This is a genomic window from Allorhizobium borbori, from assembly GCF_014196535.1.
Taxonomy (GTDB): domain Bacteria; phylum Pseudomonadota; class Alphaproteobacteria; order Rhizobiales; family Rhizobiaceae; genus Ectorhizobium; species Ectorhizobium borbori.
Window position 1 is genome coordinate 113,167 of sequence record NZ_JACIDU010000002.1, and the last position, 56,679, is coordinate 169,845.

At 61.8% G+C, this 56,679-nt stretch carries 54 protein-coding genes, 1 tRNA gene, 1 other RNA gene and 1 pseudogene (1 of these 57 only partly in view); 20 read left to right on the forward strand and 37 right to left on the reverse strand.

What is annotated here, in order from left to right; all coding sequences use genetic code 11:
- The first annotated feature begins 242 nt into the window (after positions 1-242).
- Entirely contained in the window at positions 243-818 is a 576-nt protein-coding gene (locus tag GGQ66_RS02590; protein WP_183789104.1) for a transglycosylase SLT domain-containing protein, read from the forward strand.
- A gap of 30 nt (positions 819-848) precedes the next feature.
- Here GGQ66_RS02590 and GGQ66_RS02595 read toward each other — a convergent pair whose 3' ends face one another.
- From GGQ66_RS02595 to GGQ66_RS02620, 6 genes are all read right to left on the reverse strand, one after another.
- Positions 849-1,244, reverse strand: coding sequence for a RidA family protein (locus GGQ66_RS02595; RefSeq protein ID WP_370686275.1), 396 nt, complete (start codon positions 1,242-1,244; stop codon positions 849-851).
- A 2-nt stretch (positions 1,245-1,246) separates the two neighbouring features.
- Entirely contained in the window at positions 1,247-2,674 is a 1,428-nt protein-coding gene (locus GGQ66_RS02600; protein WP_183789108.1) for an aldehyde dehydrogenase family protein, read from the reverse strand.
- 237 nt (positions 2,675-2,911) lie between these two features.
- Positions 2,912-3,520 (reverse strand): alpha/beta hydrolase, encoded by a 609-nt coding sequence (locus GGQ66_RS02605; RefSeq protein ID WP_183789110.1) that lies wholly within the window; start codon positions 3,518-3,520, stop codon positions 2,912-2,914.
- 3 nt (positions 3,521-3,523) lie between these two features.
- On the reverse strand, positions 3,524-4,456 hold the full coding sequence (locus tag GGQ66_RS02610; protein ID WP_183789112.1) for a VOC family protein: 933 nt from the start codon (positions 4,454-4,456) through the stop codon (positions 3,524-3,526).
- A 140-nt stretch (positions 4,457-4,596) separates the two neighbouring features.
- Complete coding sequence (ung, locus tag GGQ66_RS02615) at positions 4,597-5,298, reverse strand: uracil-DNA glycosylase (protein ID WP_183789115.1); 702 nt, start codon at positions 5,296-5,298, stop codon at positions 4,597-4,599.
- A gap of 65 nt (positions 5,299-5,363) precedes the next feature.
- Complete coding sequence (locus GGQ66_RS02620; protein WP_183789117.1) at positions 5,364-5,759, reverse strand: VOC family protein; 396 nt, start codon at positions 5,757-5,759, stop codon at positions 5,364-5,366.
- Positions 5,760-5,891: 132 nt separating this feature from the next.
- On the opposite strand from GGQ66_RS02620, the gene GGQ66_RS02625 reads away from it, so the two are divergent.
- The 4 genes from GGQ66_RS02625 to GGQ66_RS02640 all read left to right on the forward strand — a co-directional run bounded on the left by GGQ66_RS02625 (position 5,892) and on the right by GGQ66_RS02640 (position 11,105).
- The gene (locus tag GGQ66_RS02625) at positions 5,892-6,218 is read left to right on the forward strand and encodes an ArsR/SmtB family transcription factor (RefSeq protein ID WP_183789635.1); all 327 of its coding nucleotides are present in this window, start codon (positions 5,892-5,894) and stop codon (positions 6,216-6,218) included.
- Between the two features lie 335 nt (positions 6,219-6,553).
- The gene (locus tag GGQ66_RS02630) at positions 6,554-8,254 is read left to right on the forward strand and encodes a long-chain fatty acid--CoA ligase (RefSeq protein WP_183789119.1); all 1,701 of its coding nucleotides are present in this window, start codon (positions 6,554-6,556) and stop codon (positions 8,252-8,254) included.
- A gap of 191 nt (positions 8,255-8,445) precedes the next feature.
- Entirely contained in the window at positions 8,446-10,059 is a 1,614-nt protein-coding gene (gene pgi, locus GGQ66_RS02635; protein ID WP_183789121.1) for a glucose-6-phosphate isomerase, read from the forward strand.
- A gap of 83 nt (positions 10,060-10,142) precedes the next feature.
- A complete protein-coding gene (locus GGQ66_RS02640) occupies positions 10,143-11,105 on the forward strand; it encodes a DUF808 domain-containing protein (protein WP_183789123.1) in 963 nt (320 codons plus the stop codon).
- Between the two features lies 1 nt (position 11,106).
- Here the strand turns inward: GGQ66_RS02640 and GGQ66_RS02645 are convergent, their stop codons facing one another.
- Positions 11,107-11,736, reverse strand: a complete 630-nt coding sequence (locus GGQ66_RS02645) for a L,D-transpeptidase (RefSeq protein ID WP_183789125.1) — start codon at positions 11,734-11,736, stop codon at positions 11,107-11,109.
- Between the two features lie 255 nt (positions 11,737-11,991).
- Between GGQ66_RS02645 and GGQ66_RS02650 the strand changes: the two genes are divergently transcribed.
- A complete protein-coding gene (locus tag GGQ66_RS02650; RefSeq protein ID WP_370686281.1) occupies positions 11,992-12,525 on the forward strand; it encodes a flavin reductase family protein in 534 nt (177 codons plus the stop codon).
- Between the two features lie 360 nt (positions 12,526-12,885).
- Here the strand turns inward: GGQ66_RS02650 and GGQ66_RS02655 are convergent.
- The 3 genes from GGQ66_RS02655 to GGQ66_RS02665 all read right to left on the reverse strand — a co-directional run bounded on the left by GGQ66_RS02655 (position 12,886) and on the right by GGQ66_RS02665 (position 15,640).
- Positions 12,886-12,962: transfer RNA gene (locus GGQ66_RS02655), tRNA-Met, on the reverse strand.
- 127 nt (positions 12,963-13,089) lie between these two features.
- Entirely contained in the window at positions 13,090-14,319 is a 1,230-nt protein-coding gene (gene mnmA, locus GGQ66_RS02660; RefSeq protein WP_183789129.1) for a tRNA 2-thiouridine(34) synthase MnmA, read from the reverse strand.
- A 142-nt stretch (positions 14,320-14,461) separates the two neighbouring features.
- Complete coding sequence (locus tag GGQ66_RS02665) at positions 14,462-15,640, reverse strand: phosphoserine transaminase (RefSeq protein WP_183789131.1); 1,179 nt, start codon at positions 15,638-15,640, stop codon at positions 14,462-14,464.
- A 401-nt stretch (positions 15,641-16,041) separates the two neighbouring features.
- Here GGQ66_RS02665 and GGQ66_RS02670 point away from each other — a divergent pair, with 401 nt between their 5' ends.
- Positions 16,042-16,560: a DUF992 domain-containing protein gene (locus tag GGQ66_RS02670; RefSeq protein WP_183789133.1), complete on the forward strand. Its 519-nt coding sequence runs from the start codon at positions 16,042-16,044 to the stop codon at positions 16,558-16,560.
- A 75-nt stretch (positions 16,561-16,635) separates the two neighbouring features.
- On the opposite strand, the gene GGQ66_RS02675 is transcribed toward GGQ66_RS02670, so the two are convergent.
- From GGQ66_RS02675 to ruvC, 17 genes are all read right to left on the reverse strand, one after another.
- Positions 16,636-17,475: an outer membrane protein gene (locus GGQ66_RS02675; RefSeq protein WP_183789135.1), complete on the reverse strand. Its 840-nt coding sequence runs from the start codon at positions 17,473-17,475 to the stop codon at positions 16,636-16,638.
- 421 nt (positions 17,476-17,896) lie between these two features.
- Positions 17,897-19,249 carry a phosphoglucosamine mutase gene (gene glmM / locus GGQ66_RS02680; RefSeq protein WP_183789137.1) on the reverse strand — a complete coding sequence of 451 codons (1,353 nt, stop codon included), beginning with the start codon at positions 19,247-19,249 and terminating at the stop codon, positions 17,897-17,899.
- Positions 19,250-19,399: 150 nt separating this feature from the next.
- On the reverse strand, positions 19,400-20,452 hold the full coding sequence (locus GGQ66_RS02685; protein WP_183789139.1) for a thioesterase domain-containing protein: 1,053 nt from the start codon (positions 20,450-20,452) through the stop codon (positions 19,400-19,402).
- Between the two features lie 263 nt (positions 20,453-20,715).
- A complete protein-coding gene (gene ftsH / locus GGQ66_RS02690; protein WP_183789141.1) occupies positions 20,716-22,644 on the reverse strand; it encodes an ATP-dependent zinc metalloprotease FtsH in 1,929 nt (642 codons plus the stop codon).
- 120 nt (positions 22,645-22,764) lie between these two features.
- A complete protein-coding gene (gene tilS / locus GGQ66_RS02695) occupies positions 22,765-24,075 on the reverse strand; it encodes a tRNA lysidine(34) synthetase TilS (RefSeq protein ID WP_183789143.1) in 1,311 nt (436 codons plus the stop codon).
- 2 nt (positions 24,076-24,077) lie between these two features.
- On the reverse strand, positions 24,078-25,070 hold the full coding sequence (gene ybgF, locus GGQ66_RS02700; protein ID WP_183789145.1) for a tol-pal system protein YbgF: 993 nt from the start codon (positions 25,068-25,070) through the stop codon (positions 24,078-24,080).
- Positions 25,071-25,250: 180 nt separating this feature from the next.
- Positions 25,251-25,778: a peptidoglycan-associated lipoprotein Pal gene (pal, locus tag GGQ66_RS02705; RefSeq protein WP_183789147.1), complete on the reverse strand. Its 528-nt coding sequence runs from the start codon at positions 25,776-25,778 to the stop codon at positions 25,251-25,253.
- A 197-nt stretch (positions 25,779-25,975) separates the two neighbouring features.
- Complete coding sequence (tolB, locus tag GGQ66_RS02710) at positions 25,976-27,280, reverse strand: Tol-Pal system beta propeller repeat protein TolB (protein WP_183789149.1); 1,305 nt, start codon at positions 27,278-27,280, stop codon at positions 25,976-25,978.
- Between the two features lie 14 nt (positions 27,281-27,294).
- Positions 27,295-28,476, reverse strand: coding sequence for a cell envelope integrity protein TolA (gene tolA, locus GGQ66_RS02715; RefSeq protein ID WP_183789151.1), 1,182 nt, complete (start codon positions 28,474-28,476; stop codon positions 27,295-27,297).
- 10 nt (positions 28,477-28,486) lie between these two features.
- Entirely contained in the window at positions 28,487-28,942 is a 456-nt protein-coding gene (gene tolR / locus GGQ66_RS02720; RefSeq protein ID WP_183789153.1) for a protein TolR, read from the reverse strand.
- Positions 28,943-28,976: 34 nt separating this feature from the next.
- Positions 28,977-29,699: a protein TolQ gene (gene tolQ, locus GGQ66_RS02725; RefSeq protein WP_183789155.1), complete on the reverse strand. Its 723-nt coding sequence runs from the start codon at positions 29,697-29,699 to the stop codon at positions 28,977-28,979.
- Between the two features lie 223 nt (positions 29,700-29,922).
- Positions 29,923-30,366 (reverse strand): tol-pal system-associated acyl-CoA thioesterase, encoded by a 444-nt coding sequence (gene ybgC, locus GGQ66_RS02730; RefSeq protein WP_183789157.1) that lies wholly within the window; start codon positions 30,364-30,366, stop codon positions 29,923-29,925.
- Positions 30,367-30,426: 60 nt separating this feature from the next.
- A complete protein-coding gene (locus GGQ66_RS02735) occupies positions 30,427-30,957 on the reverse strand; it encodes an NUDIX hydrolase (RefSeq protein WP_183789159.1) in 531 nt (176 codons plus the stop codon).
- A gap of 4 nt (positions 30,958-30,961) precedes the next feature.
- On the reverse strand, positions 30,962-31,849 hold the full coding sequence (locus GGQ66_RS02740) for a metallophosphoesterase (RefSeq protein WP_183789161.1): 888 nt from the start codon (positions 31,847-31,849) through the stop codon (positions 30,962-30,964).
- A complete protein-coding gene (gene ruvB, locus GGQ66_RS02745) occupies positions 31,846-32,889 on the reverse strand; it encodes a Holliday junction branch migration DNA helicase RuvB (protein ID WP_183789163.1) in 1,044 nt (347 codons plus the stop codon). Before ruvB ends, GGQ66_RS02740 begins: the two co-directional genes overlap by 4 nt.
- Positions 32,890-32,999: 110 nt before the next feature.
- Positions 33,000-33,620 carry a Holliday junction branch migration protein RuvA gene (gene ruvA / locus GGQ66_RS02750; RefSeq protein WP_183789165.1) on the reverse strand — a complete coding sequence of 207 codons (621 nt, stop codon included), beginning with the start codon at positions 33,618-33,620 and terminating at the stop codon, positions 33,000-33,002.
- An 11-nt stretch (positions 33,621-33,631) separates the two neighbouring features.
- Positions 33,632-34,144 carry a crossover junction endodeoxyribonuclease RuvC gene (gene ruvC / locus GGQ66_RS02755; protein WP_183789167.1) on the reverse strand — a complete coding sequence of 171 codons (513 nt, stop codon included), beginning with the start codon at positions 34,142-34,144 and terminating at the stop codon, positions 33,632-33,634.
- Positions 34,145-34,343: 199 nt separating this feature from the next.
- On the opposite strand from ruvC, the gene GGQ66_RS02760 reads away from it, so the two are divergent.
- From GGQ66_RS02760 to GGQ66_RS23240, 5 genes and pseudogenes are all read left to right on the forward strand, one after another.
- Entirely contained in the window at positions 34,344-36,644 is a 2,301-nt protein-coding gene (locus tag GGQ66_RS02760; protein ID WP_183789169.1) for a methyl-accepting chemotaxis protein, read from the forward strand.
- Positions 36,645-36,745: 101 nt separating this feature from the next.
- Positions 36,746-37,795 (forward strand): glycosyltransferase family 61 protein, encoded by a 1,050-nt coding sequence (locus GGQ66_RS02765; RefSeq protein WP_183789172.1) that lies wholly within the window; start codon positions 36,746-36,748, stop codon positions 37,793-37,795.
- Positions 37,796-37,884: 89 nt separating this feature from the next.
- Positions 37,885-38,886, forward strand: coding sequence for an LLM class flavin-dependent oxidoreductase (locus GGQ66_RS02770; RefSeq protein ID WP_183789174.1), 1,002 nt, complete (start codon positions 37,885-37,887; stop codon positions 38,884-38,886).
- An 81-nt stretch (positions 38,887-38,967) separates the two neighbouring features.
- On the forward strand, positions 38,968-39,342 hold the full coding sequence (locus tag GGQ66_RS02775; RefSeq protein WP_237358781.1) for a haloacid dehalogenase-like hydrolase: 375 nt from the start codon (positions 38,968-38,970) through the stop codon (positions 39,340-39,342).
- An 18-nt stretch (positions 39,343-39,360) separates the two neighbouring features.
- Positions 39,361-39,570: pseudogene (locus tag GGQ66_RS23240) on the forward strand (HAD hydrolase family protein); the annotation flags it as partial.
- Positions 39,571-39,622: 52 nt separating this feature from the next.
- On the opposite strand, the gene GGQ66_RS02785 reads toward GGQ66_RS23240, so the two are convergent.
- The 6 genes from GGQ66_RS02785 to ppk2 form a co-directional block, all read right to left on the reverse strand.
- Positions 39,623-40,369, reverse strand: coding sequence for a YebC/PmpR family DNA-binding transcriptional regulator (locus GGQ66_RS02785; protein WP_183789178.1), 747 nt, complete (start codon positions 40,367-40,369; stop codon positions 39,623-39,625).
- Positions 40,370-40,453: 84 nt separating this feature from the next.
- Positions 40,454-41,308: an MBL fold metallo-hydrolase gene (locus GGQ66_RS02790; RefSeq protein ID WP_183789180.1), complete on the reverse strand. Its 855-nt coding sequence runs from the start codon at positions 41,306-41,308 to the stop codon at positions 40,454-40,456.
- Positions 41,309-41,420: 112 nt separating this feature from the next.
- Positions 41,421-42,773, reverse strand: coding sequence for a methyl-accepting chemotaxis protein (locus GGQ66_RS02795; RefSeq protein ID WP_183789182.1), 1,353 nt, complete (start codon positions 42,771-42,773; stop codon positions 41,421-41,423).
- 127 nt (positions 42,774-42,900) lie between these two features.
- Complete coding sequence (locus GGQ66_RS02800; RefSeq protein WP_183789184.1) at positions 42,901-43,725, reverse strand: TIGR00282 family metallophosphoesterase; 825 nt, start codon at positions 43,723-43,725, stop codon at positions 42,901-42,903.
- A 340-nt stretch (positions 43,726-44,065) separates the two neighbouring features.
- Positions 44,066-44,647, reverse strand: coding sequence for a 5-formyltetrahydrofolate cyclo-ligase (locus tag GGQ66_RS02805; RefSeq protein WP_183789187.1), 582 nt, complete (start codon positions 44,645-44,647; stop codon positions 44,066-44,068).
- Positions 44,648-44,805: 158 nt separating this feature from the next.
- Positions 44,806-45,858, reverse strand: a complete 1,053-nt coding sequence (gene ppk2 / locus GGQ66_RS02810; RefSeq protein WP_210287166.1) for a polyphosphate kinase 2 — start codon at positions 45,856-45,858, stop codon at positions 44,806-44,808.
- A 166-nt stretch (positions 45,859-46,024) separates the two neighbouring features.
- Between ppk2 and GGQ66_RS02815 the strand changes: the two genes are divergently transcribed.
- Positions 46,025-46,654: a LysE family translocator gene (locus tag GGQ66_RS02815; RefSeq protein ID WP_183789189.1), complete on the forward strand. Its 630-nt coding sequence runs from the start codon at positions 46,025-46,027 to the stop codon at positions 46,652-46,654.
- 101 nt (positions 46,655-46,755) lie between these two features.
- A complete protein-coding gene (locus GGQ66_RS02820; protein WP_183789191.1) occupies positions 46,756-47,643 on the forward strand; it encodes a GGDEF domain-containing protein in 888 nt (295 codons plus the stop codon).
- 34 nt (positions 47,644-47,677) lie between these two features.
- Here the strand turns inward: GGQ66_RS02820 and ssrS are convergent.
- The 3 genes from ssrS to GGQ66_RS02835 form a co-directional block, all read right to left on the reverse strand.
- Positions 47,678-47,836: non-coding RNA, 6S RNA (ssrS, locus tag GGQ66_RS02825), on the reverse strand.
- Positions 47,837-47,882: 46 nt separating this feature from the next.
- Positions 47,883-48,263 carry a cell division protein ZapA gene (locus GGQ66_RS02830; protein WP_183789193.1) on the reverse strand — a complete coding sequence of 127 codons (381 nt, stop codon included), beginning with the start codon at positions 48,261-48,263 and terminating at the stop codon, positions 47,883-47,885.
- A 28-nt stretch (positions 48,264-48,291) separates the two neighbouring features.
- Complete coding sequence (locus tag GGQ66_RS02835; protein ID WP_183789196.1) at positions 48,292-48,564, reverse strand: DUF4164 domain-containing protein; 273 nt, start codon at positions 48,562-48,564, stop codon at positions 48,292-48,294.
- A 319-nt stretch (positions 48,565-48,883) separates the two neighbouring features.
- On the opposite strand from GGQ66_RS02835, the gene tkt reads away from it, so the two are divergent.
- From tkt to GGQ66_RS02860, 5 genes are all read left to right on the forward strand, one after another.
- A complete protein-coding gene (gene tkt, locus GGQ66_RS02840; RefSeq protein ID WP_183789198.1) occupies positions 48,884-50,866 on the forward strand; it encodes a transketolase in 1,983 nt (660 codons plus the stop codon).
- Positions 50,867-51,023: 157 nt separating this feature from the next.
- On the forward strand, positions 51,024-52,025 hold the full coding sequence (gene gap, locus GGQ66_RS02845; RefSeq protein ID WP_183789200.1) for a type I glyceraldehyde-3-phosphate dehydrogenase: 1,002 nt from the start codon (positions 51,024-51,026) through the stop codon (positions 52,023-52,025).
- Between the two features lie 223 nt (positions 52,026-52,248).
- Entirely contained in the window at positions 52,249-53,451 is a 1,203-nt protein-coding gene (locus GGQ66_RS02850; protein WP_183789202.1) for a phosphoglycerate kinase, read from the forward strand.
- Positions 53,452-53,671: 220 nt separating this feature from the next.
- The gene (locus tag GGQ66_RS02855) at positions 53,672-54,697 is read left to right on the forward strand and encodes a class I fructose-bisphosphate aldolase (protein ID WP_183789204.1); all 1,026 of its coding nucleotides are present in this window, start codon (positions 53,672-53,674) and stop codon (positions 54,695-54,697) included.
- 148 nt (positions 54,698-54,845) lie between these two features.
- Positions 54,846-55,763 carry a PhzF family phenazine biosynthesis protein gene (locus GGQ66_RS02860; protein ID WP_183789206.1) on the forward strand — a complete coding sequence of 306 codons (918 nt, stop codon included), beginning with the start codon at positions 54,846-54,848 and terminating at the stop codon, positions 55,761-55,763.
- Here GGQ66_RS02860 and GGQ66_RS02865 read toward each other — a convergent pair whose 3' ends face one another.
- Positions 55,764-55,925, reverse strand: a complete 162-nt coding sequence (locus GGQ66_RS02865) for a hypothetical protein (RefSeq protein ID WP_183789208.1) — start codon at positions 55,923-55,925, stop codon at positions 55,764-55,766.
- A gap of 170 nt (positions 55,926-56,095) precedes the next feature.
- Here GGQ66_RS02865 and GGQ66_RS02870 point away from each other — a divergent pair, with 170 nt between their 5' ends.
- Positions 56,096-56,679: the 5' end (the start) of an MFS transporter gene (locus GGQ66_RS02870; RefSeq protein ID WP_183789210.1), read on the forward strand. It continues 721 nt past the right edge of the window; 584 of the gene's 1,305 nt are visible here — the first part of the coding sequence; it begins with the start codon at positions 56,096-56,098; the stop codon falls past the right edge of the window.

The following is a 56,679-nucleotide window of genomic DNA, read 5'->3' on the forward strand; positions in this document are numbered from 1 at the left end:
TGCTTCATCTTTTGTTCGATTGTGCAACTGGGAAACGTCGTCACCGCAAAAATGGTTCCGAAAAAAAATCGGCCTTCGCTTACAAGGCTGACGGGAGGTTCGCCGTTAACCGTGTTTCAATACGGGCCGTTAATCGTTACGATTTAGTTTATTTCTCTCGAACCGCGCGGCCTGTTCCCGGCGCGGCCTCACTGGCGCAGTGCGGCTGAGATGAGCCCATGCGAGCGGGAGAAATGGAAACGATGCGTGCTCTTTCGGCGATCCTCTTTCTGACGCTTTTTCTGGCGGGCTGCGCCACAGCGCCATCACGCATCACCAATGCCTGCGCGATCTTCGAGGAAAAAGACAGCGTGTTCGACAACTGGCGGCGGCAGGCCCGTTCCGCCTCGCGGGAATATGGCGTTCCCGTGCCGGTGCTGATGGCGACCATCTACACCGAATCCGGCTTCCGCGCCCGCGCCAAGCCGCCACGCAAATATCTGCTGGGCTTCATTCCCTGGGGCCGCATTTCCTCGGCCTACGGCTATGCGCAGGCGCTGGACGGCACCTGGGCCGCCTACAAGCGCCAGACGGGCCGCTGGTCGGCGAGCCGCACCGATTTCGGCGACGCCATCCGCTTCGTCGCCTGGTACCACGCCACCAGCGCGCGGGTGAACGGCGTCAGCCTCACCGATACCTACAGCCTCTATCTGAACTATTATTACGGCCACAAGGGCTTCGCCTCCGGCCAATGGCGCGGCAATCCCGCCATCCAGAAAGCCGCCCGCCGCTCCGCCAACATGGCGAACAATTATGCGGGCCAGCTTCGCGGCTGCTAAGGGAGCCCAAAGGCTCCCTCGCGGTCCACGTCAGGCCGGCGCCTTTGCCGCCGTCACCTCCACCTCGACCAGAAATTCCGGTCGGGTGAAGCCGGAGACGATGATGAGCGTCGAAACCGGTTTCGGGTCCAGCGTATAGCGATCGCGCACAGCCATGTAGGGCGCGAAATCCTCGCGCCTGGTGACGAAGGCCGAAATGCGGATAACATCGGCGAACGTCATCCCCGCCTCTTCCAGCACCGCCTTGCAGGCTTCGAAGCAAAGCTCGGCCTGCGCCGTCACATCCGGCGGGATCGTATCGTCCGGCCGGATGCCGAGCTGGCCGGAGGTGACGAGAAGCCCCGCCCCCGGCGGCACGTAGAGGCCATGATTATAGTGCCCGAACGGCTTGCGCACCGAAGACGGGTTGAAGACCTGCTTCGTCATCGTCATTCGTCCCAGCCGCAGACGCCCTTGATTTCGAGAAAATCATGGATGCCCCAGTCCGCATATTCGCGGCCGTTGCCCGACTGCTTGTAGCCGCCGAAGGGTGCTGCCGTGTCCCAGTCCGGGAAGTTGATGTAGACATTGCCGGTGCGCAGGCGAGACGCCACCTGACGCGCATGGGCCCGATCCTTGGAATGCACGTAGGAGGCCAGACCGTAAACCGTGTCGTTGGCAATCTCGATCGCCTCTTCCTCACTCTCGTAGGGCAGGATGGCGATCACCGGCCCGAAGATTTCCTCGCGCGCGATGGTCATCTGGTTGTTGACGCCACCGAATACGGTGGGGCGAATGTAATAGCCGCGGTTCAGCCCGTCCGGACGGCCCGGTCCGCCGGCCACCAGCGTCGCACCTTCCTCGATGCCCTTTTCGATGAGCGCCTGGATCTTGTTGAACTGGATCTTCGAAACCACCGGGCCAAGATTGGTTTGCGGGTCGAGCGGATTGCCCACCTTAAGGGATTCCGCCGCCACCTTGGCATAGCCCAGCGCCTCATCGTGGCGCTCGGCCGGCACCAGCATGCGCGTCGGGGCGTTGCAGGACTGGCCGGTATTGCTGAAGCAATCCGTCACACCCTTCTTCACCGAATATTCGAAATCGGCATCGCGCAGGATGATGTTCGGCGACTTGCCGCCCAGTTCCTGCGAAACGCGCTTCACCGTATCCGCCGCCGTCTTGGCGACGATGATGCCCGCCCGCGTCGAACCGGTGAACGACACCATGTCGACATCCGGATGGCCGGACATGACCTGACCGACATCCGGCCCCGTGCCGTTCACGAGATTGAAGACGCCCTTCGGCACACCCGCCGCATGCATGATCTCGGCGAAGATGATGCCGGAAATCGGCGCGACTTCGGAGGGCTTCAGGATCATCGTGCAGCCTGTGGCAATCGCCGGCGCCACTTTGCAGGTGATCTGGTTCAGCGGCCAGTTCCACGGCGTAATCAGCGCGCAGACGCCGATCGGCTCACGCACGACCATGGTCTTGCCGCGCTGTTCGGTGAATTCGAAGGCTTCCAGCGCCTCGATGGTCGCCTTGATGTGGGCATAGCCGGAACCGGCCTGGCTGGATTTGGCGAAAGCAAGCGGCGCGCCCATTTCCTGACTGATGGCTGCACCAAGGTCATCGATCCGCGCCTCGTATTCCGCAAGAATGCGCTTCAGCAACGCCAGGCGATCGGCCTTCGGCCATTGCGAGAAAATCGGAAAGGCAGTCTTTGCCGCCGCAATCGCCTTTTCCACATCGGCCGCATTGCCGGCCGCGATCTGCGTGTAGACCTCCTCCGTCGAGGGATCGATCACGTCGATCACATCCGTGCCACTCGGTGCGACCCAGGCGCCGTCGATGTAGAATTTCAGGTTGTTGCTCATGCGAAAGGCTCCGGTATATCGGTTGGAGCCGCACTATTCATCAAGGTTGAAGGGTCTGCAAGGGCGAAGAAACGGGAAACGGGTTCCCCCTCTGGCCGCCGCCATCCCGCCCGCAAGGCGAAGAACGATAGCAGCACGCATGGACCGACCGGTGGAGGATGAACGGGCCGACGGCTATCTCCCCCTTGTGGGGGAGATAGCCGGCAAGCAAGAGAGGGCCTTCCCCTTTTGCTCTGCTCACGCAAAGCGCGCGAGAAAGCCCTGAATGGCGGCGATTTCGTTCTGGCGGATATCGTGGCCGCCTTCGTGCCATTCCAGCGTCACCATCGCCTTGCTGCCCGTCAGATAGTCGGACAGCCCTTCCGTCAAGTCGGGCGGGCAGATCGGATCGCGCCGCCCGGCGGTGATGAGAACATCGGTGCCCGTGAGGTCCGCCGGCTTCGGCACGAACGGGATCAGCGGATGCATCAGCACCGCCGCGTCGAAGAGGCCGGGATGCTCGATCAGCACATTGGCGAGAATGTTTGCCCCGTTGGAATAACCGAGCCCGATGATGCCGACGGAATCGTTCAGCGCCTTCTGCGCCTGCACGAAAGCCGCCATCTTCTCCGTGGCGCGGGCGAGATCGGCCATGTCGTAATGGCCTTCCGCCCGACGTTTGAAGAAGCGTAGCGCGCCGTTTTCGGAGACATCGCCGCGCGGCGAGATCACCGAGGCTTCCGGCAGAAGCCGGGCGCCGAAATCGAAGAACTGGTTCTCATCACCACCCGTGCCGTGGAAGGTGAAGAGGATCGGACGGGCCGGAAGGCCCGTCTTTCCCTTGAACGTGTAGTCTTTACCGGTCATGGCTCAATCCTCCAGCGGCTGGAGATGCTGCTCCAGATAGGACCTGAGATGTGCATGCTGGCGCGGCAGCTTCAGCGCTTCGCCGAGATGGGCGGTGTCCTCGTCGCGGGCAAAGCCCGGCTCGTTGGTCGCCACCTCGAAGAGCACACCCCCCGGCGTGCGGAAATAGATCGCCCAGAAATAATCCCGGTCGATCACCGGCGTCACCTGATATCCCGTATCCGCCAGCGCCTTGCGCACCGCAAGCTGGGCCGCCCGGTCCTCGACGGCAAAGGCAACGTGGTGAACGGAGCCACCACCGAGCCGCGCCATGTCGGCCCCCGGCAGGGTCTCGATCTCGACGAGATCGGCCTTGTTGCCGCCGGGAACGGCAAAGCGCAGCACACCGTTCTTTTCCTCGAGCTTTTCATAGCCCATGAAGTTCAGAAGCTCGGACGTCGCACCCGCATCGCGCAAACGCATGGAAACGCCCTGGAAGCCGCGTATGGCGTGATCACCGGAAACACCGTTGCCGGTCCAGCCGGGGCGCTCGTCACCCGCCACTTCGGTCAGTGCGAAGGCATCGCCATCCGGTCCCTTGAAGGTCAGGCGTTTCTCACCGAAGGCTTCCGCCTCGCCAAGCCCCGCCACGCCTTCCTTTGTGAGCCGCTCACGCCAGTAGCCGAGCGAACCCTCCGGAACGGAAAACAGCGTGGTGCCCACTTCGCCGGCACCGGGACGGCCGCGAGCGATGTGCGGGAACGGAAAATAGGTCATGACCGAACCGGGCGTGCCGGCTTCATCACCGTAATAGAGGTGATAGACGTCCGGCGCGTCGAAGTTCACGGTCTGCTTGACGCGGCGAAGGCCGAGCGTTTTCGTGAAGAAGTGGTTATTGGTGCGGGCGTCGCCAGCCATCGAGGTAACGTGGTGCAGCCCCTTGATTTCCTTGAGCATGGAAGGCTCCTTTCCGGCCCGTTCGCTGTGAGGGCCTGTTCATGGGCCTATAGATGAGCCACGGGATGGCAAATGCCTAGAGAGCGGCACCGGAACGGATTGTCTCCAATGAGTGAACAATTTTTCTGATCGTCAACCGTTCACGGGCGCTCGACGGTCTCCGGCAGGCGCCAGTCCACCGGCGTGCGACCCTGCATAGCAAGCCATTCATTTGCCTTGGAAAAATGCCGGCAGCCGAAGAAACCGCCATGCGCCGACAGCGGCGACGGATGAACGGATTTCAGCACCAGATGCCGGGATGTATCGACAAAGGCCGCCTTCTTCTGGGCATAGGAACCCCACAGCAGGAAGACGACATGATCGCAGCGTTCGTTGACGGTGCGGATGACGGCGTCGGTGAAGCGCTCCCAGCCGCGGCCCTGATGCGCGGCGGCCCGTCCCTCCTCCACCGTCAGCACGCTGTTCAGCAACAGCACGCCCTGCTTCGCCCAGCTTTCGAGAAAGCCGTGACGGGCCGGCGGAATGCCGAGATCACTCTGCATTTCCTTGTAGATGTTGACGAGCGAGGGCGGAATGCGCACGCCAGGCTGGACGGAAAAGCAAAGGCCGTGCGCCTGACCGGCCCCGTGATAGGGGTCCTGGCCCAGAATGACCACCTTTACCGCATCGAGCGGCGTCAGGTCGAGCGCCCGAAAATATTCGGAACCCTTGGGAAAAATGTGCTTGCCGGCCTGTTTTTCGGCCAGCAGGAATTCCTTGAGCGATTGCATGTACCCGCTCGAAAACTCCGGCGTCAGCGCCTGCCGCCAGCTTTCCTCCAGTCTTACCGCCGCATCCGCCATCATCACTCCGTCAATTTTGCGCCTTTTCGGACGCTAAACCAGTGTACACTTTTGCTGGAAATGCTTTACAGGAACCGCCCGTGGCGCTGCAAAACCTCGATTTTGTAGCCATCGGGATCCGTCACGAAGAAGAAGCGGGCAAAGAGCGCCCCGTCGCGATTGAAATCCACGAGCTTGCCGGGGTTGAGGCCTTCTGCCTCGAAACGGGCATGTTCAGCCGTGACATCCTCGACCGACACCGCCAGATGACCATAGCCATCGCCCGGCGCATAGGATTCCGTTCGCCCCTTGTTGACGGTCAGTTCCAGTTCGAAGGGCGTTTCACCATTGCCAAGATAGACCAGCGTAAAGGTGTCGAAATCCAGCCGCTGCACCACACCGAATCCGAAGGCACGGCTGTAGAAATCGAGCGACCGCGCCTCATCCAGCACACGGATCATGGAATGAATCATTTTTGCCATATTGCTGCTCCAGAACCTTCCGCAAACGACAGACAGGCGCGTTTCATAGCGCCACTTTGCTCGTGGCGCCAAACTGTATTATAGGTTTCCTACAATTCAACAGAGCAGGGCAAAGCCGTGCAGCAAGCCGATATGATTTCAGCCACCGATCCGGAACCTCTTGAGGATTTCCGTTGTCAGGCGCGCAAGGCCAGCGATTTTCTGAAAGCGCTGTCCCATGAAACGCGTCTGCTGATCCTGTGCACGCTGAATGATGGCGAAAAGACCGTGAGCGAACTGGAAGGCTCGCTCGGTCTGCAGCAGGCCGTCGTGTCCCAGCAGCTTGCCCGTCTGCGCGCTGACGATCTCGTGAAGACCCGCCGTGAAGGCCGCCAGGTCTTCTATCGCATCGGCGATCCCAATGTCCGTCTGGTGGTGGACGCGCTTTATCAGGGTTTCTGCGCCAGCAAGGGCGCCTGATTCCCTCTGTTTTCCCACATGATTTTCACAACTTTCCTAGGCCGGCGCGGGCTGCACCCACGCCGATGCGCGAAAAGCCGTGTCGTTTCAAAACTTTACCCATCGCGCCATTTCTAACGTTTACGTCAATGTAATTTATCTGTTGCGGAACCCCTCGCCTTCGGGCAAGAATGAAACATGGGACGCAAGCGGAAGAGGAGCCGCGCGCGCCGGTAATCCATCAGGCGGGAAAACAATGGAGGTTGTTTCACCCGTCCTGGCCCTGCTCGGGAAAGTTACGGCTTTTCCTGTCACAGTGCCCACACGGATGCCGGAAATGTTTTGGGAGGAACACCATGAATGCAATGGCCGCCGAGCCATCCGCCGCCCTGCCGGACCGGATCTGGCTGAAGTCCTATCCACCGGGCGTCCCGGCAGAAGTGGGCGCCCCGACTGCCCGTTCGCTGGGTGAGTTGTTCGAAAATAGTTGCCGCACCTGGCGCACCCGCCCGGCCTTCACCAGCATGGGCAAGAGCATGACCTATGGCGAGATGGAAGATGCCACGCGCGCCGTTGGCGCCTGGCTTCAGTCCAGGGGCCTGAGGAAAGGCGACCGCGTCGCCGTGATGATGCCGAACGTGTTGCAGAACCCGATTGCCGTCTATGGCATCCTGCGCGCCGGCATGACGGTTGTGAACGTCAATCCGCTCTACACCCCGCGCGAACTGGAGCACCAGCTCAACGATTCCGGTGCGAGGGCAATTTTCGTCATGGAGAACTTCGCCCATACGGTGGAACAGGTTCTGGCCCGCACCAAACTGGAGCATGTGATTGTCACCAGCATGGGCGACATGCTGGGCCTGAAGGGCCACATCGTCAATTTCGTCGTGCGCAGGGTCAAGAAGCTCGTGCCGAAATGGTCTATCCCTTCGGCCATCCACTTTTCCACGGCGCTCTCCGAAGGCCGCCATCACGATCTCAAGGTGGAAAATGTTGGCCTCACCGACATTGCTTTCCTGCAATATACCGGCGGCACAACCGGCATTTCCAAGGGTGCGGCGCTGACCCACGCCAATCTCCTGGCCAACAAGCAGCAGATCGCGCTGTGGCTGGAGGCCGCCTTTGCCCACCGCAAGCGCCCGGAAGGCATGACCTTCCTCTGCGCCCTGCCGCTCTACCACATCTTCGCGCTGACGGTGAATTCGCTGATGGGCGTCGCCACCGGCTCGAACAACCTGCTGATTGCCAATCCGCGCGACATTCCTGCTTTCGTGAAGGAACTCGGCAAATACAAGGTCCACATCTTCCCCGGCCTCAATACCCTGTTCAACGCTCTGATGAACAACAAGGATTTTCGCGGGCTGGATTTCTCGTCCTACATTCTCGTGCTGGGCGGCGGCATGGCGGTGCAAAAGCCGGTGGCCGAGCGCTGGCTTGCCATGACCGGCTGCCCGATCACCGAAGGCTACGGCCTTTCCGAGACATCGCCCGTCGCCACCGTGAACCGGCTGGACAGGAAGGAATTCACCGGCACCATCGGCCTGCCGCTTCCCTCCACCGAGATCGACATCCGCGATGAGGATGGCGCCAGCCTGTCGCTGGGCGAGGTCGGCGAAATCTGCATCCGCGGCCCGCAGGTCATGCAAGGTTACTGGCAAAAGCCCGACGAAACCGCCCGCGTGATGACACCCGACGGCTTTTTCCGCTCCGGCGACATGGGCTTCATGAACCCGGAAGGCTATGTGAAGATCGTCGATCGCAAGAAGGACATGATCCTCGTCTCGGGCTTCAACGTCTATCCCAACGAGGTCGAGGAAGTGGCGATGAGCCATCCCGGCGTTCTGGAAGCCGCCGCCATCGGCGTACCGGACACCCACTCCGGCGAGGCTGTGAAGCTCTTCATCGTCCGAAAGGACGAAAGCCTGACGGAAGCGCAGGTAAAGGCCCATTGTGCCGAAAACCTCACCAACTACAAGCGCCCGCGCTTCGTGGAGTTCCGCACCGAACTGCCGAAATCCAACGTGGGCAAGATCCTGCGCCGCGAATTGCGCGGATAAGGTAAAGCAAGCGAAGAGGCAAAGCCCCTCTGACCGCGGCAGGCCAGAGGGGCCCTCTACGTAATTTCAATCGATTGAATTACCTGTCTTGTTTTGGTCAGAAAACCGGATTAGGCTTCGCACCTGCGGTCACGAACATTCGACAACCCTTCTCATGGCAGGGCCGCGCCAGAAGACCCAAGGTGTGGAAAATGCAGGACATTCTGAAGCAGTTGAAGGAAAGCGCCTTCACGGACATTCGCGCGCGCTTCGCCGCCGATCCGGATCGCTTCCAGCGCTTCAGCGCCCGGCTCGATGACCTGCTGATGGATTTTTCCAAGGTGGCCATCGATGACGCCATCCTTTCGCTTCTGGAAAAGCTGGCCGAAAGTGCCGGCGTCGCAAAAAAGCGCGACGCCATGTTTGCGGGCGAGGCCATCAACTTCACCGAAGGCCGCGCCGTGCTGCACACCGCGCTGCGCAACCGCGCCAACACGTCTGTTCTGGTCGATGGCAAGGACGTCATGCCGGATGTGAATGCGGTACTTGCCGCCATGGGTGCCTTCGCCACGGCCATCCGCACGGGTGCGCTAACCGGCGCCACCGGCAAAAAGATCACCGATGTCGTCAATATCGGCATCGGCGGGTCGGATCTCGGGCCTGCCATGGCCACGCTGGCGCTCGCTCCCTTCCATGACGGCCCGCGCCTGCATTTCGTCTCCAATGTCGACGGCGCACACATCGCTGACACACTGAAGACGCTTGCTGCCGAAACCACGCTGTTCATCGTCGCCTCCAAAACCTTCACCACCATCGAGACCATGACGAATGCCGCGACGGCCCGCCGCTTCGTGGTGGAGGCGCTGGGCGAAGACGCGGTGGGTGCCCACTTCGCCGCCGTTTCCACCGCGCTCGACAAGGTTTCCGCCTTCGGCATCGGCGCGGAACGCACCTTCGGTTTCTGGGACTGGGTGGGCGGCCGCTACTCCATCTGGTCGGCCATCGGCCTGCCGCTGATGATTGCCGTCGGCCCGGAGGATTTCGGCCGTTTCCTTGACGGCGCACACACGCTCGACAATCATTTCCGCACCGCGCCGGTGCGCGAAAACCTGCCGATGCTGCTCGGCCTCATCGGCTATTATCACCGCAATGTTCTGGGCTATGGCTCGCGCGCCATCCTGCCCTATGACCAGCGGCTTTCGCGCTTCCCCGCCTATCTCCAGCAACTCGACATGGAATCGAACGGCAAGTCCGTCACCATCGGCTCGAAGCCGGTGTCGGGCGATACCGGCCCGGTCGTTTGGGGCGAACCGGGCACCAACGGCCAGCACGCCTTCTACCAGCTCATCCATCAGGGCACCTCGATCATCCCCTGTGAGTTCATGGTCGCCGCCAACGGCTTCGAACCGGAGCTTCGCCACCAGCACGAACTGCTGATCGCCAACTGCCTCGCGCAATCCGCCGCGCTGATGAAGGGCCGCTCGCTGGAAGAGGCCGCCGCCCAGTTGAAGGCCAAGGGCGCGGATGCCGAAACCGTCGCCAAGATCGCGCCGCACCGCGTCTTCGCAGGCAACCGCCCGTCTATTACCTTCGTTTACGACAAGCTGACGCCGGAAGCGCTCGGCCGCCTCATCGCGCTTTATGAACACCGCGTCTTTGTCGAGGGCGTGCTGTTCGACATCAACTCCTTCGATCAGTGGGGCGTGGAGCTTGGCAAGGAACTGGCGACCGGCCTTCTGCCCGTCGTGGAAGGCAAGCAGGATACGAGCGGGCAGGATTCCTCCACCGCAGGCCTCGTCAGCGCCCTTCTTGCCGCAAAAGCCTGATTGCGGCAGCGTTTCCCGGATGCAATCTTGACGGAAAGCCGCTACAGGCTTTCCGGGTTAGGAATTGAAGACGGAGAGATGCCGTGAGTGTTGGTTTGCTGGCCCTGCTGGACGATGTCGCGGGGATCGCCAAGATTGCGGCGGCTTCGCTGGACGACGTGGCCGGACAGGCCGCCAAGGCCGGCGCGAAAGCCGCCGGCGCAGTGATCGACGACGCTGCGGTGACGCCGCGTTATGTCGATGGCTTCGCGGCAGAACGCGAGATCCCGATCGTCTGGAAAATCGCCAAGGGTTCGCTGCGCAACAAGCTGCTCATTCTCCTGCCGGTGGCACTCGCCCTTTCCGCCTTCCTGCCTGGCCTGATCACGCCGCTACTCATGCTCGGCGGTCTTTATCTCTGCTATGAGGGAGCGGAAAAGGTGTTCGGCGCCCTCTTCCCCCACATGGCCCATGCCCATGAGGAGGAGGTCGGTTCGGTCGATCCCGCCGCCCGCTCACTGGAAGACCAGAAGGTCGCCGGCGCCATCAAGACGGATTTCATCCTCTCTGCCGAAATCATGACCATCGCGCTTTCGGCCATTCCCGAGGGCGGCTTCTGGATGGAAGCCGCCGTGCTCGCCATCGTTGGCGTCGGCATCACCGTCGCCGTCTATGGCGGCGTCGCGCTGATCGTGAAGATGGATGATGCCGGGCTTTATCTGGCCAGGAACGGTATCGGCGCGCTGACGCGCGGCTTCGGCCGCTCTCTGGTGAAGGCCATGCCGGTTCTCATGGCCATGCTGGGCGTGGCCGGCACTGCCGCCATGATCTGGGTCGGCGGCGGCATCGTGCTGCATGGCCTTGCAAGCTTCGGCCTCGGCGGCCCGGCCCACACGCTGGAGCACTGGGCGGAACTGGCAGGGCACGCCCTGCCCGCCGCCGCGGCCTTTGTGGAATGGGCCACCTTCGCCTTCGGCTCCGGCATTGCCGGCCTCCTGATCGGCGTATTGATGATCCCCGTTGCCGGTTATGTCATCGGCCCGCTGCTGAAGCGCCTGAAGCGATAGTTTAGACCTTCGCTTCCTGAATGACCACGACCTGCGTGCCCGGCTTCACACGCTCGTAGAGGTCGATCACATCGTGGTTCATCATGCGCACGCAACCACTGGACATGGCCTGTCCGATGGACCACGGCTGGTTGGTCCCGTGGATGCGGAACATCGTGTCGTTGCCGCCGCGATAGAGATACATGGCGCGCGCGCCGAGCGGGTTCGTTGGGCCACCGGCCATGCCGCCGGCATATTTGCCGTTCTTCTGCGGATCGCGGCGGATCATGTTCGGCGTCGGCGTCCAGGTCGGCCATTCCGCCTTGCGGCCCACATAGGCGGCGCCCCGAAGCGCAAGCCCCTGCCGACCGACGCCCACGCCATAACGCATCGCCTTGCCATCGCCGAGCACGTAATAAAGCCGGCGGGCAGGCGTATCGACGACGATGGTGCCAGCGGGATAGGAGGTCGGATAGGCGACTTCGGTGCGGCGCAGTTCCGGCTTGATCTTGCTGATTTCGACAGCCTTGAGCGGATGCTTTTCCTCCGGCTTTGCCCCGTAATGCGCCTGCTGCTCGGACCCCGTGGAGGCGCAACTCGCCAAAAACAGCAAGGGAAGACCAATCGTCAGGGCACGTCTCATCAGCGTCATCTCGTTCATCCTCGCAACGGCGTTCTTTGGAGGAAAAATTAACGAGTATGGTTAATGGACCTTTAAAAGTGTGAAGATAGCCGCATTTTCGTCTCATTTTCTGCCATTTTCACGCAGGCGTGACCCTCACGCTTTGCTGATTGAAAGATACGGATTTTCTACAAGATGACTGGAAAATAAAAACGCATCGCTCAATTCTCCCCCCGCCACATGATAAAACGCAGATCACAACAGCGGTTTTTCGGGGAGATTTTCATTACGGCCACCGTGACCTACCTGCGCGAGCCTGCTTCAGGCACTGTGATTGCACCCGAGGATCTGCGCCGGTCCATGCGCAATCTGGCGGGCGGGGTTTGCGTCGTCACCGCCGGCAGTGGCGCTGACCGCTCGGGCGCAACGGTCACCTCCGCCACCGCTCTTTCAGTCGATCCGCCAACGATGATCGTCAACATCAACCGCACCTCCTCGCTCTGGCCCCTCATCGCCCGCCACAACCATTTCTGCATCAACATTCTCAGTGCCGGCCAGCGCGCCATCGCCGACAACTTCGCCGGCAAGGATGGGTTGAAGGGTGCCGAACGCTACCGTGACGGGGAATGGATCACGCTGGAAAGCGGTGCACTGGCCCTGAAAGACGCGATCTCGGCCATCGATTGTGCCGTGGAAGACGTGATCGAGCGCCACACCCACGCCATCGTCATCGGTCGCGTCCTCGCCATCGAACCCGGCAGCAGCGGCGAACCCTTGATCTACCACGACGGCGCCTACGGCACCTTCGAGACGCGCTGACCCTCGGCAAATTTCGATCACATCGCCATCAAAGGTGAGCCTGAGCACCGGAGCGGCCGCGGAATCGGGTTGTGGTTGCCCTATCAATTGTCCGCCGCGCACGACAGCCATGTCGCGTCGCCGAAAGGTGTGTGGAGCATGCATCCTGCCGCTGAAAGGCTCACCAAACAAATGGTGAGGCTTTGCCGAAAGCAGGGAGACGAAGTGAGATCGACCGGCCAAAAAGCCGCAAACCAAGAAGCTGACAAACTGCTCCCGCTCGTGCGAGCGGAACTTTGTCGCACCAGCCGGCAGCATGAAATTAGCCCGATCATATCGGGCCGCTTCGCAGCAACAGATTGAAGTTTTCCAGGAATTTAATGGTAGCGGAGGAGGGATTTGAACCCCCGACACAAGGATTATGATTCCTCTGCTCTGACCTACTGAGCTACTCCGCCACAATGCGCTGAAAACGTTTCCGTTTTCGAAGGTCGGGCGCATTCCGTTGGTGCGGCTTATAAGGCCCACCTCCGTTTCCTGTCAAGCGCCCTTTAAGAAGAAAGCGCGCTTTCTCCAAAGCCGGCCTCAGGCCCGGGCCGGCTCGGGTGTTTCGCCTGTGGAAAGGCTGGGCGGATGCGCCAGCAGGAGAGCGAGTGCGGCTTCCGATTCCGGTGAGCGCTGGGAACGCTCGATGAAGCCGCCGCCATAGACGCGGGCATCCTCGCCGGGGGCGGAATAGAGAACGCAGGCCTGGCCGGGCGCTACGCCCGCCTCGCCCACATCCAGATCGACATAAATGCCGCCCTCGTCGCGGGCCAGCCGGGCCGGTGCTGGCGGGCGGGTGGACCGCACCTTGGCGAAGCAGGAGAAGCCCTTCGATACCGTGTCTTCAAGCGTTTCATCGCCCAGCCAGTTCACATCGCGCAGATAGACGCGACGCGTCTCCAGCGCTTCCTTGGGGCCGACGACGACACGGCGGTTGCGGGCGTCGAGATAGATGACGTAGAGCGGTTCACCGGTGGCGACGCCAATGCCGCGCCGCTGGCCGATCGTGTAGTGCAGAATGCCTTCGTGGTGGCCAAGCACACGCCCGTCGAGATGCACGATATCCCCACCCAGAGCCGAATCGGGCCGCAGCTTGGTGATGATGTCGGAATATTTTCCCTGCGGCACGAAGCAGATATCCTGGCTATCAGCCTTCTGCGCCACGACCAGCCCCATTTCCTCGGCCAGACGCCGGGTTTCGGCCTTGGACATGCCACCGAGCGGGAAGCGCAGATAATCAATCTGCTCCTGCGTGGTGGCGAACAGGAAATAGCTCTGGTCGCGCTCGGCATCCACCGGACGGTAGAGCGCGCGGCGTTCCGGATGTCCCGGTGCGGGATTGGGGCGCGAGCGGATATAATGGCCGGTTGCGAGTGCATCCGCGCCAAGCTCCCGGGCGGTCGCCAGAAGATCGGCGAACTTGACCGTCTGATTGCAGGCGACGCAGGGGATCGGCGTTTCGCCCGCCACATAGGAGGCGGCAAAGGGATTGATCACCGTTTCGCGGAAACGGGCTTCGTAATCCAGCACGTAGTGCGGAATGCCGAGCGTTTCGCAAACCCGGCGTGCGTCGTCGATGTCCTGCCCCGCACAGCACGAACCGGCGCGGTGAACCGCAGCACCGTGATCGTAGAGCTGCAGCGTGATGCCGAGCACATCGTAGCCCTCGCGTTTGAGAAGGCCCGCGACGACGGACGAATCCACACCGCCCGACATGGCGACAACCACGCGGGTATCTTCAGGCTTCTTGTCAAAATCGAGCGTGTTCACGGCTTTTCCGTTTCCCCCGCGCCAATGTTTGCCGGGGACGTTCCAACTGGACAAGGCGGGCACCAGAGGGGACCCGCCGAAAACTTTACCGAAAGCATATAGAAATTAAGCGGCGCCCTTGCAAGCGCCGCGAATCACCCCGTCAGGCAGCCGCCTTGGAAAGCGTGGCCTTCTGCTGCTGGTAGGCCCAGCCAATCCACGGCACCAGCGCCTCCAGATCGGCCGTTTCGACCGTAGCGCCAGTCCAGATGCGCAGGCCGGCCGGCGCATCGCGATAGGAGCCGACGTCATAGGCCACGCCCTCCTTTTCCAGCGCCGTGGCGATGCCCTTGGCGAAGGCGGCCTGCGCGGCCGCATCAAGCGCCGTTACCTGCGGATCGACGATGCGCAGGCACACGGACGTGTTCGAGCGCGTGGCGGGATCGACGGCCAGGTTTGCAATCCAGTCATTGGCATCCACGAAATCGTTGATGACCTTGGCATTGGCATCGGCCCGCGCCATCAGGCCCTTCAGCCCGCCAACGGACTTCGCCCATTGCAGCCCATCGATATAGTCCTCGACGCAGAGCATGGAGGGCGTGTTGATCGTATCGCCTTCGAAAATACCTTCGATCAGCTTGCCGCCGCTCGTCAGGCGGAAGATCTTCGGCATCGGCCACGCGGGCTTGTAGCTTTCCAGGCGCTCCACCGCGCGAGGGGAGAGAATGAGCATGCCATGCGCACCCTCGCCGCCCAGCACCTTCTGCCAGGAGAAGGTCACGACATCGAGCTTGGAGAAATCGAGGTTCTGGGCAAACGCTGCAGATGTGGCGTCGCAGATCGTCAGGCCCTTGCGATCATCGGGAATGAAATCGCCGTTTGGCACGCGCACGCCGGAGGTCGTACCGTTCCAGGTGAAAACCACATCGCGGTCGAAGTCGACGGTCGAAAAATCCACCAGTTCACCATAGGGCGCAACGAAGGTGCGCACATCGGCAAGCTTCAACTCCTTCATCACGTCCGACACCCAGGTGGACCCGAAGCTTTCCCACGCGACCATATCGACGCCGCGCGCACCGAGCAGCGACCACAGCGCCATCTCCACCGCGCCGGTATCCGATGCCGGCACGATGCCGATGCGCCAGTCGGCAGGCACGTTGAGCACGTCGCGGGTCAGGTCGATGGCAAGCTTCAGCTTGGCCTTGCCGACCTTCGCACGGTGGGAACGGCCAAGCGGCGCATCGGACAGGGCAGCCGGCGACCAACCCGGACGTTTGGCGCAGGGACCGGAGGAGAAGTTCGGATTGCGTGTCTTGCGTTCCGGCTTGGCGATCTCGACCATGATGCGTTCCTCGTGCTGGAGACCCCACCGTTTCCGGCAGGAAATAATGGCCGTGCTTATAGGCCTGCGCCGCGTGATCGGCAAGATCATGCAGGCGCCAACAGGACGGCATCGAAGCGCATCAACCCTGCTTTCTGCGCATGGCCGGGCCTCGAATCCCGCCGCTGGCAAGGTGGCGTGTCGGGTGATATTGTTCTTCCCATCAACGAGCCTGCGTTCAAGGGATGTGGAGACACCCCCCTGCCCCGGAAATGCCGGAAACGCAGAGGATAGCTGAGCCGTGCACGCGATCCGGATTCGGAAAGGGCACACGATATAACGCTGTTCGGCCCTTGCGCGATGTGGAACGGAAATCCGTGCCATGCGTTATTCAAGGGAACGGACACAGGGAGACAAAGACCATGAACGTCAAGAAAATCCTTCTCGCCGCATCGCTGGCCGCCGGTTCGGCAACCGGCCTCTCGGCTGCCGATCTCACCCGTGGCTATACGCCGCCGATGGCGTCTTCCGATGCATCGGGCGGCGTCAAGGTTGGCATCCTGACCTGCGATATCGGTTCGGGCGGCGGTTACCTGCTCGGCTCGTCCAAGACGCTCGATTGCACCTTCAAATCCGTGCGTGGTGGCGTAGACCATTACAGCGGCTTCGTACGCAAGATCGGCGTTGATCTCGGCTACACCGCCGGCGGCAAGATCGCTTGGGCCGTGTTCGCTCCGACCGCAGGTTACCACACCGGTTCGCTCGGCGGCATCTATGGTGGCGTCAGCGCCGAAGCAACCGCTGGCATCGGCATCGGCGCAAACGTGCTGATCGGCGGCACCAATGGCTCCATCCAGCTTCAGCCCCTTTCCGTCACCGGTCAGGTCGGCCTCAACGTCGCCGCCGCCTCGACGAGCGTGACGCTGACACCCGCAGGCTGATTGCCTGATCCATGAATGTGGAAAGGCCCGCGCTTCATCGGCGCGGGCCTTTTTGATTCAATGTTGGCTGGCCGCTTACTTGTAGACCGGCGGCGGCGCGATCATCGGCGGCTCATAGGGCTGGGCCGAGCAACCATTGAACACGTAGCGAGCGCCGATCCGCAGTTCGTGGGAGTTGATGCCCTTGTCATAACCCGGACCACCATTGGCCTTATAGCCGAACATGTCGCCGCCCTCGATATGGCGGAAGCGATAGCCGGCATCGGCCTTGATGTTGCAGGTCAGGTCGTAGGACGCACCGGCCATGAGCGCATAGGTGAAGCGCCAGCCGCCCTTGCCGCCATGTTCCTGGGTCGGATCGCAGCCGCTGCCGTCATCGGCGCAGGCGGTGTTGCGCAGCTTGTCCCACTTCACGTAGGAACCGCCGAGACCGGCGCCGACGTAAGGCGTGAAACCGCCATAGGTGCCGAGATCGACATAGGCGTTGGCCATCAGCGAGTAGGCATTCATCGAAGAACGGTCAGACGAGGTGCAGGGACCAACGCAGGCGCCGAAGGCCGCACCGCCGCCCTTGGTCGAACCGTTAAAGTCCGATTTCCCGAGATAGTCGAACGTCAAATCCGAGCGCAGATAACTGTTGATCTGGTAACCGACACCGGCACCGACGATGAAAGAATCCTTGAGCGAAGCGGTGGTGAAATCCGTCACCAGCGAATTCGAGCCCTGGAAGAAATTCGCGCCGCGAAGCTTGTTGAAAGAATAGCCGACATCACCGCGCAGATACCAGCCGCTGGCATCGTTGACGACGACTTCCGGAGCATTCAGAACCGGAGGCGCGGGCTGATAAAGATCGGCTGCGAACGCCGATGTACATGCGGAAAGAGCGGCAACAAAGCCGACCACGCTCGATTTCATGGCAATGTCTCCAAAGTGCCTTGAGCGACGCCGCAATACCTTCACGACGCCCTTATCAGCTATGGATAATGAGGAATAAAAGTTAAGGCGCGCTTAACTACGCCTGTTTACTGCGTATTCGCCATAAAATTGCCGGAACGCCGCTCTGCGCGACGGGCGAAACGCGTGATTTTAGCGAAAAAAGCCGGGCCGCTACAGACAACCCGGCTTGCCGGGAGGGGCAAGTCGATGTGATCCGTTCCGCCGAAGTGGAAGCGGAAACCGCCCGATTCGATGACGAACCCGATCGCATTGGGTTTGAGCGGGAACCCAACGCGCGCCATTCGCCTCGACGATTTGCGGTCCCGTTCAGCCCGGTCTGACGACGGTCCCGGCATATGTGCCCTTGCGATGCTCAGCCAGCTTCAGAGACGGTGAAAGATCAGGCCGCTGTCTTCACATTGGAGATCACGCCGCAAAGATCGCTGACGATGCGCTCGATCTGGTTGCGGTCATCTCCCTCCGCCATCACGCGGATGAGCGGTTCCGTGCCGGAGGGACGAATGACGAGACGTCCACGCTTGGAAAGTTCGGCCTCGGCATCCGCGATCGCCTGCTTCACGGCATTGTCTTCCAGCGGTTTTCCGCCGCTGAAGCGCACATTGCGCAAAAGCTGCGGCACCGGCTCGAACCGGCTGCAGATTTCGCTCACGGTCTTTCCACTGCGCTTGACGGCGGAAAGAACCTGCAGAGCAGCCACAAGCCCGTCGCCGGTCGTGCCGAAATCGGACAGAACAATATGGCCGGACTGTTCGCCGCCGACATTGAAACCATGCTGGCGCATATGTTCGACCACATAGCGGTCGCCCACCTTGGTGCGCGCAAGCCCGAGACCCTTGTCGGTGAGGAAGCGTTCCAGCCCGAGATTGGACATGACGGTTGCCACGAGACCGCCGCCCTTCAGCGTGCCATCATCGGCCCAGGTCTCGGCAATCACCGCCATGAGCTGGTCGCCATCGACGATCTGGCCCTTCTCGTCTACGATGATGACGCGGTCTGCATCGCCATCAAGCGCGATGCCGATATCGGCCCGCACCTCATGCACCTTGGCCTGCAGGGCCTGCGGGCTGGTGGAGCCGCAATCGAGATTGATGTTGGTGCCGTTCGGTGTGTTGCCGATGGTGATGACCTCGGCGCCCAGTTCCCACAGCGCGGTGGGTGCAACCTTGTAGGCGGCGCCGTTGGCACAGTCGATGGCGATCCTGAGGCCGGACAGCGTCACGTCGCGCGGCAGCGTGCGTTTCACGAACTCGATATAGCGATAGATGTCACCATCGACGCGCTTGGCGCGGCCGATATCTTCCGGACGGGCAAGCTGGCTGTAGATATCGTCACCAAGAAGCGCCTCGATCTGGGTTTCCAGTTCATCGGACAGCTTGTAGCCATCGGGGCCGAACAGCTTGATACCGTTGTCGGCAAAGGGATTGTGGGACGCGGAAATCATCACACCGATATCGGCGCGCAGCGAGCGCGTCAGCATGGCGACGGCAGGTGTCGGGATGGGGCCGAGCAGGAACACGTCAAGCCCGGCGGCGGTGAAACCCGCCACCAGCGCGTTTTCGAGCATGTAGCCGGAAAGGCGCGTGTCCTTGCCGATCACGACCCGGTTGCGATGGCTGCCGCGCCGGAACAGTGTACCGACCGCGATGCCCACGCGCATCGCCAGATCGGGCGTCATCGGAAAAGTGTTGGACCGTCCGCGAATACCGTCCGTTCCGAAATAACGACGTGTCATGTCAACTCCGTTTCATTGCCGTCGATGCGGCAGGGTCCTTTCAGGCGGCCTTGGCAGCCGCGCGGGCCGCCTGCGACCGTTCATGCTCCCATGCCACGAATCGGCCTGTCTGGCACGTAAATTACCGTCAAAACGGATTACATGTCGTTACTATGACGCGACCTGGCCCGCGGCAATCCGCCTGGAGATTTCCCCGGCGAGAAGACGTGCATTACGCCCGACGACGATGCTCAGGTGGTTTCCCTTCATGCGAATCCATTCCGCGTTTGAAAGGTAGGGCCGCCACAGCGCTTCCGGATCGCAATCGACCGGAGACCCCTGTGCCGCGATGAAAAAGGTGACGCGTCCCTGATAGGGGCGCGGCCGGAACAGCCCCTTGAGCCGCAGCAATTCGCGGCCGCGCTGCGTATAGACCGGCGTATTCCCTCCAACCCATTGCGGCGCAAAATATGGGTAATTCGGGTGCTGCGGGCTGCGGAAACGGAAGAAAAGGTGACGGCCCCGCCCCGCCTCGCTCAACCGTCGCAACGCATCCTTCGACAGGATGTCACCACAGGCGGCAACACCCATATGGCTCCGCGGAACGACCAATCTCCTAAATGCGAGCTTCAATTTGCGCAGGCCACGGCGCATCATCAGATCCGCCCACAGATGAAACGGCCAGGCATGGTCATTTTGGGGCGTATCGATCATGCCGCAAAAGGCAACTTCATCGCCTGCCGCTTCCAGCGCCCGCGCCACTTCCAGCGCCAGCACCCCGCCAAAGGAGTAACCAAGCAGGCGATATGGCCCTTCCGGCTGGATGGACTTGATGACCGCCACAGCCTCGCGCACCTCGTCATCCACCGTCGCAGCGTCACCCGGCGGGCGCTCGAACGGCGTCATACGAAGACCGTAGACCGGTCCGCAATAGTCAAGGGACTGGACGAGTTCGCGGATCTCGAGAAACACACTGACACCGCCGGCATAGGCAAACAACGGCGCACCCTTACCTGCCTGCAACAGGATGGCCTTGTCTTCCGGTCCCGAGCGGCCTTCGGCCAGCATGGAAGCGATCTCGCTCAGGCTTCGCCGCTCGATGAAGGTGTTAACGTCGAGTTCAACACCGCTCTCCAGCCAGAAAAGCCGCACGATATTGAGAGCGCGGTTCACATTCAGGCCAGCAGCAAAAAGATCGTCGTCCGCAGCCAGCGGCCGACGCAAGATCTGTTCGCAAATCGCTTTCAATTGTTCCAGCATCGCCCCTCAAGCGCAAAACACATGTCCCACGCCTCGCGCTACATTTGCACAAGAGTTTAGGGAAAGGGAGCAAGAGAAGAGTAAAGAACGGTGAATAACCCACTAAAACCCGTTGGCTTAGTTACCAATTTCATAGAGTCGGTTCAGGGATGACTTCAGAGAGCGCAACGAAAAAGGCCCCTCCCGCCGAGCGGGAAGGGCCTTCGAAATACGGCAAGCGCCGGTAATCAGTGCGGCTGCGGCTCGAACCCGCCTTCGGGCTCGCCACCGGTATCCTTGCGCGTGCCCGTCTTCGGCACGGCGGAACCACGCGACGGCGGTACGTCATCGCCGCTGTCGCGGGTCGGACGTTCACCACGAATCAACGCCTTGATTTCCTCACCGGAAAGCGTCTCGAACTCGAGCAGGCCTTCGGCGAGCGTCACGAATGCATCGTGCTGCTCGGTCAGGATACGACGGGCTTCCGTGTATGCCTCCTCGATGAGGCGGCGTACTTCGGTATCGATCTTCTGGGCAGTCGATTCCGAGACATTCCGGCTTTGCGAAACGGAATGGCCGAGGAAAACCTCCTGCTGGTTTTCGCCATAGGCAACCTGACCGAGAAGGTCGGAGAAGCCCCACTGCGTGACCATGGCGCGGGCAAGCTTGGTCGCCTGCTCGATATCCGAGGACGCGCCAGACGTGATGTTTTCCTTGCCGAAGGTCAGCTCTTCCGCAACGCGGCCACCCATCATGATGACGAGGCGCGACACCATCCACTTGTAGCTCATGGAATAGCGGTCGCCTTCCGGCAGCTGCATGACCATGCCGAGCGCACGGCCGCGCGGGATAATGGTGGCCTTGTGCAGCGGATCTGCAACCGGAACGTTGAGCGCAGTGATCGCATGACCGGCTTCGTGATAGGCCGTCAGCTTCTTTTCCGCTTCCGTCATGGCAGAGGTGCGGCGTTCCGCCCCCATCATGATCTTGTCCTTGGCGTCCTCGAATTCCGCCATGGTCACGACGCGCTTGTTACGGCGGGCGGCCATGAGGGCGGCTTCGTTGACGAGGTTCATGAGATCGGCACCGGAGAAACCGGGCGTGCCGCGGGCCAGAACCTTGAGATCGACATTCGGCGCCAGCGGCACGTTGCGGACATGCACCTTGAGGATGCGCTCGCGGCCGACGATGTCCGGGTTCGGCACGACGACCTGACGGTCGAAACGGCCAGGACGCATCAGCGCCGGATCGAGCACGTCCGGACGGTTGGTCGCGGCAATGAGGATAATGCCCTCATTGGCCTCGAAGCCGTCCATCTCGACCAGAAGCTGATTCAGCGTCTGTTCGCGTTCGTCATTGCCGCCGCCGAGACCGGCGCCGCGATGACGACCGACGGCATCGATTTCATCGATGAAGATGATGCAGGGGGCGTTCTTCTTGGCCTGTTCGAACATATCGCGGACGCGGCTTGCGCCAACGCCGACGAACATTTCCACGAAATCGGAACCCGAAATGGTGAAGAAGGGCACGTTGGCTTCGCCGGCCACCGAGCGGGCGAGCAGCGTCTTGCCCGTGCCGGGCGGGCCGACGAGCAGCACACCGCGCGGGATCTTGCCGCCAAGCCGCTGGAACTTCTGCGGATCACGCAGGAATTCAACGATTTCCTCAAGGTCCTGCTTGGCTTCGTCCACACCGGCGACGTCATCGAAGGTGATGCGCCCATGCGCTTCGGTCAGGAGCTTGGCCTTGGACTTGCCGAAGCCCATCGCGCCGCGCGAACCGCCCTGCATCTGCCGCATGAAGAACAGCCAGACGCCGAGGATAAGCAGCATCGGCAGCAGCGTGCCGAGCCAGTTCAGAAAACCGGAAGACCCGTCCGTTTCCGGGCGGGCCATGATCGTGACGTTCTTGGCCTGAAGCTTCTCCATCAGGCTGTCGTCGATGACCGGCGCATAGGACTGGAAGGCCGTGCCGTTTTCCAGATAGCTGCCGAACACGCGGTTGCCGGTCACCGTCACATCGCGCACGCGGCCGGAATCCACTTCACGCAGAAACTGCGAATAGGGAATTTCCCTGCCGCTGGTCTGCGTCGGCGTGGTCTGGAACATGCTGAACAGCGCAATCAGCAACAGGGCAATGATGGCCCAAAGAGCGAGGTTGCGAAAATTTGGGTTCATTGAACTCCCCGCGAATGCATCTGGCGCATGTATAACGCCCAATTTTGAACTCTAACATAGGGCCCGCCCCCGCGCTTGCCAAGGCGAGGACACGTTTTTCATGCTTTTTCCCATCACGCTTCAGAGACTAACTGCAGGTGCGGTAAATACTTGGCGACCAAAGAGCCGGGCCAGCGAACTGGCAAACGGCAAATCGAAAAGCGGCAGGAACAGATCGTAAGGCGCAATACGTGGCCGTATATCAACGAACCGGTCGTCATCCGGCACCACAACACAGGGCAGAACATGTGCGGCACGCGCAACCAGAGAGGCCGGCAGGCCAGACAAACGGGCGGCAAGCGCCGTAACCTCGACCTCTCCGGCAGCAGCCACGGTCACCGGCCCATCCAGTCGATTGCGCAGGTCGAACCGCCCGTCCCACACCCCTTCCCCGCCAGCCGGAATGATCAGCACCGGCAGGTCGCGCCGTTCCCGCACCAGATAGAGCCCGTCACGGCGCAGCGCCGCAAACACCCGGCCAAGCGTCATCCGGTCGGGCACCCCTCGCCCGATCATCGCGACCAACCGGTCCATCGCTTGCGAGGATGGGCCGTTTTCGCGCCCGCCCAATGCGGCGATCAGCCCTGAAAGGGCAAAGCGCAGGATGGCAGGATCGATTGAAAGCCCCGATGGAGCGATATGCGCCAGAACGCCAGCATGGAGCCCGACATGCGCGTCGATAAAACCGGCCGCGGCAACCGCCCGCTCAAGGCGGCCTTGCGCCGCGTGAGCCGCATCGGGCACATCCACTGTGCCGGCGGCCAACGCATTGCGCATGCGCACCCGCTCGTAATGCGGATCGACATTGGAGGGATCATCGATCCAGCCGACGCCCCAAGCGGTCAGCGCATCCCGGATTTCCTCGCGCCGAAGCCCAAGGAAGGGCCGGGCGATCCAAACCGCACCGTCGTAGAGCACCGCCGCCGCCATGCCTGCCATTCCCCGATCATCCGCACCGCCGCCACGCATGGCGCGCATCGCAACGGTCTCGTCCTGATCGTCAGCCGTGTGGGCAGTCAGTACGAGATCGGCGGAAAAGTGCACAGCCGCCTGTTTCAGAAGCCGATAGCGCGCCCCGCGCGCCGCCGCCGAAAGTCCGGTCTGAGGCTTTTCCCCGTCCCAGCGCAATGTCAGATGCGCTATGCCGTGACGCGCGCAAAGGCCTGCCACAGCCGCCGCCTCGCTGGCGGCTTCCGGGCGCAGGGCATGATCGACGGTGACGGCAAACAGCCGGTGCCGGGCATCGGCGGCCCGGTGGAGCGCCATCAGAAGCCCGGTCGAATCGCTGCCGCCGGAAATCGCGACCAGAAGGCGCGACGGACGCTCAAGCCGCGCCAGAAAGTGCCGTGCGGCGGCTTCGCAGGCCGAAGTCGCGGGAACCGGAGGGCTCACCGTCAGCAGGCGAGCCGTTTCTGTTCGCTGGCCGCCTTGCTCAGCACGGCCTTGGGAGCGTTGGGATAGCGGGTCGGCACTTCGCGCAGCGTCTTGCAGGCGACATCGGGATTATCGAGCGCGGCCAACGACATGCCGAGCTTGAGCAGCATTTCCGGCGCGCGCGGCGATTTTCCATAGGCCTGATGGCCGTTCAGAAATGTCTTGGCCGCATCGCTGTACTTGCCCTGCGAGTATTGCGCCTCGCCCAGCCAGAAGGTGGCGTCGGCAATCTTCGCGCCTTTGGGATAGGAAGAGGCGTATTGCGCGAATTCCTTCTCGGCCACGGGATAATCTCCAGCCAGGACATGGCCGTAGGCAGCCTTGTACAGATCCTCGTCGCTACCCTGGGCGGCCTTTTTCGACGGCGCAGCCGTCGCCACGCCGGGAAGGGACGAAGCATTCGCGCCGGGCGCAGACATGGTGGAACCCACGGGGTTGCCGTTCGCATCGAGTTTGACCGAACCGAGCGTGGTCGGCGGTGCGGCGGTGGCGGAAGAGGCCCCGCCCTCCGCCGGACCTTCCGAGGTGATGATACTGGCGATATCGTCGCCGCCCGCCGGTGCGCCCGTCCCGGAGGAGGGCGACGCAGTGGCGATCGTGGGCGAGGCGGTCGAATCGGCCGGCGCTTCGCTCTTTTTCTTCGGCGCAGCAGCACCGCCCTTTTCCAGATCCTGGAAACGGAACTCGTTGTCTTCCTGCGCCTTGCGGATCTGTTCCTGCATCTGCAGAATCTGGAAGCTCATTTCCTCGACCCGGCCATTGAGCTGGCGGATCTCTTCCTGAAGCTGCTGGATACGCGCGGCCTCATTGGCCTGCGCCAGAATGATCGGCTGCTCCTCCTGCACCGGAGCCGGTGCACTGAATGCCCTGAAAAGCGGTTGGGAAAACGCCGTGCCCTGCCACCCGGTGAAGGCGGCGAGCCCCAGCATCCCCGCCACGACAAGTTTCCTCATCTGATACGTCCTCAAAACGTTGAAACGACAATCCGGCAAACCGGACCCTTGCCTTCAATGGCATGAATGTTGACATTTTCCAACGCCTCAGAAAGCAGGCAAGTTCGGCGAAAACATGGAAAAGAAAAAGGGCGGTCCCTGCGGGCCGCCCTTTTTGTCGTTTCATGGCATTGGGGCCGATCAGCGGCCGCCGAGCACCGTGACGGCGCGACGGTTCTGCGACCAGCAGGAAATGTCGTCGCAAACGGCGACCGGACGTTCCTTGCCGTAGGAGATCGTCTTGATCTTGGAAGCCGGAATGCCGAGCGAAGCGAGGTAATCGCGGGTCGCGGAAGCACGGCGGGCACCGAGAGCCAGGTTGTATTCGCGCGTGCCGCGTTCGTCGGCATGGCCTTCGACCGTGATAGCGTAGTTCGGATACTGCTTCAGCCACTGGGCCTGGCGAGCTAGCGTCTGCTGGGCGTCGGCGCGGATCGAGGTGGAGTCGGTGTCGAAGAAGATGCGGTCGCCGACATTGACGGTGAAGTCCTGCGTCGAACCGGGCGTCGCGGCACCTGCGCCACCGAGGCCAAGCTCGCCGGCATTGTTCGGAAGGTTCTTCTTGGACGCGCAACCTGCCAGAGCGAGGGTCATCGCGAGAGCGACGACAACCGGGTTACGCGCGAGAGTCTGCATACGGCCAGCGGCCATGGTGTTGGTGCGGCTCATCGCCGGTCTCCTTGCGAATTTCATTAAGGTTGCCGAACCTTAACCCCTCTCGGTTAATCGACACCCAATGATTATGGTTAACGCTTTATGAAAGTCGTTCCGCAAGGCGAAGAATCGCAGGTTGCGGAACGATTTACTGAAAACTGGAGAGTTCCCTCACAGGACTTTGCGGCAGGAAAGTGGCGATACTGCCCAAATTACTCCAGCAGCGGCGACCAGGCCGGGTCGGATGCAAAGGCCGGCGTCGGAACGCGCTGTTCGTTATAGCCCGTCAGGTCGATCGAGTAGAGCTGCGAACCGCCCGAACCCGCATTGTCCCGGAAGAACATCAGCACGCGGCCGTTGGGCGCCCAGGTGGGGCCTTCATTGTGAAAGCCCGTCGTCAGGATACGCTCGCCCGAACCGTCCGGCTTCATCACGCCGATCGAGAACTTGCCACCCGACTGCTTGGTAAAGGCGATCAGATCGCCACGCGGCGACCACACCGGCGTGGAATAGGAACCATCGCCGAAGGAAATGCGGTTCTGGCCCGAACCGTCGGAGTTCATGACATAGAGCTGCTGGCGTCCACCGCGGTCGCTTTCGAAGACGATCCGGCGACCGTCCGGCGCATAGGAGGGCGACGTGTCGATGGCGCCGGTATTGGTCAGGCGCGTTGTGGTGCGCGAACGCAGGTCCATCGTATAGATGTTGGAGTTGCCGTCCTGCTGCAGCGACATGATGACGCGCTGCCCGTCCGGCGAGAAGCGCGGCGAGAACGTCATGCCGGGGAAGTTGCCCACGACTTCGCGACGGCCGGTCTCAAGCTGGAGCAGATAGACGCGCGGCTGGCCGCCCTCGAAGGACATATAGGTCACTTCCTGCTGGTTCGGCGAGAAGCGCGGCGTCAGCACGATGTCCTTGGAATTGGTCAGAACGCGCAGGTTGAAGCCGTCCTGATCCATGATGGCAAGCTGGCGCTTGCGGTCGTTCTTCGGCCCGCTTTCGGAAACGAACACGACACGCGTATCGAAATAGCCATCCTCACCGGTGATCTGCTTATAGATCGCATCGGCGATGATATGGGCCACGCGGCGCCAGTTCTCCGGCTGCGTGTAGAACTGCTGGCCGGCCATCTGCTGGCCGGAGAAGGTATCCCACAGGCGGAACTCCGCCTTGAGACGACCGCCCTCGCGCACGACGCGACCGGTGACCAGCGCCTGCGCATTGATGACCTTCCAGTCCTCGAAGCGCGGCGTCTGATCCGGATTGGCAATCTTCTCGATGAAGGCCGACTTGCTGATCGGCGCGAAGAGGCCCGAACGCTTGAGGTCGGCGGCAATCACGTCCGTCACCTGCGTCCCAAGCGCATCGGCTGCCTGGAAGTCGGTGATGGCAATCGGCAAAGGCTCGACATTGCCCTTGTTGATGTTGATCTCCACCCTGGCCTGAGCCGGGCTCGCGAACACAACGGCCATGCCGGCGAACGCGATCATGAGGCGGATGAACGTTCGTTTCATCATGGTTTCAAAGCCTTTCAAAGCAATTCACTCGGGTCGAAGTTCACGACGACTTCGCTCCACGCATCATATTTGTCTGGCGGCAGGCCCTTGAAGGGCGCCGAACGGCGCACAGCGCGCAACGCGCTCGACTGCAACGTGCGCCGCGCCGAATCCGATCCGCCGGAGGCTTCCACTTCCGGCTGGCCGATGATCTCGCCATTCTGGTCGAGCTTCATCGTCACCTTGATGATGACGCCTTCGGCGCCCTCGATGCCTGATATGACCGACCAGTTCTTCTGGATCTGGCCACGCAACGCATCCATCTCGCTCTGCGAAAGGGTCGAGCCACCCGTCGTCTTCTTCCCACCGAAGGCCGCCTTGTCGGCGGAGCGCTTGGCGCCGCCACCCTTGGCATCCGTCTTGTTCAGAAGTGCGGCGACTTCGTCGGCATTGAAATCACTCTGCTTGCTGGATGCGGATTTCGCCGCTTCCTGCTTCTTCGCGTCGGCCTTGGCATCCTTGGAGGCGCTCGCCTGATCCGTTGCCTTGGAATCCGTCGGCTTGGCGTCGGCCACCTTGGTTTCCGGCGGCTTCGGCCTGAGCTGCGGCGTCGGCACATTCTGCGGCACGGGAATTTCACCCGTTTCCGATTGCGGCGGCTCGGCAGGTTTCGTATCGGCCTTGGGTTCCGGCGGTTTGGGCTCGGGTGGCTTGGGCTCCGGCTTGGGTTCCGGCGGTTTCGGCTCCGGAGGCTTAGGCTCGGGCGTCGGCGGCTTTGGTTCCGGCGGCTTCGGCTCCGGCTTCACATTCGGAACCGGCGGCGCGGTATCTTCCTTCACGATGTCCTTGGATTCGGTCGGCTTCGAATCCTGGATCGGCGCGGGCTTTTCCGTCGGCGTCGGCGCGGCAGCGACTTCCTGGTCCTTCGGCCGGGTCTGCGGCGTCGGCGGCGTTTTCAGGTCGACATCGTTCTCGCCCATGTTCTCGGCGTTTTCGACATGCTTCGGATTCTTCGTCGGAACAGGCGCGGCCTTTTCGGCCTTGGGGGCGGTCTTGTCGCCCTGCTGGATCTGGGTGATTTCCGAGATGGGCACGATATCGACCGGCAGCGCTTCCACGTCGGCCACGTCGAACTTCTCCGGCGCGCTCAGCGTGGTCATCGCCAAGGCCAGAAGCAGAACGTGCACTGCAACGGATGTAAGAAGACTGCCCTTCATGGCGATAGGATCACTTGCCCTTTTCCTGAAGCGTGACCAGCCCGATATTCTTGAAGCCGGCGGCGGAAATATTGGCCATGACCTTCATGACGACGCCATAGCCGGCATTGGTATCGCCGCGCACATAGATGCGTTCGTTATAGCCGGTGGTGGCAATGGCCTCGAGCTTGGGAACGACTTCCTCAAGAGCAATCGGCGTTTCCTGCAGGAAGATCTCGCCCGCCGGATTGACCGAAATGGTAATCGGCTGCGTATCGGAATTCATCGCCTTGGCCGAGGTTTCCGGCAGGTCGATCGGCACGCCGACGGTCATCATCGGTGCGGCCACCATGAAGATGATGAGCAGCACGAGCATGACGTCGACGAGCGGCGTCACGTTGATTTCGCTGATCGCAGCCTTGCGACCACCACCGCGCCGGCGACGCCCGCCGCCGCCCGAATTGTTACCGCCTACAGCCATGCCCATCGTTCAGGTCTCCGCTCGTTCGCTTGAAAAGCCGTTACTGCGCCGCCTGCGGGCGAGGCTGAAGCTTCTCATCGATCTGGCGCGAAAGAATGGCGGAGAATTCGTCCGCAAAGCCTTCCATGCGCGCGTTGAGCTTGCCGGCATCGCCGGAAAACTTGTTGTAGGCGATAACCGCCGGAATAGCGGCCACGAGGCCGATGGCCGTGGCGAGAAGCGCTTCGGCGATACCAGGCGCAACAACCGCAAGGTTGGTGGACTTCGAGCCGGCAATGGCCTGGAACGAGGTCATGATACCGACCACCGTACCGAACAGCCCGACGAAGGGGCCAGCCGAACCGATGGTGGCAAGCGAGGAAAGCCGCGCTTCCAGCGTTTCACTTTCGCGAGCCATGGTCACGTCCATGGCCCGGTCGATACGCATCTGGAGGCCGATGGGCGAGCGCGCACCGCGCTCGAAACTCTTCTTCCACTCGCGCATGGCAGCAACGAAGATCGCGGCCAAGCCGGTGTTCTGCCGCTCGGCCAGCGTGCGGTAAAGCTCTTCGAGGGACTGGCCCGACCAGAAGACCTGCTCGAAATGATCGTATTGGCGCTGTGCCTTGCGGAAGGTCACCGCCTTGTCGATGACCAGCGCCCAGGTCCAGACGGAAGCCCCCAGCAAGCCGAGCATGACCAGCTTGACGATGAAGCCTGCCTGCATGAACAGAGCCCATAGGCTTACATCTGTTGCCGCGGCTGCCAGTTCTACCTGTTCCATCGAATATATCCCCGAATCCAAACGCCCGGCGCGAGACCGGGCGATCCAAAGAGCGTTGCTGCGTGAAGCCGTGGTGTCGGCCTAGGGCCCGTCCTCGCCTTCTTGCTTTTAATTTTGGTCAAAGGAAGGCGTTCGACGCACATTCCATGTCACGGTGATTAGGACATTATTATGGTTAAAACATAGTTACGAAGCGTGTTCTTTTTGCATCGCGGCACGCACTTCAAACACCGAGAAGCCGGGCCGCCAGCTCCGGCGGCAAACGGCGCGGACGTCCGGCCTTGCTGATGGCCGCCACCTGCACCCGCGCGGAAACGATCAGCCTGTCGCCGACCCGGATCTCCTGCGCGATGACCATGCGCGCGCCGGCGGCCTCCTCCGTCTTCGTCAGCACCGTCAGTACGTCGTCCATCAGGGCCGGCGCCTTGAAGTCGATTTCCATGCGCCCGACCACGAAGACCAGCCCCGCCTCGTCACCCGCAAGCTCGCCCTGCGCGACACCGAGGCAACGCAGATAGTCGGTGCGGCCGCGCTCAAGGAAATGCAGGTAACGCGCATGATAGACGCGACCGGAAAAATCCGTGTCCTCGTAATAGACACGCTGCGTCAGATGATGCCGGCCCTCGGCATCGATTTCGCCGGAAAGCGGAATGTGGTGATGGGTCATGGTGAACTCCGGTGTCTCAATTTTTCCTCGCCCCGCACGGCGGGGGGGGGGGGGGCGACGTCATGTCTTGCCCGCCGCGACAATGTCCAGATCGCCGTCATGCCACACAAGATGGCGCGGACTTTCCGGCAGATCCTCGATCTGCTCGGCCAGGAAATAGGGCGGCAGGTCGAGTGCCGTCAGCGCTGATTTGGTCGCCTCGACCCATCTGAATTCCAGCTCGCTCTTGCCGTCTGTGTTGCGATGGACGATGGCGGAGGGGTGAAAGGGAAAGCTGTCCGGGATCTCCATCAGGTAATAGAGCCCGTATTCGTGGAAATCCGCGCCTTCATAATGAAAGAAGTTCTCGACGGACCACAGCAGTCGATTGACGGTGGCGGTTACGCCCAGTTCCTCGTCCATTTCGCGCACCAGCGTCTGCTCCGACGTTTCGCCGATCTCCGCACGACCGCCCGGAATGGTCCAGAACGTTTCATGCGTGGCGCGGTGGACCAGCAGGTGGCCTTCGCGAAAGGCAAGGCCGGCAACGCGCATCTGGAAGACGCGGCCTTCCTTTTTCTGTTTGATGCGGATGAGCTTTCGACCGGCCATTCCCTTACCCCAGTTCGATCACGACGACTTCCGGCGGCTGCAGGAAGCGCGCCGGCAGGCCGGAACAGCCAAGACCTCCGGAAATGATGAGATCGCGCCCTTCCTCCACCACATGACCATAGACATAACGCGCCCCGTATTCGGATGGCACGATTGGACGCCAGCCGAAAAGATTGACCTGCCCGCCATGCGTATGGCCGGACAGCGTCAGTGACACCCGGTCGGGAACCACCGGGAAGATATCCGGTTCATGGGCAAGAACGATGACCGGTGCGTCATCGGTGACCTGGTCGAGCGTTTTCGACAGATCATCGAGCCCGGTAATGCCGTCATCGTCTAAATAGGCAAGCTGGTCTTCGACGCCCGCAATCCAGAGCCCCTGCCCGCCGGCATCGATGCGGATCGATTGATTGGAGAGGGCGGAAAAGCCAACTTTCCTCAGCTCCCGGTGCATCGCCGTTTCCTTGAGATGATACCGCTGCGCCTTCTTGTCCTGCCACCAGTCGTGATTGCCGCACACCGCATGGATACCGAGCGGCGCCTTCAGCCCCGCGAGCGCACCGGCAACCACATCGGCCGGAAGATGATCCGTCACCAGCGTCATGTGCGAGAGATAGTCGCCAAGCAGCAGGATCATATCGCCACCAAGGCTGTTGGCATATTCGCAAAGCCGCGCCACACGCGCCGGCGGCATCCATGGTTCGCAGGCATGGATATCGGCAAGCACGACGAGCTTCAGCCGGAAGCCTTCAGGCCAGTTTCTGGGCTTCAGCCGGTAGCGGGTCGTGTTCAGCCGCATCAGTGGTTCGACGCCGACGGCGTAGGAGCCGAGTGCCAGCATGCCCGTGGCCCCGAATCCCAACGCCTTCATGAAGGCGCGACGACCGATCATTCCTCATCGTCCAGAGAAAGACGGAACTGCGCGGCCTCCAGTTCCTTCGGAGCGGCAAGACCGAGATGCTTCCAGGCATTGGCGGTCAGCACCCGCCCGCGCGGCGTGCGCTGGATGAAACCCTGCTGGATCATGTAGGGTTCGATAATATCCTCGATGGCGTCGCGCGGTTCCGAAAGCCCCGCCGCAATCGTCTCGATGCCCACAGGCCCGCCGCCGAAATTCATGGCGATCATGGTGAGGTAACGCCGGTCGAGCTGGTCGAGACCCATGGCGTCGACATGCAGGCGGTTGAGCGCCTCGTCGGCGATCTGCCGCGTCACCGCCTCGGCCTTCGCCACCTCGGCAAAGTCACGCACCCGCCGCAGCAGGCGGCCGGCGATGCGCGGCGTGCCACGCGAACGGCGGGCGACTTCGCGGGCCCCCTCCTCCGTCATCGGCAGGCCCATCAGCCGCGCCCCGCGCCGCACGATGCCTTCCAGTTCCTCGACGGTATAGAAGCTCAGGCGCACCGGAATGCCGAAACGGTCGCGCAACGGCGTCGTCAGCAGCCCGAGACGCGTGGTGGCCGCCACCAGCGTGAACCTGGCGAGATCGATCTTCACCGAGCGCGCCGCCGGCCCCTCGCCAATGATGAGATCGAGCTGGTAATCCTCCATCGCCGGATAGAGGATTTCCTCCACGGCCGGATTGAGGCGATGGATTTCATCGATGAACAGCACGTCGCGTTCTTCGAGATTGGTAAGCAGCGCGGCGAGATCGCCCGCCTTGGCGATGACCGGGCCGGAGGTCGAGCGGAAGTTGACGCCGAGTTCCTTGGCCATGATCTGCGCCAGCGTCGTCTTGCCAAGGCCCGGCGGACCGACGAACAGCACATGGTCCAGCGCTTCGCCACGCCCCTTGGCCGCCTCGATGAAGACTTTCAGGTTGGCGCGCGCTTCCGCCTGGCCGGTAAACTCGTCCAGTGACTGCGGGCGCATCGCCGCATCGATATCCTCACCGCGTTTTTCCGAAGAAATCAGCCGGCTTTCCTCGCTCATGAACCCTCAGCAGTCTGGGTGTTGCCATTCGGCAAACACCCGGTATCGAAATCGAAACACGATGACCGTTCTAAATCGTTTCCCGGCCTTTGCCAGCGGATAACGGCTTTTTACGGACGCGAAAGTTCCTTGAGACCGAGGCGGATGAGCTTGGCGCTGTCGGCCCCCTCACCACCGTTCTTCAGCGCCGCCGCAACCGCATTGGCCGCCTGATCCCGCGAATAGCCGAGGTTGGTGAGCGCCGAAACCGCGTCAGCCACCGGCGCGGAGGCAACGCCTTCGCCGATCTCCTGCTTGAGCCCGATATTGGCAGAGGCCTCACCGGCAAAGGCGGGCGCCTTGTTCTTCAGTTCAGTCACGATGCGCGTCGCAACCTTCGGACCGACGCCCGGTGCGCGCGAGACGGAGGTCTTGTCCTGCAGCGCGATGGCATTGGCGAGTTCCGGGGGCGTCAGCGTCGAGAGAATGGCCAGCGCCACCTTGGCGCCGACACCCTGCACGCTTTGCAGAATGTTGAACCATTCCCGTTCCAGCGCCGAGAGGAAGCCGAACAGCTTCAACTGGTCCTCGCGCACATAGGTTTCGATGAACAGCACCGCCGCCTCACCCGGACTGCCGAGCTTGCCCAGCGTGCGCGACGAGCAATAGGCGACATAGCAGACGCCGTGTACGTCGATCAGCGCATAATCCTCGCCGATCTCGTCGATGGTTCCCTTGAGCTTGCCGATCATGCCGCTGTTCCCTAACCCGCGAGTTTTGCCATGCGCATGCGGGTGCCGCCACGATTATGGGCATGGCAGATGGCCAACGCCAGCGCATCCGCCGCATCCGCGCCGGTAAAGGTCGCCTTCGGCATCAGGATCTTCAGCATCATCTGGATCTGCTGCTTGTCACCGTGACCGACGCCGATCACTGCCTTCTTGACCGCATTCGGTGCATATTCCGCCACCGGCAGACCGGCACGGGCCGGCACCAGCATGGCAATGCCGCGCGCCTGGCCGAGTTTCAGCGTCGCCACCGCATCCTTGTTGACGAAGGTCTGTTCCACTGCCGCCTCATCGGGTCGGTACTGGTGAACCACATCCGCCAGACCGTCATGAAGCTGGCACAGGCGCGAGGCCAGATCCATGTCGCCATCCGACGTGACGGTGCCCGACGCAATGAAGCGCAGGCTGTTTCCCAGCGTCTCGATGACGCCCCAACCGGTCCGCCGAAGCCCCGGATCGATACCGATGATGCGAATCGTTTCCTGCATGTTTCACCCTAGCTGTGTGCCTTCATGGGTGCCACCGAAATGTGAACAAAACAAAAACAGCCCATTGGTTTTTGTCATTCGCTCTTTACCGGCAATTAAGATCATAAGCGTTCTCTAACAAACCGGGAGATGAACCTTCGGGCGGGCCCACACGCACGCCTTGTCTTAAACGCCCGCTATAACTGGAAGCCATCGCGCCATGAACCGCCATTCGCTTGCCTTCAAGGTTACTGCAATCTTTCTGTTCCTCAGTCTCTTTTCGGTCGCCGCCCTCAATGTCCTCGCCTATCTCTCCAGCCGCAGCGTCCTGCAGGAGCAGGCCTCGGCGAACATGCGCCAGGTGTTGATCTTCCGGGGCGACATGCTGAAGGAGCAGATGGCGCTGATGGCGCAGCAGGCCGGTTCGATCGCCCGCATGGAAACGCTTCAAAGCGCTGCGACCGGATTGCGCAGTGGCTGGAACACGCTTCAGAAGTCATCGGGCGACGCCCGTGCGGAACTGCGGCAGGTTTTCGTCACCGGCAATCCGATGAAGGACAGGGAAAAGCTGCTGAAACCGGAAGGGCCGAGCGGCTTCTATTATTCCACGCATGAGACGGTTCAGGCCGACGTCGCACGCTACCTCCAGGAAACCCCGTTCGATGACCTGCTGATTGCGTCACCGGATGGCACGGTCTTCTATTCCTACCGCAAGGATCAGGCTTTTGCGGAAAACCTCACGGCATCACCATGGGCAAGCGGCAGTCTTGCCGCCGCTTTCGAGCGCGCCAGGACGAGCGCCGCAACGCTGACCGAAGACAGCGAGGCAGCGGCCAGCTTCTCCGGCCTGATGACGGAAGCCGGTAATCCGGAAGCCGCACTGACCTTCGCCGTCCCGGTCGTTCGGCTCGGCGCCCTGAAGGCGATCATGCTCTTCCACGTCCGCAACAGTGCCGTGCTCTCCATTCTTGAAAAGGGACATGCTTCGGGTTCCAGCCTGGAGTCGACGCTGATTAATGGCGCAGGCCAGATTTTCGGTCGCGATGGTACTGGCCGCTTCGCCATGCTCGGCACGAGCGAGCCCCAGATGCTGACCAAGGTGCCGGATGCCTCCGGTCTGGATATCGCGGACGTGGATTCCGCGCGCGGCACTGAAATGCAACGCAGCTACCTTCGCACCGTCGCCTTCGAAGGCCAGCGCGCGACAATTTCCGAAAGCCTGCTCCTCAGCGAGATCGAGGCCGGTACGCGCCAGATCGCCACCGTGCTTCTCATCGCCGGCCTTGCTGTTCTGGCTGCCAGCGCCATCGCCACGCTCGTCAGCATGAACCGCATGCTGTCGCCGCTTGCCCGTCTCGCCAACGCCACCGGCGAGGTGGCCAAGGGCAATCTGGATCGCGACATCAGCGACCAGACCCGCAAGGATGAAACCGGCGTCATGGCCCGCGCGCTGGAAAGCTTCCGGCAGGCACTGGTGCAGCAGCGTCGCATGGAAACAGCCAATGCCGAAAACGAGGCCCGCGCCGCTGCCGAACGCCGTGAGCGTCTGGCCGAACGCGACGCCGAAGCCCGGAGCCTTCAGGCCGTGGTGCATGAACTCGACCGCGGCCTCGGCGAACTGGCAGAAGGCAACCTTTCCTACGAAATCCGCGCCCCCTTCCCGGCGGAGACGGAGGCGCTGCGTCTCAACTTCAATCGCGCCATCGCCCGCCTTAACGATACAATGACGGCCATCGGCGGCAATTCCGGCACGGTGCGCGAGGGTTCGGAGCGAATGCGCGAGGATGCCGACCGGCTGGCGGACCGCACCAGCCGCCAGGCCGCTGCCATCACCCAGACGGTCAGCTCCATCGAAACCATCAACCGCGCCATTGCCGAACAGATCGCCAAGGCCGAACAGGCCGGCCGTATCGCCGCCACCGCCCAGGCCGGCACACAGCAATCCGGCGAGGTCATGGCCCAGACCATCAGCGCCATCGAGGCCATTCAGTCCTCGTCCGCGCAGATCAACACCATCATCCACGTCATCGAGGAAATTGCCTTCCAGACCAATCTTCTGGCGCTGAATGCCGGCGTCGAGGCCGCCCGTGCCGGCGAGGCTGGCAAGGGCTTTGCGGTGGTGGCGCAGGAAGTGCGGGAACTCGCGCAGCGCTCATCGACGGCTGCCCGCGAGATCACGACACTTCTCAAGAAATCGACGCAGGACGTGACCCACGGCGTTGCACTGGTGGAAAAGGCCGGCAAGGCTCTGACCGAGATCGGTTCCCATGTGGAAAACATCAATGCCGAGATTGCATCGATCATGGCCTCCACCCGCGAGGAAGCGACCATGGTCGGCGAGATCAGCCATTCGATCGCCGATCTCGATCAGGTGACGCAGGAAAACGCGGCCATGGTCAGCGAAACGACACGGGCCATTCACCGCCTGGCTGGTGAAGCCGGCGAGATGGATCACCGCATCGGCCATTTCACGCTGACGGACGCGGACGCCGCGCCATCGGCTTTCCGGCGGGCCGGCTGAGACGGGGGGCTTCGCCCGGACACACCGGGCAAGGCCGAGACAAGTTTACTGTCGTAGCGGTCGACTGACGAATGAGCCGCAGCCCGACGGCAGGAGAATTCATGAAGGTCCTCGCTCCCATGCCTGTTGGCGTCCGGCCGCCGAACCTGTTCTTTTCGCAGGCACTGCCGCCGGAACAGGACTTCAGCGTCCTGATCGCCAATGTCAGCAATGGCTTTGAGGCACCGGGCGTCTCCTTCAGCGGCCCTGACGATCTGATCGTCAACGGACATGCCTTCAATGTGATTTCGGCCCGGAGCGGCCTCCTCAAGGAAACGGTCCTTCTTGCGGATCATCTCCCCCTGAAGGACTTCTTTGCGGGCGTGACCCAGACGCGGACGATGGAGGACGCCGGCAAGAGCATGCTGGTTGCCAGCAACATCTTCGCGCATAATTACTTTCACTGGACCACGCAGTGCATGGCCGCCATCCTGCTCTACAGGATCGCGATCAAACCTTCCGGCGGCGCCATTGCAACGGCGGGGCTGACGCCGACCATGCTTGAAATGCTGCAGCTTCATGGCGTCGAAATGGACGTGATGGAGATTGCTCCCCAGCAGATGGCGATCATCACCGGCGGCCACTGCTGCAACCTTCTGGGTGATGGCTTCACCCATTTCCCTCACCCGCAGATCGTGCGGCTGCTGCGCGAACCGCTCGGCCGCATCGCACCCAGCCGCACCTTCGGCCGCAAGCTCTACATTACCCGCAAGGATAGCGCCAAACGGCGGCTGATGAACGAAGATGCCGTCGAGCAGCGCCTGCTGGCGCGCGGCTTCGAGATCCTGCAACTGTCGGACCTGCGCCTGGCCGACCAGATGGCGGCTTTCCGCGATGCAGAGGTAATCGTCGCCCCCCATGGCGCGGGTCTGACCAATCTCATCTATTGCGACGTGGCCCGCGCACCGGCTCGTGTCATTGAACTGGCCCAGGGCAATTACGTCAATATGTGCTTCATCCGCATCGGCCAGCTTCTCGGACTGGACTATTCGTTCATCGTCAACCCTGCCGATCCGGTGACCGCCGTTCTGGCCAACGGCAATCCCGATGAAACCACCTGGCATGCCGACCTGCCATTGCTTGATCGCGTCCTCGACGAGCAGGGTGTGTGATGGCGAACAACAGGCTTTTGCCGGCCTATGGCTCGAAATCCCGAAGTCCCGTCCCCATGTTAACGGCCTGACAAACCAGGACGACGCTCATGATCCCCTTCTCCATCCTCGATCTCTCGCCCATCGGCGCTGGCGACACCGTCAGCGACGCGCTGGAAAACACCCGGCGCATGGCCATGCGGGCCGAGGAACAGGGCTATAACCGGTTCTGGCTGGCCGAACACCATGGCATGCCGGGCATTGCCTCCGCGGCGACATCGATCGTCATTGCCCATGCCGGGCAGGCCACGAAGCGTATCCGCATCGGTTCGGGCGGGATCATGCTGCCGAACCATTCGCCGCTCGTCATCGCCGAACAGTTCGGCACGCTGGCCGCCCTCTTCCCGGGTCGGGTCGATCTGGGCGTTGGCCGTGCACCCGGCACCGACATGGGCACGGCCCGCGCACTGCGCCGCAATCTCGAAGCGGGCGCGGAAAACTTTCCGAACGACATCGTGGAACTGATGCATTATTTCGGCGAACCGCGCGACGACCAGCGCATTCTCGCCGTGCCCGGCAAGGGCAGCCATGTACCGATCTGGGTGCTGGGATCGAGCCTCTACAGCGCCCATCTGGCGGCAGCGCTCGGCGTGCCCTATGCGTTTGCCTCGCATTTCGCCCCGGACTACCTGATGGATGCCATCGCCATCTACCGCGAACGCTTCCAGCCGTCGGGCGCACTGGAAAAGCCCTATGTCATGGTCGGCGTCATGGGCGTCGCCGCCGATACGGACGAGGAGGCACAATACCTCTTCACCAGTTCCAGGCAGCAGTTCATCAACCTGCGCCGCAACGTGCGCACCGAATTCCCAAGGCCGGTGAAAAGCATGGACGGTCTGTGGACCGATCTGGAACGCCACAATGTGGAACACACGCTGCGCTTCGCCGCTGTCGGCGCGCCGGAAACCATCGAGTCGCAACTGACGGTTTTCCTGAACGAAACCGGCGCCGACGAACTGATCGTCTCCATGCCGATCCACAGTATCGACGCCCGCCTCCACTCCGTCGACCTCTTCGCCGGCCTGACGGGCCTGATGCGAAAGGTCGCCTGAAGCGACAATCTGCCGGCCCCGGAGAACTTGCCGCTGACCCGCGACCTTCAGAGAGGACAGACCATGACCGCCCCCGGATTAATGGCGTTCGATGTGGACGGGACCTTGTTGCGTGGCGAAAACACTTGCGAATGCATAGCACGCAACATTGGACGTTCATCGGAAATGGCAGCGTTCGAGCGGCTCCGGGCCCGCGAAGACATAGCGGATGGACGACACGCCATGCTCGAATGGTGTCGTCCCTATAGTCAGGCAACGCTCATCGAGTATCTTAGGGACCTTCGCCTTGCACCGGGTGTCAGAAGCGGCTTTGCCCGTCTGAAGTCTCAAGGCGTCAAGATCGCTCTGGTCTCCATTACATGGCAATTTGCCGTGGAATGGCTGGCCGCCGATCTCGGTGCGGATTACGCGGTTGGCACAGGATGGTCGCCAGAAAACGGCATTGCCCGTTTCTGATCCGAAGACAAGGCGACATGGCTGCAAACGCTTCTGGAGACGCTCGAGATTGATCAGCGTGGTTTGGTGGCTGCGGGAGATTCGTACGGTGACATACCCATGTTGAAATTTGCCGGTCGGGGATACTTCGTCGGCACCGATTTGCCGCAGGACCTTCAGCATGTTCACCATTGGCCCGATGCCGACATCTCGGCCATTGTTGAAGACATTCTTCAGTCACCCGCCTGAAACGACAAAGCCCGACGCAAGCGCCGGGCTTTGATGCGATCACAAGAGAGGATCAGGCCGAAAGCTTGGCCATGACTTCGTCGGACACCTCGAAATTCGAATAGACGTTCTGCACATCGTCATCGTCTTCCAGATTGTCGATCAGCTTCATCAGCGACTGGGCCTTTTCCTCGTCCACCGGAATGGTGTTCTGCGGCTTCCAGACGGCCTTGACGGTTTCGGCTTCGCCGAGCGTGGCTTCGAGCGCCTTGGAAACCTCACCGATATCCTCGAAACCGCAATAGATGGTGTGCCCTTCCTCGTCGGTCTCGACGTCTTCGGCGCCGGCCTCGATGGCGGCTTCCATCACCTTGTCGGCATCGCCGACGGCAAGCTTGTAGGTGATTTCGCCGACGCGATCGAAGGAGAAGGACACCGAACCGGTTTCGCCGAGCGCACCGCCAGCCTTGGTGAAGATCGAACGGACGTTGGAGGCGGTGCGGTTGCGGTTGTCGGTCAGCGCCTCAACGATGACGGCAACGCCGCCGGGGCCGTAGCCTTCGTAGCGCACTTCATCGTAGTTCTCGCCATCATTGCCGGCGGCCTTCTTGATGGCGCGTTCAATGTTGTCCTTCGGCATGGACTGGGCCTTGGCGTTCTGGATGGCCAGACGCAGGCGCGGGTTCATGTTCGGATCGGGCATGCCCGTCTTGGCGGCGACGGTGATTTCGCGCGCGAGCTTGGAAAACATCTTGGATCGCACGGAGTCCTGCTTGCCCTTGCGATGCATGATGTTTTTGAACTGTGAATGGCCAGCCATGACACCCCTTGACGTCAAATTTTACGGATTGGGGGCCTTATAAGAGCGAAAGCGCCCGCGTTCAAGGGCAAGGCCGCTTTTTGCTCACATGCCGCTGAGCACGAGGATGGACGGTTTTTTCGGCAGTGTGCGCATCGAAACCGTCACGCTGTCGCTCATGGAAAAGGACACGTCGAACTTGCCGTCGAACATTTCGATGAAGCGGTCGCGTGGATTGCCAGGCCGGTGCATGGGCAGGATAAGCGAGGAGCGCAACCGCTTCACCACCCGGCTCATGCTGTCTGCCCCCATCGTCAGCCCGCCATCGACGGGCACCATCAGCACGTCGAGACGGCCGATCTCTGCATAATGCGTGTCCGTGAGTTCGTGATGGAGATGGCCGAGATGGCCGATGCAGAGGCCGGCCATCTCATAGATGAAGATCGAATTCTGGTCGGGCTCCATCGTATCCGCCCCGTCATCGGCGCCCCATCCCCGGAAGGTGCGCATGTCCGTCGTGACGTTCCGGATATAGGTGTCGCCCACCACCAGATCATGGTCGGCCTTGGTGCCGGGCTCATCGCCCCAGCCATGCAGCACATGGGCAATCGCCGGATCGGGGGTCAGGGTGAAATGCGAGGCGTGCGCCCGGTTCATGGTGGCAACCATCGGCGCCGGGGAAATCGGAAACCAGCCATTATAGTCAGTGGCGATCCGCACGCCCTCCGGGCTTTGGAGAAGAAAGGTCGAATGGCCGATGAAGGTGATCGTCACCTCGTCTTTGGCTGCAACGCCGGCAACGAAACTGATATCCTTGGGACTGAAGCTGGCGAAGGTGACGCCGGGCAAGCGGCTCGCAATGGCCTGGCACTGGCTGACAGGTGCCCGGGCGGCTTGCGCACGAACATCCACCGCGAAAGACAACAGGGCAGTAACGACTACGGCAAGCATCCTGAACATGGCAAGGCTCGCATCCGGTCTTCGATCTGAAGCGTAAGGATGCGGCAGCGGTCGCGGGGCGTAAAGCCGTTTACCGGCCCCGCCCCCTCACATTCGCGTCATCGTGAAAAGTTCAGACGCCGCCGGTGCGTTCCAGAAGGCGAAGCTGAGCTAGCACCTCGTTCGAGGCCACCTCGACGCAGGCCAGTTCGTGCAGCGCGCCGGCAATATCGCCCTTGTTATAGAGGCGCACCGCATCGATACCGTGCTGATGAACGCGGCAATGGGGGTCGTCCAGCGCAATGAAGGCCGGTTTCTGCCCAGCAGGTGTGCCGCGCATGGATTGATACCACTTACCGAGACGGCAGTTGCGGTGATCGGCCAGTTCCTCGACCCGCAGTCCCTCACGCCCGATCATCATGTCGGCCAGACGCTTCTTCCAGATGACGTGGTCGGATTGCGCCAGCTTGATGATCTTGCCGGGCAGGTTACAGCCTGCCAGTTGCTGAAGCTGCGTGTTCAAGGAGGATTGGGCCATATCCATGGCGCCGATCACCCGTTCGAGATCGCGCGTCGACCTTGCGGAATTGCCGGCAACGGTCGCGATCCCCGCAGCAACGCTCTGGGCACTGGCGCGTTGCTGCTCCAGTGCAACGGCGATCTGGTCGACATTGCCCACGGCCTCATCGATCATTACGGCTGCCGAAGCCAATGTGGACTGAAGCATTTCAACCGCCTGCGTTCCCTCCGTGACACTGGCGCGGCTCTGGTTCATCGAAGAGACCATCGCCCCAAGGCCACTGTGCAGCTTGCCGATGATGTCGCCGATTTCCACCGTTGCAGCCGCCGTGCGATCGGACAGGGATTTCACCTCCGAGGCGACAACGGCAAAGCCACGCCCCGCATCACCGGCGCGGGCAGCTTCCACCGCCGCGTTGATGGCCAGCATGTTGGTCTGAGAGGCAATCTTCTTGATGCCTGTGGCGATGCCGGAAATACGGTTGGAGAGTTCCTGAATGGAGCCGATGCGCTCGTTCGTGTCGGTCACGGCCGCATTGATGGTCCGCATCCGTTCACCGGTTTCGCTGAGTGCCGCCTTGCTGCTGCCGCAGGCCTTTTCGGCGGCCCTCGCCTTGCGGGCCACCTCCTGCCCGCGGTCGGCAATCTCGCGCACCGTCACCACCATCTCGTCGGCAGCGGTCGCAATCGCCTGCGCCTCCTCATCCACCTGCCGGAAATTGTAAAGCAGATTGGCCGACATGACCGCTGTTTCGTTGACCCCGACGGATACAGCAACGACATCCGTCAGCGATGCGGCGGTCTGCCGCTGCACTTTTTCGATAAGCCGTGCGACCGCGCACGACAAAGGGTCCGTGCCGGCGGGAATGCGCATGTAGTCGCCTTCAATCGCGGCCTCGATACAAGACAGGAGATCGTCCGCAACCGGTTCGCTCCCCTCAAACAACTGCTCCGCCGCCGATGCCACTGCGTTTCCTCCCGCAACCTGTAGATACAAACAATTTTGTCTGGACCAATTGATATTGCACTAAGGTTGACAGAAGCTTGCGCCAGGCAATATTTCCCCCATAAATTTAGGGGTGCTAAAAAACGGGTCAGCCCCAGAAATCGGGCAGCGTTTCCGCAAGACGCGGGCCGATGCGCAACGGCGCCACCTTTTCAGCAAGCCCCGTGCGGTCCGAAATCTCAACGCCGACGCCGCAGATCGTGGCGGGACCGTGGGCGGCCTCGAAGCGACCCTTCGGCATCTTGGAAATGAAGCGGTTCAGCGGCTCTTCCTTGTCCATGCCGAGCGAGGAATCGTAGTCACCGCACATGCCGGCATCCGACATATAGGCCGTGCCGCCGTTGAGGATCTGGTGATCCGCCGTCGGCACATGGGTATGGGTGCCGACCACGAGGCTGGCTCGACCATCGACGAAATGGGCGAAGCATTGCTTTTCGCTGGTGGCCTCGGCGTGGAAATCGAACACCACGGCATCGGCGGCCTCGCCCAGCGGACAGGCGTCAAGGATCGCTTCCGCCGACTTGAAGGGGTCGTCCAGTTCCGGGTGCATGAAGACGCGGCCCATGACGTTGGCCACGAGAATACGGGCGCCATTGCGGGCGAAGAACACGCCGGAACCCTTGCCAGGCGTGCCGGCGGGATAGTTGGCGGGACGCAGGAACTGGTCATGACGGGTGGAGAACACCACCGCTTCCTTCTGGTCCCAGACATGGTTGCCGGTCGTCACGACATCGGCGCCTGCATTGATCGTCTCGAGGAAGATGTCCTCGGTAATGCCGAAGCCGCCGGCAGCGTTCTCACCGTTGACGATCACGAAATCGAGTTTCAGGTCGGAGATCAATCCCGGCAATCTGTTCCAGACCGCCACTCGGCCCGTCTTGCCAACCATATCGCCCAGAAACAGCAACCGCATGATGCCACAGCCCCCTTCATTCCAATCCGGAAAAGCCGCGCTCCGCTGCCACAGCGGTCATCCAAATGTCATACGGCTTGCGGGACTTCTGCCACTTCCGGGCGGGAAAAGGCAATGCCACCGAGCATGGATTCCCGCCTTTTTACCCGCGACGGGCGAAAAAGACACGCCCTGCCGCCCCGCGCACCACGCAAGCCTGCTCCGAAATCGGTCACGATCACCAGAATACCCCGGAAAACAAGGATTCTGACACCCTTTCCATACCAGCCGTTAATCCTGGCATTCGATCGTGACCCCGTATTTCGAACGGAGACGGCCGATGCGGTTCCTTCGGCGGCGGTCAGTTCGGATCGGGAAGAATTCTGAGGCCGGTTTCGGTCAGGATAGCCGCCATCGGCACATCATGCGGATCCTCGGGCACTGCCGCCACTTCCTGACAGGCGAAAGCCACACCGATGAGACGAGGCGAAAGGCCACGCTTTCGCATCCTGTCGATGGCGCGGTCATAGTGCCCGGCCCCGTAACCGATGCGGTTGCCCCGCCCGTCAAAAACGGACAGTGGCAGGAGGATGATGTCGGGATCGACAAGCGGCGCATCGGGCCTCGGTCCCATCGTGCCCCAACCGGCATCGACAAGCGGCTCGGCGGGATCATAAGCACGAAAGACGATGGTTTCCCGATCGAGAACGGCAGGCAGGCAAAGCCGCGCGCCCTTTTCAGACAGCATCGCCATCAGCGGCATGATGTCCGCCTCCGAGCGGATCGGATAATAGCCGGAGATGATGGCACCCGGCGGCACGTCGAGCCCGGCCAGCCCGTGACGCTGGATCGCCGTGCTTTTCTCCGCCCGCTCCGTGATGGAAAGATCGTCCCGGATGGCAAGTCGCGCCGCACGCAAACCGGCCTTGGTGTCTCCAGACATGACAAATCCCTCCCCGCAACAAACAGGGAGGGACCATAGAGCATTTCCAGCGGAAGTGTGAACCGGTTTCACGTCCGGAAATGCGTAATAACAAAGAGACAGAGCGTTTCCGCCTCAACGGAAACGCGACAGGAAACCCCTTTGACGACGAAAGACCGTCAGCGGGCGTTGCGGCGGCTGTCAGGATGCAGCGTCTTGCCGAGAATACTGTCATCGCGGCCGATGACGTGGGCGCTGGCGCCGACGATCAGCGGATCGGCCTCCTCGACCGGATGTTCGCCCGGCTGCTGGTAGGGCAGCGACCGCAGGAAATGACGCATGCAATTGATGCGCGCGCGCTTCTTGTCATCCGACTTGACGATGGTCCACGGCGCATCGGCCGTATCGGTAAAGAAGAACATCGCTTCCTTCGCCTCGGTGTAATCATCCCATTTACCGAGTGAGGCCTTGTCGATGGGCGACAGCTTCCACTGCTTCAACGGATCGGTCTCGCGCTGCTGGAAGCGGCGGGCCTGCTCCTCGCGCGTCACCGAGAACCAGTATTTGAACAGACGGATGCCGGAACGCACCATCATCTTTTCAAGGTCGGGGCATTCGCGCATGAATTCCAGATAGTCGTTCGGCGTGCAAAAACCCATGACGCGCTCCACACCGGCGCGGTTGTACCAGGAGCGATCGAAGAAGACGATTTCGCCACCGGCCGGCAGATGCTCCAGATAACGCTGGAAATACCATTGCGTCTTCTCGCGCTCGGTGGGCTTTTCCAGCGCCACGATGCGCGCCCCGCGCGGATTGAGATGTTCCATGTAGCGCTTGATCGTGCCGCCCTTGCCGGCGGCATCGCGACCCTCGAAGATCACGACGATCTTCTGGCCGGTTTCCTTGACCCAGTTCTGCGCCTTCAGAAGCTCGACCTGCAGATGCGCCATCTGCGCCATGTAGGTCTTGTTCGGCATGCGGTTGCGATAGGGATATTCGCCGGTTTCGAAGGTGTGGCGAATAGCCTCCGGGTCCTTGCGCAGGCTGCGCGTATCCAGATGGCGGATGATGGCGGGCGCTGGCAGCGCCTCTGCGACGGTATCGGCACCGGTCTCCGCAGCGGGCTGATCGGCAAAGACCGGCAACGGCTCCACGCTATCCGGCATCGGCGCCGGCAGGCTGTTTTCAGGGGTAAAAGTTGCGTTTGCGATAGCGTTGTTGTCTTCCGTCATTCCGTCCCGTCCCGTCGATTGAAAATTAACACAAAGCAAACTTCCGCCTGCGGCCGAACGCCCGCATTGATCGAAGTCAATGCGGCGAAACAAGTTTGACGGGGCGTCTGGCGAAGCTTCGCCGAAGGCGTTAGAACCGGACGAATGCCGCACCGGACCTTACGCCATGACCCTTCAGACCATCCTCTGGTTCATCCCCGCCTGCTTCGCGCTCAACATGGCCTTCGGTCCCAATAACCTGCTGGCGCTGACCAACGGCGCACGGGAAGGGGTAGCCGTCACCCTCATCGCCTCGCTCGGACGCATTCTGGCTTTCGCGCTGATGATCGCGGTCACCGCCCTTGGTCTCGGTGCGCTGCTGATGGCCTCAGAAGTCCTTTTTTCGACGGTGAAGTGGGCAGGTGCGGCCTATCTCGTCTGGCTCGGCATCAAGCTGCTGCGCTCGGGCGCACCGACGCTCGCCGCGCTGGGGGCCGTCAACCGCCACACGCCGGTCAAGGTACTGGCCCGACAGGAATTCCTGATTGCCATCGGCAATCCCAAGGCGATCCTGATCTTCACCGCCTTCTTCCCGCAATTCATCGATCGCGATCAATATATGACGAGCTTCGCTGTGCTCGGCATCATTTTCCTTCTGCTGGAACTCGCCGCCATCGCCATCTATGCCGCGCTCGGCACACGGCTCAGGGCCATCGCCGGGAATGCCAGCCGCTTCCGCACGCTGAACCGCATCAGCGGCGGGCTGATGATCGGTTTCGGCGTCATGCTGGCGCTCGCCAGCCGTCCGTCCTCATGAAACGCCGGATGATGACCGATGAAATACCCGTCATTATGGCAGGAATAAATTAGCGACTCTCGCCTAAGGTGTTCCACGAGGAGCCCATTGCGAAGGTTGCCATGGAAGAAACTCGAACCGTCATCTTTGACCTGATGCGCGGATCGCAAGCGCCGATCAGCGTTTTCGATGATCAGGACAGGTTGCGCTTTGCCAACGACGCCTTTCGCGCCACCTTCGATCTGGCCGCCGACGCACACCCGACCTGGGCGGAAATCATGCGGTCCAACTGGCTCGGGACGCGCGGCACCGCCATCACATCCGCGGATTTCGAGAAATGGCTGACATCCGCCCAGTCCCGCCGCGGCAAGGAATCGTTTCGTGGCTTCGAAGCGGATATGCAGGACGGCAAGTGGTTCTGGATGACGGAAACCGTCGGCCCGAACGGCTGGATGCTGTGCATCGCTGTCGACATCAGCACCCTTGCCTGCGCCGACCGTGACCTGCGCTACGACCGCGATCTGGCGCTGCGCGCCTCACGGACCGATGAGTTGACCGGCATCGCCAACCGCCGCCAGGTTATGGAAAAGCTTGACGAACTGATTTCCGGCAATGCGGGCGGCTGCATTGCCGTCTTCGATCTCGACCACTTCAAATCGATCAACGATACGCTGGGTCACGCTGGCGGTGATGCCGTGCTGATCGATTTTTCCCGCCGGGTCAGCGGTGCGGTAAGACGCACGGATTCCTTCGGGCGCATTGGCGGCGAGGAGTTCCTGTTCGTGATGCCGCAAACCCCGATCGAAAAAGCCCTCGCACTGCTGGAATGCCTGCGTCAGGACCTGCGCGCGCGGTCCCCTGTGCCGGAAAGGCCGGATTTTCGTTATACCTTCTCCGTCGGCATCACAGAAGTCACGCCCGGCGATAGTACCCACGCCGCACTCTCTCGCGCCGATAGCGCCTGCTATCAGGCCAAAAAGACGGGACGCGACCGCATCGTCAAGGCGTGAGGCCCGGCGTGCAACACATTGAAAGAAGGGAAAGGTGCGATCCACGACGACCGGTGGATGTTTACGATCCTGGGTGCCTACAAACGTAGGTGGGCGCCATATGTCCGGACCCACGGGTCCGGTCAGGGACAGCTCCCTTTGGATCGAGTATGGCCCCAGGGATTGTGGTTCCTGCCGGGAAGCGCAGACCGCTTCGTGTATATAGGGCCAATCGGTGCGCCGCGCCAGAGGCGGGGCGATCAATTCACGGGCGCTGAGGCTGGTCGCGCCGAAAGCCGCGCGGCAAGCGCCGTGATGCGCGCCGTCATCTCTTCCAGAGCTGCCGCCATTTCCAACTCGCGCGCCTCGCTATGGCTCGCGGCCCCATCGCGCGACTGGCGAAGGTTCGTTACTTCGGCCTGAAGCGAAGCCACCTGCCGGGACAGTTCGCTCATCTCGTCCATGACCATGATACCGGCCATGACGGTCAGCCTCAGATCGCCGATTTCGCCGAACTGGCCCTTGAGATGGCCGACATAGCGGTCGAACCGCCCGGCGAGATCGACAAGATGCTGCTCCTGCCCTTCCTCGCAGGCCATGCGATAGGCCTTGCCGTCGATGTTTACCGTTACCTGTGCCATTGTCCGCCGCAACCTTTTGTCTTGCGCCTTACCGGTCGAGAACCGCCCTGATCGTCTCCATTGCCGTTACCAGACGGCGGGAAACCTCGCGGTTCACCTCCTCCAGCCGGTTCGCCCGGAACTCGGCCTGATCAAGCTCCTGCGCCAGACGGGCGCGATCGGCATGAACACGTCGAACTTCGCCATCCGCCTCGTGATGCTGGCGTTCGCGGTCGATACGCGCATCGACCGCACTTTCGAGGGTCGCCATCGCGCGCCGCATCTCGCTGAGCACCGTATCCACCGATTTCCCTGTCGACATGCTGCCTGTCCCGGCCTTGCCCGCCGCGCATCGAATCGCACGGCATACTTTCAAACTGATAGCCGACAATATTCGCCGCAAACGATCCACGTCAATAAAGGGCGGATTTCCCGGCCAAGCGGGTTGTGGATGGCGCATTTTGCGGGGTGGGCGTGTCACGCCGATTTCACGCGTGCGGATTAACAGGGAATCGTCGGGTTAAGCCTCCCCGATAGCCCCGGATTTATTGACATGGCCCGCGCAACTGATATGGAACAGGCCAATTTCGGAGGCCTTTGCCCCCCAACCCCACATCAGCGCCGAGAGAGATGGGACGATCATGATCACGAGAGAAAAACACAACCAGATGGCCAACGCGATCCGCTTCCTCTCAATGGATGCCGTCGAAAAGGCAAATTCCGGCCATCCGGGCCTGCCGATGGGCGCGGCCGACATCGCGACCGTTCTCTTCACGCGCTTCCTGAGCTTCGATCCGAAGAACCCGCTGTGGCCCGACCGCGACCGTTTCGTGCTGTCCGCCGGTCACGGTTCGATGCTTCTCTACTCGCTGCTCTACCTCACCGGTTATGAAGACATGACCATCGAGGACATCAAGCAGTTCCGCCAGCTCGGCGCCAAGACCGCCGGCCATCCGGAATATGGCCACGCGTCGGGCATCGAGACGACGACCGGCCCGCTCGGCCAGGGTATTGCCACCGCTGTCGGCATGGCGATTGCCGAGCGCAAGCTCTCGGGCGAGTTCGGCAAGGACGTGCAGAACCACCACACCTACGTTCTCGCCGGCGACGGCTGCCTCATGGAAGGCATCAGCCAGGAGGCCATTGCGCTGGCCGGCCACCTGAAGCTGAACAAGCTGATCGTCTTCTGGGACGACAATAACATCTCCATCGACGGCCCGATCTCGATTGCCGACTCCACCGACCAGCACGCCCGCTTCCGCGCCTCCAAGTGGCACACGATTGCCGTGGACGGCCATGATCCGGATGCGATTGCCGCGGCAATCGAAGAAGCTCACAAGTCCGACAAGCCGACCATGATCGCCTGCAAGACGGTCATCGGCTTCGGCGCCCCGAACAAGGCCGGTACCCACAAGGTTCACGGTTCGCCGCTCGGTGCCGCGGAAATCGCCGCCACCCGCGTCGCGCTCGGTTGGGAAGCCGAACCCTTCGTCGTTCCGGCTGAAGTCCTCGATGCCTGGCGTCTGGCCGGTCTGCGGTCCACCAAGGCGCGCAAGGACTGGGAAGCCCGTCTGGCCGCCCTGCCGGCGGAAAAGAAGACCGAATTCCAGCGCCGTTTCGCCGGCGATCTCCCCGGCACCTTCGATGGCGCCATCGACGCCTACAAGAAGAAACTGGCCGACACCAAGCCGACCCTTGCCACCCGCAAGGCTTCGGAAGACGCCCTTGAAGTCATCAACGGCGTTCTCATCGAAACCATCGGCGGCTCGGCCGACCTGACCGGCTCGAACAACACCAAGACGAGCCAGACGGCATCGATCACCCCGGACGATTTCTCCGGTCGTTACCTGCATTACGGCGTGCGCGAGCACGGCATGGCCGCCGCCATGAACGGGATTGCGCTGCATGGCGGCCTCATCCCCTATTCCGGCGGCTTCCTGATTTTCTCGGACTATTGCCGCCCCTCGATCCGCCTTGCCGCCCTCATGGGCATCCGCGCCATCCACGTCCTGACGCACGATTCGATCGGTCTGGGCGAAGATGGTCCGACGCACCAGCCGGTGGAGCACATGGCGGCGCTGCGCGCCATTCCGAACCTCAACGTGTTCCGTCCGGCCGACGCCACGGAAACCGCCGAGTGCTGGCAGATTGCGCTTCACTCCAAGGATCGCCCGTCGGCCATCGCGCTGACCCGCCAGAATCTCATCGCCGCCCGCACGGAATACAGCGAGAAGAACCTTTCGGCCTTCGGCGCTTATGACATTGCCCCCGCCGACGGCGCCAAGGTCACGATCTTCGCCTCCGGTTCGGAAGTCGAGATCGCTCTGGCCGCCCGCAAGCTGCTGGAAGAGAAGAAGATCCCGACCCGCGTCGTCTCCGTGCCCTGCTTCGAGCTTTTCGCCGAGCAGCCGGAAGCCTATCGCAAGGCGATCATCGGCAACGCGCCGGTGAAGGTGGCCGTCGAAGCCGCCATCCGTCAGGGCTGGGACAGCATCATCGGCTCCGACGGCATTTTCGTCGGCATGAAGTCCTTCGGCGCCTCCGGTCCCTACAAGGAACTGTACGAGCACTTCGGCATCACCCCCGGCGCAATTGTCGCAGCGGTTGAATCCAAGCTTGCATAAGGACGGCCAAAGTCTTTCTATGCGTGTCGGCTGAATTTCGCTTTGCACAGCAAGGCAAGAGACACGCAGGATAACAAGAGGGAAGCGCGGGTCATAGATCAGCGACGCGCGCTTCACGAAACTGACCCCATCGAACACTGAAGCGGGAGTGACAAGAATGACTGTAAAGGTTGCCATCAACGGCTTCGGCCGTATCGGCCGTAACGTACTGCGCGCGATCATCGAATCCGGCCGTACCGACATCGAGGTCGTCGCCATCAACGATCTGGGCCCGGTCGAGACCAACGCCCACCTGATCCGTTACGACAGCGTTCACGGCAAGTTCCCGGGCACCGTCACCGTCAACGGCGACACCATCGACGTCGGTCGCGGTCCGATCCGCGTCACCGCCATCCGCGACCCGAAGGACCTGCCCTGGTCCGACGTTGATATCGCCATGGAATGCACCGGCATCTTCGTGACGAAGGAAAAGGCTTCCGCTCACCTCGCCAACGGTTCCAAGCGCGTTCTCGTCTCCGCTCCCTGCGACGGCGCCGACAAGACCATCGTTTTCGGCGTGAACCATGGCGCGCTGACGAAGGACGACCTCGTCGTTTCCAACGCTTCGTGCACCACGAACTGCCTGGCTCCGGTTGCCTATGTCCTGCAGAAGGCCTTCGGCATCGAGAAGGGCTACATGACGACGATCCACTCCTACACGGGTGACCAGCCGACGCTCGACACGCTGCACAAGGACCTCTACCGCGCCCGCGCTGCCGCCATGTCGATGATCCCGACCTCGACCGGCGCCGCCAAGGCCGTCGGCCTCGTGCTGCCGGAACTCGCAGGCAAGCTTGACGGCTCCTCGATCCGCGTTCCGACCCCGAACGTCTCGGTCGTCGATCTGAAGTTCGTTCCCTCGCGCAACGTCACGAAGGAAGAAGTCAACGCAGCCATCAAGGCCGCTTCCGAAGGCGAACTGAAGGGCATCCTCGGCTATGTCACGTCGCCGCTGGTGTCGATCGACTTCAACCACGATCCGCATTCCTCGAGCTTCGCCGCCGACCAGACCAAGGTTCTCGAAGGCAACCTCGTGCGCATCCTGACCTGGTACGACAACGAGTGGGGTTTCTCCAACCGCATGTCCGACACGGCCGTCGCCATGAGCAAGCTCATCTGAGCTGGCAAAACAGTCCGATGAAATCGAAAACCGCATCCGAAAGGGTGCGGTTTTTTTCGTTGCGACACTATTTCGCAACCCGTCGCCAGCTTTTAAATCGTTACAAAACGGGATGGCTCTGGAAGTAAAAAGCCAAGCACGGCTAAAGGCTTGCGTCAGCGAACGGTCAGTGTATGGTCCCGTTCATAGATGTCCAAGACCAAAGACAAGGTGGAAACAGACCATGCCGGCCTTCAAAACCCTCGATGACCTGAGCGATATTTCCGGGAAGCGCGTTCTCGTTCGCGTTGACCTCAATGTTCCCGTCGCCGATGGGAAGGTAACAGACGCGACCCGCATCGAGCGCGTCGCCCCCACGATCAAGGAACTGGCCGCCAAGGGCGCCAAGGTGATCCTGCTCGCCCATTTCGGCCGCCCGAAGGATGGCCCAACGCCGGAATTCTCGCTGTCGATCGTTGCGCCCGCCGTCGAGAAGGTCCTCGGCGCTCCCGTCGCCTTCGCGGCTGACTGTATCGGCCCGGTCGCTGCCGACGCCATCGCCGCGCTGCCCGCCGGCGGCATCCTGCTTCTGGAGAACACCCGCTTCCACAAGGGCGAGGAAAAGAACGTGCCGGAATTCGTTACGGCACTCGCTGCCAATGGCGATATCTATGTGAACGACGCCTTCTCCGCCGCGCACCGTGCTCACGCTTCCACCGAAGGCCTTGCCCACCACCTGCCGGCCTATGCTGGTCGCACCATGCAGGCCGAGCTTGAAGCCCTGGAAAAGGGCCTCGGCAATCCGCAGCGGCCGGTCGTCGCCATTGTCGGCGGCGCCAAGGTTTCCACCAAGATCGACCTCCTGTCGAACCTCGTGAAGAAGGTCGATGCGCTGGTCATCGGCGGCGGCATGGCCAACACCTTTCTTGCTGCGCGTGGCGTGGATGTGGGCAAGTCGCTGTGCGAGCATGACCTTGCCGACACTGCCAGCCAGATCATGATCGACGCTGCTGCTGCCGGCTGTGCCATCGTTCTGCCCGATGACGGCGTGGTCGCCCGCGAGTTCAAGGCCGGTGCCGCCAACGAAGTCGTCGCTATCGACGCCGTTCCGGCCGATGCCATGATCCTCGATGTCGGCCCGAAGTCGATCGACAACGTCAAGGCCTGGATTTCCCGCGCCGAAACGCTGGTTTGGAACGGCCCGCTTGGCGCCTTCGAGATCGCCCCCTTCGACACCGCGACGGTTGCCGCCGCCAAGCACGCTGCCGATTGCACCAAGGCCGGCAAGCTGGTTTCGGTCGCCGGTGGCGGCGATACCGTTGCCGCCCTTAACCACGCTGGCGTTTCCGACGACTTTACCTATGTCTCGACTGCTGGCGGCGCCTTCCTGGAATGGATGGAAGGCAAGGAACTGCCGGGCGTCGCCGTTCTGTTACAGACAGCCTGATAAGGGTGGGCGCGGGCTGAAAAGCCCGTCGCCCCCAAGGGCCCGACGGGCCCGTGGCGAACACGAATTGCATCGAGGCGGGCCTTGTTCCGCCTTGCGAAAAGGGAGGCAGGACTTTTGGACGGATGAAGATATTTCAATCGTTTCAGTAGAAAAGCCCCCATTTCCTGCCAGAAAAACTTCTGCTATCGCGGATCACACAAGTTTCGGGAGAACGAAAATGACTGAACGTCTTGAAGATATTGCAGCAAAGATGGTTGCCGATGCGAAGGGTATCCTCGCAGCCGACGAATCCACGTCCACCATCAAGAAGCGCTTCGACAGCATCAACCTCGAATCCACCGAGGAAGCCCGCCGCGACTATCGCGAAATGCTGTTCCGCGCCGACGATGCCATGAAGAACTACATCTCGGGCGTTATCCTCTACGAAGAAACCCTCTTCCAGAAGGCCGCTGACGGTACGCCGCTCGCAGAACTCATCAAGGCCGCCGGCTCCATTCCCGGCATCAAGGTCGACACCGGCGCCAAGCCGCAGACCTTCTTCCCCGGCGAAACCATCACCGAAGGCCTCGACGGTCTCGGCGACCGCTTCAAGAAGTACTACGAAGCCGGTGCTCGCTTCGCCAAGTGGCGCGGCGTCATCGCCATCGCCGATGGCCTGCCGACCTGGGGCTCGATCAAGGCCAACAGTCAGGCTCTGGCCCGTTACGCCGCTCTCGCCCAGGCCAATGGCATCGTGCCGATCGTTGAGCCGGAAGTCCTCATGGACGGCGCTCCGGGCACCCACTCCATCGATACCTGCGCCGAAGTGACCGAATGGGTTCTGCGCACCGTGTTCCAGGATCTCTATGACGCCCGCGTCAGCCTCGAAGGCATGATCCTGAAGCCGAACATGGTCATCGACGGCAAGAACGCCCGCAAGGCTTCGGTCGAGGAAGTTGCCGCCAAGACCGTCAAGGTTCTGAAGGCCACCGTCCCGTCCGCCGTTCCGGGCATCGCTTTCCTCTCCGGCGGCCAGTCCTCCGAAGAAGCAACGGCACACCTCTCGGCCATGAACGCCGGCTACGACCTGCCCTGGGGCCTGACCTATTCCTACGGTCGTGCCCTTCAGGCAGATGCGCTCGAAGCCTGGGGCGGCAAGAAGGAAAACGTTGCTGCCGGTCAGCGCGCCTTCACGCACCGCGCCAAGATGAACTCGCTGGCTGCTGCCGGCAAGTGGACCAAGGAGCAGGAAAAGGCCGCCTGATAGCGCCTTTCACGATCCATCCATGGAAGGCCGCGCCCCGTGCGCGGCCTTTTTCATTTGCCCGCGTTCTTGTCATCGGGACAATTCTCCGTCTGGAGCACAGCCGGAAGACCAGCTTATAAATCAGGCACCGAAACCGGAGCCCGCCATGTCCAACGCCCCCTTCGTCACCGTCGATGTCTTTACGCGCGAACGCTTTGCCGGCAATCCGCTTGCCGTCTTTCCGGATGCCCGCGTCATCGATGAGGCTGTGCTGCAGAAGATCGCCGCGGAGTTCGGCTATTCGGAAATCACTTTCGTCCTGCCGCCTGAAAATCCCGCCAACGATGCTCGCGTGCGAATCTTCACGCCCACCGTGGAACTCGGCTTTGCCGGCCATCCGAATGTCGGCACGGCCTACGTGCTCGGCCAGCAGCAGACCCTCTTCGGCAAGCCCGTGGGCGATACGTTGCGTTTCGAAGAGAAGGCTGGGTTGGTCGAGGTCGCGCTCAACCGTGAAAACGGCACCGTCACCGGCGCCACCATCCGTGCACCGCAACCGCTTGACATCGGGGCGGAGGTCGCACCGGACATCATCGCCCGCTGCGCCACGCTGACAGCAGCGGACATCCTGACGACAAATCACGCGCCGTTGCAGGTTTCGGTTGGCCTGCCCTTCCCCATTGCCGAACTGACGAGCCTTGCAGCGCTGGCCGCCGCACGTCCCAATCTCGACGCCTTCCGGGCCGCGGAGGATGTGCACGGCCGCACGGACGGTGGTTTCTCGCTCTTTCTCTATGTCCGCGACGCCGCCAATCCCGGCCATCTCAGGGCCCGCATGTTCGCACCGCTGGACGACATTCCGGAAGACCCCGCCACCGGCAGCGCATCGGCCGCCCTCGCCGCCTTTCTGGTGGAGACGAGCGCTGCGCCCGACGGCGATCACGCCATCACCATCACGCAGGGCGTGGAAATGCGCCGACGCAGCGAAATCGCGCTTTCGGTGACGAAGCAAAACGGCAAGGCGGTGGCGGTGCGTATCAGCGGAGACTGTGTTCCGGTCATCGCCGGCACCATCGCCTGCTGATCAGGCGATCTCACGCAGCAGAAGCGCCGCAGTCCACAAGGCAAAGGCGATAAGCGCAAGCTTCCAGAAATCGGCGCGGCGCTTCAGTCCCGGCAGCCCGAGTGGCCGCACGATATGCACGATCATGGCGAGCAGCATGAAAAGGCCGATGGCTTTGGTCACGCGATTCTCCCCGGTTGCGCCTTCGCTCAGAAGGGATCGGCCATAAGGCTACGGCTGGCAAGCGCTTTCTTGCCAGCCGAAACAGCCTGCGGAAAGCCAGGTCCCCTATTGTCGAACCCTCGTTGCCGCGTACCTTACTTTTATCAAGAACCGTCATTACAGACCGAAGCATGCCGCGAAACCTTCTGCCTGTCCTCGCTCTTCTCCTCGGAACCCTGTTTCTGTTTTTCGGAAACGGGCTACACGGCCTGTTACTGCCGGTAAGAGGCACCCATGAAGGCTATTCCAACGAAATGCTGGGCCTGCTTGGCACCTCCTGGGCCAGCGGTTTCGTGCTGGGCTGTTTTCTCGCCCCTGCCCTCATCCGGCGCATCGGCCATGCACGCGCCTTTTCGGTGTTCACCGCCCTCATTGCCATCGTTGCGCTGATTACGGGCGTCATCGTCGATGACATCGTCTGGGTCGCGCTGCGCGCCGCCACCGGCTTCTGCATCGCCGGTACATCGATGATCATCGAAAGCTGGCTGAACGAACGCGCCACGAACGAAAGCCGCGGCACGATCTTTTCCTTCTACATCGCCATCACTCTGATCGGCGTCGTCGGCGGCCAGATGACGCTGGCGCTGGGCGACGCCACCACGCAGACGCTGTTTCTCGCCTGCGGCATCTTCTATTGCCTCGCCATCCTGCCGACGACGCTCTCCAACGCCGCCACCCCGCAACCCCTGAAAGCAGTGAAGCTGGATCTGCCGGC

Coding starts and splice junctions, on each gene's coding strand:
- GGQ66_RS02605 (WP_183789110.1), bottom strand. CDS start 3,520: ATGACCGGTAAAGACTACACGTTCAAGGGAAAGACGGGCCTTCCGGCC.
- tolR (WP_183789153.1), bottom strand. CDS start 28,942: ATGGGCATGGCTGTAGGCGGTAACAATTCGGGCGGCGGCGGGCGTCGC.
- glmM (WP_183789137.1), bottom strand. CDS start 19,249: ATGACACGTCGTTATTTCGGAACGGACGGTATTCGCGGACGGTCCAAC.
- GGQ66_RS02765 (WP_183789172.1), top strand. CDS start 36,746: ATGAAGGTCCTCGCTCCCATGCCTGTTGGCGTCCGGCCGCCGAACCTG.
- GGQ66_RS02775 (WP_237358781.1), top strand. CDS start 38,968: ATGGCGTTCGATGTGGACGGGACCTTGTTGCGTGGCGAAAACACTTGC.
- GGQ66_RS02760 (WP_183789169.1), top strand. CDS start 34,344: ATGAACCGCCATTCGCTTGCCTTCAAGGTTACTGCAATCTTTCTGTTC.
- GGQ66_RS02610 (WP_183789112.1), bottom strand. CDS start 4,456: ATGCTCAAGGAAATCAAGGGGCTGCACCACGTTACCTCGATGGCTGGC.
- tolA (WP_183789151.1), bottom strand. CDS start 28,476: ATGAAGGGCAGTCTTCTTACATCCGTTGCAGTGCACGTTCTGCTTCTG.
- tolQ (WP_183789155.1), bottom strand. CDS start 29,699: ATGGAACAGGTAGAACTGGCAGCCGCGGCAACAGATGTAAGCCTATGG.
- GGQ66_RS02830 (WP_183789193.1), bottom strand. CDS start 48,263: ATGGCACAGGTAACGGTAAACATCGACGGCAAGGCCTATCGCATGGCC.
- GGQ66_RS02855 (WP_183789204.1), top strand. CDS start 53,672: ATGACTGAACGTCTTGAAGATATTGCAGCAAAGATGGTTGCCGATGCG.
- GGQ66_RS02770 (WP_183789174.1), top strand. CDS start 37,885: ATGATCCCCTTCTCCATCCTCGATCTCTCGCCCATCGGCGCTGGCGAC.
- ung (WP_183789115.1), bottom strand. CDS start 5,298: ATGGCGGATGCGGCGGTAAGACTGGAGGAAAGCTGGCGGCAGGCGCTG.
- GGQ66_RS02800 (WP_183789184.1), bottom strand. CDS start 43,725: ATGCGGTTGCTGTTTCTGGGCGATATGGTTGGCAAGACGGGCCGAGTG.
- ppk2 (WP_210287166.1), bottom strand. CDS start 45,858: ATGACGGAAGACAACAACGCTATCGCAAACGCAACTTTTACCCCTGAA.
- ruvA (WP_183789165.1), bottom strand. CDS start 33,620: ATGATCGGCAAGCTCAAGGGAACCATCGACGAGATCGGCGAGGATTAT.
- GGQ66_RS02665 (WP_183789131.1), bottom strand. CDS start 15,640: ATGGTCGAGATCGCCAAGCCGGAACGCAAGACACGCAATCCGAACTTC.
- GGQ66_RS02835 (WP_183789196.1), bottom strand. CDS start 48,564: ATGTCGACAGGGAAATCGGTGGATACGGTGCTCAGCGAGATGCGGCGC.
- GGQ66_RS02820 (WP_183789191.1), top strand. CDS start 46,756: ATGGAAGAAACTCGAACCGTCATCTTTGACCTGATGCGCGGATCGCAA.
- GGQ66_RS02670 (WP_183789133.1), top strand. CDS start 16,042: ATGAACGTCAAGAAAATCCTTCTCGCCGCATCGCTGGCCGCCGGTTCG.
- GGQ66_RS02590 (WP_183789104.1), top strand. CDS start 243: ATGCGTGCTCTTTCGGCGATCCTCTTTCTGACGCTTTTTCTGGCGGGC.
- GGQ66_RS02740 (WP_183789161.1), bottom strand. CDS start 31,849: ATGATCGGTCGTCGCGCCTTCATGAAGGCGTTGGGATTCGGGGCCACG.
- GGQ66_RS02735 (WP_183789159.1), bottom strand. CDS start 30,957: ATGGCCGGTCGAAAGCTCATCCGCATCAAACAGAAAAAGGAAGGCCGC.
- GGQ66_RS02860 (WP_183789206.1), top strand. CDS start 54,846: ATGTCCAACGCCCCCTTCGTCACCGTCGATGTCTTTACGCGCGAACGC.
- pal (WP_183789147.1), bottom strand. CDS start 25,778: ATGAGCCGCACCAACACCATGGCCGCTGGCCGTATGCAGACTCTCGCG.
- GGQ66_RS02620 (WP_183789117.1), bottom strand. CDS start 5,759: ATGGCAAAAATGATTCATTCCATGATCCGTGTGCTGGATGAGGCGCGG.
- gap (WP_183789200.1), top strand. CDS start 51,024: ATGACTGTAAAGGTTGCCATCAACGGCTTCGGCCGTATCGGCCGTAAC.
- GGQ66_RS02675 (WP_183789135.1), bottom strand. CDS start 17,475: ATGAAATCGAGCGTGGTCGGCTTTGTTGCCGCTCTTTCCGCATGTACA.
- GGQ66_RS02815 (WP_183789189.1), top strand. CDS start 46,025: ATGACCCTTCAGACCATCCTCTGGTTCATCCCCGCCTGCTTCGCGCTC.
- tolB (WP_183789149.1), bottom strand. CDS start 27,280: ATGATGAAACGAACGTTCATCCGCCTCATGATCGCGTTCGCCGGCATG.
- GGQ66_RS02790 (WP_183789180.1), bottom strand. CDS start 41,308: ATGTTCAGGATGCTTGCCGTAGTCGTTACTGCCCTGTTGTCTTTCGCG.
- GGQ66_RS02625 (WP_183789635.1), top strand. CDS start 5,892: ATGATTTCAGCCACCGATCCGGAACCTCTTGAGGATTTCCGTTGTCAG.
- GGQ66_RS02630 (WP_183789119.1), top strand. CDS start 6,554: ATGAATGCAATGGCCGCCGAGCCATCCGCCGCCCTGCCGGACCGGATC.
- tkt (WP_183789198.1), top strand. CDS start 48,884: ATGATCACGAGAGAAAAACACAACCAGATGGCCAACGCGATCCGCTTC.
- GGQ66_RS02850 (WP_183789202.1), top strand. CDS start 52,249: ATGCCGGCCTTCAAAACCCTCGATGACCTGAGCGATATTTCCGGGAAG.
- GGQ66_RS02805 (WP_183789187.1), bottom strand. CDS start 44,647: ATGTCTGGAGACACCAAGGCCGGTTTGCGTGCGGCGCGACTTGCCATC.
- pgi (WP_183789121.1), top strand. CDS start 8,446: ATGCAGGACATTCTGAAGCAGTTGAAGGAAAGCGCCTTCACGGACATT.
- GGQ66_RS02645 (WP_183789125.1), bottom strand. CDS start 11,736: ATGACGCTGATGAGACGTGCCCTGACGATTGGTCTTCCCTTGCTGTTT.
- GGQ66_RS02595 (WP_370686275.1), bottom strand. CDS start 1,244: ATGACGAAGCAGGTCTTCAACCCGTCTTCGGTGCGCAAGCCGTTCGGG.
- ybgF (WP_183789145.1), bottom strand. CDS start 25,070: ATGAGGAAACTTGTCGTGGCGGGGATGCTGGGGCTCGCCGCCTTCACC.
- ruvC (WP_183789167.1), bottom strand. CDS start 34,144: ATGCAGGAAACGATTCGCATCATCGGTATCGATCCGGGGCTTCGGCGG.
- ruvB (WP_183789163.1), bottom strand. CDS start 32,889: ATGAGCGAGGAAAGCCGGCTGATTTCTTCGGAAAAACGCGGTGAGGAT.
- GGQ66_RS02785 (WP_183789178.1), bottom strand. CDS start 40,369: ATGGCTGGCCATTCACAGTTCAAAAACATCATGCATCGCAAGGGCAAG.
- GGQ66_RS02600 (WP_183789108.1), bottom strand. CDS start 2,674: ATGAGCAACAACCTGAAATTCTACATCGACGGCGCCTGGGTCGCACCG.
- ftsH (WP_183789141.1), bottom strand. CDS start 22,644: ATGAACCCAAATTTTCGCAACCTCGCTCTTTGGGCCATCATTGCCCTG.
- ybgC (WP_183789157.1), bottom strand. CDS start 30,366: ATGACCCATCACCACATTCCGCTTTCCGGCGAAATCGATGCCGAGGGC.